General features: G+C 70.5%; 52 protein-coding genes and 8 pseudogenes (2 of these 60 cut by a window edge). 27 read left to right on the top strand and 33 right to left on the bottom strand.

The window, feature by feature from the left end:
* Together P2Q00_RS11915 and P2Q00_RS11910 are read right to left on the bottom strand one after the other, a co-directional pair.
* Positions 1–1,003: the 5' portion of a sugar ABC transporter substrate-binding protein gene (locus P2Q00_RS11915; RefSeq protein ID WP_275772172.1), read on the bottom strand. The gene continues 245 nt to the left of window position 1, outside the view; the window shows 1,003 of its 1,248 coding nt (coding positions 1–1,003); it begins with the start codon at positions 1,001–1,003; the stop codon falls past the left edge of the window.
* A 39-nt stretch (positions 1,004–1,042) separates the two neighbouring features.
* On the bottom strand, positions 1,043–2,995 hold the full coding sequence (locus P2Q00_RS11910; RefSeq protein ID WP_275772171.1) for a glycoside hydrolase family 127 protein: 1,953 nt from the start codon (positions 2,993–2,995) through the stop codon (positions 1,043–1,045).
* Positions 2,996–3,217: 222 nt separating this feature from the next.
* On the opposite strand from P2Q00_RS11910, the gene P2Q00_RS11905 reads away from it, so the two are divergent.
* Positions 3,218–4,240 (top strand): LacI family DNA-binding transcriptional regulator, encoded by a 1,023-nt coding sequence (locus P2Q00_RS11905; protein ID WP_275772170.1) that lies wholly within the window; start codon positions 3,218–3,220, stop codon positions 4,238–4,240.
* Positions 4,241–4,251: 11 nt separating this feature from the next.
* On the opposite strand, the pseudogene P2Q00_RS11900 reads toward P2Q00_RS11905, so the two are convergent.
* Positions 4,252–4,344, bottom strand: a pseudogene (locus P2Q00_RS11900) (3-hydroxyacyl-CoA dehydrogenase); the annotation flags it as partial.
* A gap of 610 nt (positions 4,345–4,954) precedes the next feature.
* Between P2Q00_RS11900 and P2Q00_RS11895 the strand changes: the two are divergent.
* Positions 4,955–5,887 (top strand): class I SAM-dependent methyltransferase, encoded by a 933-nt coding sequence (locus tag P2Q00_RS11895; protein WP_275772169.1) that lies wholly within the window; start codon positions 4,955–4,957, stop codon positions 5,885–5,887.
* A gap of 183 nt (positions 5,888–6,070) precedes the next feature.
* Here the strand turns inward: P2Q00_RS11895 and P2Q00_RS11890 are convergent, their stop codons facing one another.
* Complete coding sequence (locus P2Q00_RS11890) at positions 6,071–6,916, bottom strand: helix-turn-helix transcriptional regulator (protein ID WP_275772167.1); 846 nt, start codon at positions 6,914–6,916, stop codon at positions 6,071–6,073.
* A gap of 101 nt (positions 6,917–7,017) precedes the next feature.
* Here P2Q00_RS11890 and P2Q00_RS11885 point away from each other — a divergent pair, with 101 nt between their 5' ends.
* A complete protein-coding gene (locus P2Q00_RS11885) occupies positions 7,018–7,725 on the top strand; it encodes an SDR family NAD(P)-dependent oxidoreductase (protein WP_275772166.1) in 708 nt (235 codons plus the stop codon).
* Positions 7,726–7,761: 36 nt separating this feature from the next.
* Here the strand turns inward: P2Q00_RS11885 and P2Q00_RS11880 are convergent, their stop codons facing one another.
* The 6 genes from P2Q00_RS11880 to P2Q00_RS11855 form a co-directional block, all read right to left on the bottom strand.
* Positions 7,762–8,508: a GntR family transcriptional regulator gene (locus P2Q00_RS11880; protein ID WP_275772165.1), complete on the bottom strand. Its 747-nt coding sequence runs from the start codon at positions 8,506–8,508 to the stop codon at positions 7,762–7,764.
* Between the two features lie 14 nt (positions 8,509–8,522).
* Positions 8,523–9,689: an acyl-CoA dehydrogenase family protein gene (locus P2Q00_RS11875; protein WP_275772164.1), complete on the bottom strand. Its 1,167-nt coding sequence runs from the start codon at positions 9,687–9,689 to the stop codon at positions 8,523–8,525.
* 26 nt (positions 9,690–9,715) lie between these two features.
* Positions 9,716–10,906 carry a CaiB/BaiF CoA transferase family protein gene (locus P2Q00_RS11870; RefSeq protein ID WP_275772163.1) on the bottom strand — a complete coding sequence of 397 codons (1,191 nt, stop codon included), beginning with the start codon at positions 10,904–10,906 and terminating at the stop codon, positions 9,716–9,718.
* Positions 10,903–11,964, bottom strand: a complete 1,062-nt coding sequence (locus P2Q00_RS11865; protein ID WP_275772162.1) for an MmgE/PrpD family protein — start codon at positions 11,962–11,964, stop codon at positions 10,903–10,905. Before P2Q00_RS11865 ends, P2Q00_RS11870 begins: the two co-directional genes overlap by 4 nt.
* A 262-nt stretch (positions 11,965–12,226) precedes the next feature.
* Positions 12,227–12,508: a hypothetical protein gene (locus tag P2Q00_RS11860; protein WP_275772161.1), complete on the bottom strand. Its 282-nt coding sequence runs from the start codon at positions 12,506–12,508 to the stop codon at positions 12,227–12,229.
* Positions 12,509–12,626: 118 nt separating this feature from the next.
* A complete protein-coding gene (locus P2Q00_RS11855) occupies positions 12,627–13,868 on the bottom strand; it encodes an MFS transporter (protein WP_275772160.1) in 1,242 nt (413 codons plus the stop codon).
* Positions 13,869–14,010: 142 nt separating this feature from the next.
* Here P2Q00_RS11855 and P2Q00_RS11850 point away from each other — a divergent pair, with 142 nt between their 5' ends.
* Positions 14,011–14,931, top strand: a complete 921-nt coding sequence (locus tag P2Q00_RS11850; RefSeq protein ID WP_275772159.1) for a LysR family transcriptional regulator — start codon at positions 14,011–14,013, stop codon at positions 14,929–14,931.
* Positions 14,932–15,155: 224 nt separating this feature from the next.
* Here P2Q00_RS11850 and P2Q00_RS11845 read toward each other — a convergent pair whose 3' ends face one another.
* Together P2Q00_RS11845 and P2Q00_RS11840 are read right to left on the bottom strand one after the other, a co-directional pair.
* On the bottom strand, positions 15,156–16,367 hold the full coding sequence (locus tag P2Q00_RS11845) for an MFS transporter (RefSeq protein ID WP_275772157.1): 1,212 nt from the start codon (positions 16,365–16,367) through the stop codon (positions 15,156–15,158).
* Positions 16,368–16,538: 171 nt separating this feature from the next.
* Positions 16,539–16,997: a MarR family winged helix-turn-helix transcriptional regulator gene (locus P2Q00_RS11840; RefSeq protein WP_275772155.1), complete on the bottom strand. Its 459-nt coding sequence runs from the start codon at positions 16,995–16,997 to the stop codon at positions 16,539–16,541.
* Between the two features lie 135 nt (positions 16,998–17,132).
* On the opposite strand from P2Q00_RS11840, the gene P2Q00_RS11835 reads away from it, so the two are divergent.
* On the top strand, positions 17,133–17,666 hold the full coding sequence (locus P2Q00_RS11835; RefSeq protein WP_275772154.1) for a 2'-5' RNA ligase family protein: 534 nt from the start codon (positions 17,133–17,135) through the stop codon (positions 17,664–17,666).
* Positions 17,667–17,966: 300 nt separating this feature from the next.
* Here the strand turns inward: P2Q00_RS11835 and P2Q00_RS11830 are convergent, their stop codons facing one another.
* Together P2Q00_RS11830 and P2Q00_RS11825 are read right to left on the bottom strand one after the other, a co-directional pair.
* Positions 17,967–18,989, bottom strand: coding sequence for a helix-turn-helix domain-containing protein (locus P2Q00_RS11830; protein ID WP_275772153.1), 1,023 nt, complete (start codon positions 18,987–18,989; stop codon positions 17,967–17,969).
* A 109-nt stretch (positions 18,990–19,098) separates the two neighbouring features.
* Positions 19,099–19,521 (bottom strand): peptidase inhibitor family I36 protein, encoded by a 423-nt coding sequence (locus tag P2Q00_RS11825; protein ID WP_275772152.1) that lies wholly within the window; start codon positions 19,519–19,521, stop codon positions 19,099–19,101.
* Between the two features lie 240 nt (positions 19,522–19,761).
* Between P2Q00_RS11825 and P2Q00_RS11820 the strand changes: the two genes are divergently transcribed.
* Positions 19,762–20,775 carry an ArsR/SmtB family transcription factor gene (locus P2Q00_RS11820; RefSeq protein WP_275772150.1) on the top strand — a complete coding sequence of 338 codons (1,014 nt, stop codon included), beginning with the start codon at positions 19,762–19,764 and terminating at the stop codon, positions 20,773–20,775.
* 18 nt (positions 20,776–20,793) lie between these two features.
* On the opposite strand, the gene P2Q00_RS11815 is transcribed toward P2Q00_RS11820, so the two are convergent.
* The gene (locus tag P2Q00_RS11815; protein ID WP_275772149.1) at positions 20,794–21,768 is read right to left on the bottom strand and encodes an alpha/beta hydrolase; all 975 of its coding nucleotides are present in this window, start codon (positions 21,766–21,768) and stop codon (positions 20,794–20,796) included.
* Positions 21,769–21,983: 215 nt separating this feature from the next.
* On the opposite strand from P2Q00_RS11815, the gene P2Q00_RS11810 reads away from it, so the two are divergent.
* Positions 21,984–22,976 (top strand): TerC family protein, encoded by a 993-nt coding sequence (locus tag P2Q00_RS11810; RefSeq protein ID WP_275772148.1) that lies wholly within the window; start codon positions 21,984–21,986, stop codon positions 22,974–22,976.
* 246 nt (positions 22,977–23,222) lie between these two features.
* Here the strand turns inward: P2Q00_RS11810 and P2Q00_RS11805 are convergent, their stop codons facing one another.
* Positions 23,223–24,506 (bottom strand): MFS transporter, encoded by a 1,284-nt coding sequence (locus P2Q00_RS11805; protein ID WP_338059308.1) that lies wholly within the window; start codon positions 24,504–24,506, stop codon positions 23,223–23,225.
* Between the two features lie 56 nt (positions 24,507–24,562).
* On the opposite strand from P2Q00_RS11805, the gene P2Q00_RS11800 reads away from it, so the two are divergent.
* Positions 24,563–25,531, top strand: coding sequence for an ArsR/SmtB family transcription factor (locus P2Q00_RS11800; RefSeq protein WP_275772145.1), 969 nt, complete (start codon positions 24,563–24,565; stop codon positions 25,529–25,531).
* A 65-nt stretch (positions 25,532–25,596) separates the two neighbouring features.
* Entirely contained in the window at positions 25,597–26,478 is an 882-nt protein-coding gene (locus P2Q00_RS11795; RefSeq protein WP_275772143.1) for an LLM class F420-dependent oxidoreductase, read from the top strand.
* 16 nt (positions 26,479–26,494) lie between these two features.
* Here P2Q00_RS11795 and P2Q00_RS11790 read toward each other — a convergent pair.
* A pseudogene (locus tag P2Q00_RS11790) lies at positions 26,495–26,683 on the bottom strand (hypothetical protein); the annotation flags it as partial.
* On the opposite strand from P2Q00_RS11790, the pseudogene P2Q00_RS51100 reads away from it, so the two are divergent.
* Both P2Q00_RS51100 and P2Q00_RS51095 read left to right on the top strand, forming a co-directional pair.
* Positions 26,608–26,847: pseudogene (locus P2Q00_RS51100) on the top strand (helix-turn-helix domain-containing protein); the annotation flags it as partial. The pseudogenes P2Q00_RS11790 and P2Q00_RS51100 sit on opposite strands and share 76 nt — an antisense overlap.
* A gap of 170 nt (positions 26,848–27,017) precedes the next feature.
* Positions 27,018–27,362: a LysR substrate-binding domain-containing protein gene (locus tag P2Q00_RS51095; protein ID WP_425579584.1), complete on the top strand. Its 345-nt coding sequence runs from the start codon at positions 27,018–27,020 to the stop codon at positions 27,360–27,362.
* A gap of 263 nt (positions 27,363–27,625) precedes the next feature.
* Here the strand turns inward: P2Q00_RS51095 and P2Q00_RS11780 are convergent, their stop codons facing one another.
* Positions 27,626–28,189 carry an NAD(P)H-dependent oxidoreductase gene (locus tag P2Q00_RS11780; RefSeq protein ID WP_275772142.1) on the bottom strand — a complete coding sequence of 188 codons (564 nt, stop codon included), beginning with the start codon at positions 28,187–28,189 and terminating at the stop codon, positions 27,626–27,628.
* A gap of 100 nt (positions 28,190–28,289) precedes the next feature.
* Between P2Q00_RS11780 and P2Q00_RS11775 the strand changes: the two genes are divergently transcribed.
* A complete protein-coding gene (locus tag P2Q00_RS11775) occupies positions 28,290–28,970 on the top strand; it encodes a TetR/AcrR family transcriptional regulator (RefSeq protein ID WP_275772141.1) in 681 nt (226 codons plus the stop codon).
* Positions 28,971–28,977: 7 nt separating this feature from the next.
* Here the strand turns inward: P2Q00_RS11775 and P2Q00_RS11770 are convergent, their stop codons facing one another.
* Positions 28,978–30,111, bottom strand: coding sequence for an FAD-dependent oxidoreductase (locus P2Q00_RS11770; protein WP_275772140.1), 1,134 nt, complete (start codon positions 30,109–30,111; stop codon positions 28,978–28,980).
* A 16-nt stretch (positions 30,112–30,127) separates the two neighbouring features.
* A complete protein-coding gene (locus P2Q00_RS11765; RefSeq protein WP_275772139.1) occupies positions 30,128–30,802 on the bottom strand; it encodes a TetR/AcrR family transcriptional regulator in 675 nt (224 codons plus the stop codon).
* A gap of 95 nt (positions 30,803–30,897) precedes the next feature.
* Between P2Q00_RS11765 and P2Q00_RS11760 the strand changes: the two genes are divergently transcribed.
* Genes P2Q00_RS11760 through P2Q00_RS11750 form a run of 3 tightly spaced genes read left to right on the top strand, consistent with a single transcriptional unit; the run spans position 30,898 to position 34,610 of the window.
* Positions 30,898–31,947 (top strand): LacI family DNA-binding transcriptional regulator, encoded by a 1,050-nt coding sequence (locus P2Q00_RS11760; RefSeq protein ID WP_275772138.1) that lies wholly within the window; start codon positions 30,898–30,900, stop codon positions 31,945–31,947.
* Between the two features lie 17 nt (positions 31,948–31,964).
* Positions 31,965–33,143 carry a 4-hydroxybenzoate 3-monooxygenase gene (locus P2Q00_RS11755; protein WP_275772136.1) on the top strand — a complete coding sequence of 393 codons (1,179 nt, stop codon included), beginning with the start codon at positions 31,965–31,967 and terminating at the stop codon, positions 33,141–33,143.
* Positions 33,144–33,173: 30 nt separating this feature from the next.
* Positions 33,174–34,610, top strand: a complete 1,437-nt coding sequence (locus tag P2Q00_RS11750) for a benzaldehyde dehydrogenase (protein WP_275772135.1) — start codon at positions 33,174–33,176, stop codon at positions 34,608–34,610.
* A 9-nt stretch (positions 34,611–34,619) separates the two neighbouring features.
* Here the strand turns inward: P2Q00_RS11750 and trxA are convergent, their stop codons facing one another.
* The gene (trxA, locus tag P2Q00_RS11745) at positions 34,620–35,006 is read right to left on the bottom strand and encodes a thioredoxin (RefSeq protein ID WP_275772134.1); all 387 of its coding nucleotides are present in this window, start codon (positions 35,004–35,006) and stop codon (positions 34,620–34,622) included.
* Between the two features lie 121 nt (positions 35,007–35,127).
* Between trxA and P2Q00_RS11740 the strand changes: the two genes are divergently transcribed.
* Together P2Q00_RS11740 and P2Q00_RS11735 are read left to right on the top strand one after the other, a co-directional pair.
* On the top strand, positions 35,128–36,561 hold the full coding sequence (locus tag P2Q00_RS11740) for a dihydrolipoyl dehydrogenase family protein (RefSeq protein ID WP_275772132.1): 1,434 nt from the start codon (positions 35,128–35,130) through the stop codon (positions 36,559–36,561).
* A 164-nt stretch (positions 36,562–36,725) separates the two neighbouring features.
* Positions 36,726–37,400, top strand: coding sequence for a DUF6082 family protein (locus P2Q00_RS11735; RefSeq protein WP_275772130.1), 675 nt, complete (start codon positions 36,726–36,728; stop codon positions 37,398–37,400).
* Positions 37,401–37,422: 22 nt separating this feature from the next.
* Here P2Q00_RS11735 and P2Q00_RS11730 read toward each other — a convergent pair whose 3' ends face one another.
* Both P2Q00_RS11730 and P2Q00_RS11725 read right to left on the bottom strand, forming a co-directional pair.
* A complete protein-coding gene (locus P2Q00_RS11730; RefSeq protein WP_275772128.1) occupies positions 37,423–37,662 on the bottom strand; it encodes a hypothetical protein in 240 nt (79 codons plus the stop codon).
* Between the two features lie 50 nt (positions 37,663–37,712).
* The gene (locus tag P2Q00_RS11725; protein ID WP_275772126.1) at positions 37,713–38,357 is read right to left on the bottom strand and encodes a peptide deformylase; all 645 of its coding nucleotides are present in this window, start codon (positions 38,355–38,357) and stop codon (positions 37,713–37,715) included.
* Positions 38,358–38,502: 145 nt separating this feature from the next.
* Here P2Q00_RS11725 and P2Q00_RS11720 point away from each other — a divergent pair, with 145 nt between their 5' ends.
* The gene (locus P2Q00_RS11720; RefSeq protein ID WP_275772124.1) at positions 38,503–39,915 is read left to right on the top strand and encodes a PepSY-associated TM helix domain-containing protein; all 1,413 of its coding nucleotides are present in this window, start codon (positions 38,503–38,505) and stop codon (positions 39,913–39,915) included.
* Between the two features lie 83 nt (positions 39,916–39,998).
* On the opposite strand, the gene P2Q00_RS11715 is transcribed toward P2Q00_RS11720, so the two are convergent.
* The 3 genes from P2Q00_RS11715 to P2Q00_RS11705 all read right to left on the bottom strand — a co-directional run bounded on the left by P2Q00_RS11715 (position 39,999) and on the right by P2Q00_RS11705 (position 41,371).
* Positions 39,999–40,346, bottom strand: a complete 348-nt coding sequence (locus tag P2Q00_RS11715; protein ID WP_275772123.1) for a tetratricopeptide repeat protein — start codon at positions 40,344–40,346, stop codon at positions 39,999–40,001.
* A gap of 69 nt (positions 40,347–40,415) precedes the next feature.
* A complete protein-coding gene (locus P2Q00_RS11710; protein ID WP_275772122.1) occupies positions 40,416–40,859 on the bottom strand; it encodes a MarR family winged helix-turn-helix transcriptional regulator in 444 nt (147 codons plus the stop codon).
* Positions 40,856–41,371, bottom strand: a complete 516-nt coding sequence (locus P2Q00_RS11705; RefSeq protein WP_275772121.1) for a MarR family winged helix-turn-helix transcriptional regulator — start codon at positions 41,369–41,371, stop codon at positions 40,856–40,858. The genes P2Q00_RS11710 and P2Q00_RS11705 overlap by 4 nt, the downstream gene beginning before the upstream one ends.
* Before the next feature lie 112 nt (positions 41,372–41,483).
* Here P2Q00_RS11705 and P2Q00_RS11700 point away from each other — a divergent pair, with 112 nt between their 5' ends.
* Positions 41,484–42,449: a pirin family protein gene (locus tag P2Q00_RS11700; protein WP_275772120.1), complete on the top strand. Its 966-nt coding sequence runs from the start codon at positions 41,484–41,486 to the stop codon at positions 42,447–42,449.
* 1,049 nt (positions 42,450–43,498) lie between these two features.
* On the opposite strand, the pseudogene P2Q00_RS50750 reads toward P2Q00_RS11700, so the two are convergent.
* Both P2Q00_RS50750 and P2Q00_RS11695 read right to left on the bottom strand, forming a co-directional pair.
* Positions 43,499–43,651, bottom strand: a pseudogene (locus P2Q00_RS50750) (IS630 family transposase); the annotation flags it as partial.
* A gap of 217 nt (positions 43,652–43,868) precedes the next feature.
* The gene (locus P2Q00_RS11695) at positions 43,869–44,207 is read right to left on the bottom strand and encodes a DUF1801 domain-containing protein (protein ID WP_275772119.1); all 339 of its coding nucleotides are present in this window, start codon (positions 44,205–44,207) and stop codon (positions 43,869–43,871) included.
* A gap of 124 nt (positions 44,208–44,331) precedes the next feature.
* Between P2Q00_RS11695 and P2Q00_RS11690 the strand changes: the two genes are divergently transcribed.
* Genes P2Q00_RS11690 through P2Q00_RS11680 form a run of 3 tightly spaced genes read left to right on the top strand, consistent with a single transcriptional unit; the run spans position 44,332 to position 47,566 of the window.
* A complete protein-coding gene (locus tag P2Q00_RS11690; RefSeq protein WP_275772118.1) occupies positions 44,332–44,985 on the top strand; it encodes a response regulator transcription factor in 654 nt (217 codons plus the stop codon).
* On the top strand, positions 44,976–46,244 hold the full coding sequence (locus P2Q00_RS11685) for a sensor histidine kinase (RefSeq protein WP_275772117.1): 1,269 nt from the start codon (positions 44,976–44,978) through the stop codon (positions 46,242–46,244). Before P2Q00_RS11690 ends, P2Q00_RS11685 begins: the two co-directional genes overlap by 10 nt.
* A gap of 38 nt (positions 46,245–46,282) precedes the next feature.
* Positions 46,283–47,566 (top strand): COG4705 family protein, encoded by a 1,284-nt coding sequence (locus tag P2Q00_RS11680; RefSeq protein WP_275772116.1) that lies wholly within the window; start codon positions 46,283–46,285, stop codon positions 47,564–47,566.
* A gap of 225 nt (positions 47,567–47,791) precedes the next feature.
* On the opposite strand, the pseudogene P2Q00_RS11675 reads toward P2Q00_RS11680, so the two are convergent.
* The 3 genes and pseudogenes from P2Q00_RS11675 to P2Q00_RS11665 all read right to left on the bottom strand — a co-directional run bounded on the left by P2Q00_RS11675 (position 47,792) and on the right by P2Q00_RS11665 (position 50,129).
* Positions 47,792–48,398: pseudogene (locus tag P2Q00_RS11675) on the bottom strand (response regulator transcription factor).
* Positions 48,399–48,406: 8 nt separating this feature from the next.
* Positions 48,407–49,332: pseudogene (locus P2Q00_RS11670) on the bottom strand (integrase core domain-containing protein).
* Positions 49,332–50,129, bottom strand: coding sequence for an alpha/beta fold hydrolase (locus P2Q00_RS11665; RefSeq protein ID WP_275772115.1), 798 nt, complete (start codon positions 50,127–50,129; stop codon positions 49,332–49,334). Before P2Q00_RS11665 ends, P2Q00_RS11670 begins: the two are co-directional and overlap by 1 nt.
* Before the next feature lie 36 nt (positions 50,130–50,165).
* On the opposite strand from P2Q00_RS11665, the gene P2Q00_RS11660 reads away from it, so the two are divergent.
* Both P2Q00_RS11660 and P2Q00_RS11655 read left to right on the top strand, forming a co-directional pair.
* A complete protein-coding gene (locus tag P2Q00_RS11660) occupies positions 50,166–50,786 on the top strand; it encodes a TetR/AcrR family transcriptional regulator (RefSeq protein WP_275772114.1) in 621 nt (206 codons plus the stop codon).
* Positions 50,787–50,848: 62 nt separating this feature from the next.
* The gene (locus tag P2Q00_RS11655; RefSeq protein WP_275772113.1) at positions 50,849–51,205 is read left to right on the top strand and encodes an SMI1/KNR4 family protein; all 357 of its coding nucleotides are present in this window, start codon (positions 50,849–50,851) and stop codon (positions 51,203–51,205) included.
* 239 nt (positions 51,206–51,444) lie between these two features.
* Here the strand turns inward: P2Q00_RS11655 and P2Q00_RS11650 are convergent, their stop codons facing one another.
* Entirely contained in the window at positions 51,445–51,741 is a 297-nt protein-coding gene (locus P2Q00_RS11650) for a NucA/NucB deoxyribonuclease domain-containing protein (RefSeq protein ID WP_439145900.1), read from the bottom strand.
* 30 nt (positions 51,742–51,771) lie between these two features.
* On the opposite strand from P2Q00_RS11650, the pseudogene P2Q00_RS11645 reads away from it, so the two are divergent.
* Positions 51,772–52,768, top strand: a pseudogene (locus P2Q00_RS11645) (IS3 family transposase).
* A gap of 149 nt (positions 52,769–52,917) precedes the next feature.
* A pseudogene (locus P2Q00_RS11640) lies at positions 52,918–53,082 on the top strand (pirin family protein); the annotation flags it as partial.
* 81 nt (positions 53,083–53,163) lie between these two features.
* On the opposite strand, the gene P2Q00_RS11635 reads toward P2Q00_RS11640, so the two are convergent.
* On the bottom strand, positions 53,164–53,679 hold the full coding sequence (locus P2Q00_RS11635) for a MarR family winged helix-turn-helix transcriptional regulator (RefSeq protein ID WP_275772112.1): 516 nt from the start codon (positions 53,677–53,679) through the stop codon (positions 53,164–53,166).
* A 101-nt stretch (positions 53,680–53,780) separates the two neighbouring features.
* Here P2Q00_RS11635 and P2Q00_RS11630 point away from each other — a divergent pair, with 101 nt between their 5' ends.
* Positions 53,781–54,782, top strand: partial view of an MFS transporter gene (locus P2Q00_RS11630; RefSeq protein WP_275772111.1) — the 5' portion only. It continues 477 nt past the right edge of the window; only the first 1,002 of its 1,479 coding nucleotides appear in the window; its start codon is at positions 53,781–53,783; its stop codon lies beyond the right edge, outside the window.

Here is a 54,782-nt window from a genome sequence, read left to right as displayed (position 1 = left end):
CGGTCGGCAGCAGATTCGCGTCGCTGGTCAGACACGTGACGATCTTCTTGCTGACGTCGTATCGGCCGGTGTCCTTCTGCACGGGCACGGTCACGAACTCGCCGCCCGTCGGCACCGGCGCCGGACCGCCGCTCTGCCCGGGGATGTTGATGATGCCGTAGTCGAAGCCGGCCTTGTCCGCGTTGCCCAGCTGCCAGGTGCCGTTCTCGCCGAACGCGTAGTCCCCGGTCGCGAACTCCTGCCAGCTGGTCGTCTGCGTGTTCTGCAGGACGTCCTTGGGTGCGTACCCGTCGTCCACCCACTGCTTCCACAGCGTGAGAGCTGCAACTCCCTTGGCGGAGTTGAGCTTTGTCAGATCCCCGCCCGCACCCCAGAACCACGGCAGGAACTGGAAGCTGCCCTCCTCCGTGTTGATCGCCGAGAACGTGATTCCCTTCTTCCCGGCCGACTTGATCTTCTTGAGGGCTGCCGTGAGGGAGTTCCAGTCCTTGACGGAGGCAGGGTCGACGCCCGCCGCGGAAAGCAGCTTCTTGTTGTAGTAGAGCGCGAGGGTGTTGGCTCCGATCGGCACCCCGTACGCCGCGTCGCCGATGGTGCCCGCGCCGATGATGTTCTTCTGGATCGACTTCGTGTCCAGGCTCAGGTCGCTGGTCTTGTTGAGGATCCCCGCCTCCACCAACGTGGAGACGACCGGGTTGTCCACCAGCATCACATCGGGCGCATTGCCCTGCTGGGCGGCCAGCAGCGCCTTGTTGCCGAGGTCGGTGGTGTCGTACGCGGTGCGCTTGAGCTTCACCCCGGCCTCCGTCCCGCAGCCGGTCACGAGCTTGCCCCACGCCGAGGAGGCGTCGAACTGCGGGTACGGGTCCCAGAAGGTGTACGTCCCCCCGGACGCTCCGGAGGGGGAGTCCGAAGAGTCGGAGCCGCCACCGCAGGCAGTGAGGGAGGCGAGTGTGCCGACGGCCGCGAGCGCGGCGATGAGTGTACGGCGGGTGGGTATCACGGGGTGACCTCGTTGTCGTAGTGCGAAGCTGAGGGTGTGTCAGGAGGTGGGCAGCCAGACGCGCATGGCGCCGTCCTGCCGGTTGGCCCAGGCGTAGTAGGGGATCGCCGTGAGCTCGACGGACTCGCCGTCCGTGGGGGCTTCATCGGAGTCGGCCGACCGGTACGGCCACCACCCCGCATCGGGGATGTCGCGCCGCCGCCCGGCCGCCACCACCGTGGTGACCCCGCCGAGCAGGTCCGGGCGGTGCTTGACGGCGAGCGGACGGGTCGTGTCGAGGACGATGTCGTCGAGCCCGCCGCCCGGGTGGTCGACCTGCTCCAGGCAGTACACGAGCGGTCCGCGTTCGATCGCCGCACAGCCGCGCACGGCGTCCACGCGCGGGTCGGCCGCCGTGAGCCGGGGCTCCAGACCGAGCTCGAGGACGACCTGGTCGCCCGGCGCCCAGGTGCGCTCGATGCGCAGCCAGCCCTGGTCGACCGGAGCGTCGGTCTGGTCGTACGTCTCCTCGCCGCACCGCACCCGGAACTGGCGGCACCACTGCGGGATGCGCAGGGAGAGCGTCCAGGTTCGGTCGGCCGGGGTCTCCTCGACGGTGAGGGCGATCGTGCCGTGCCAGGGGTAGTCGGTCCCGGCGCGCACGGCGATCGGCCCGGCGGTGTAGCGGCCGGTGACGTACTGGTGGATCTGCAGGCCGTCGTCGTCGCCGGTGGCGAGATAGTGCTCCAGGCCGGCCAGCAGCCGCATCACGTTCGGCGGGCAGCAGGCGCAGCGGAACCAGCGGGTGCGGCGGGCCGACTGGTCGCCGCCGGGGTCGGTGTGGCCGTCGCGGACCTGCAGCGGGTTGACGTACAGCCAGCGCTCGCCGTCCAGCGACACCCCGGCGAGGAAACCGTTGAAGAGGGTGCGCTCGATCAGGTCGCCGTAGCGGGCCTCGCCGGTGAGCAGGGCCATGCGCCAGCTCCACTGCACGGAGGCGATGGCGGCGCAGGTCTCGCAGTAGGCGCGCTCGTTGGGGAGTTCGTACGGGTCACCGAAGTCCTCCTCGTCGTGGTGCGCGCCGAGGCCGCCCGTGAGGTGGGTCTTGGTGGTGGTCATGGCCTGCCACAACCGCTCGGCGGCAGCGCGGAGTTCGGCGTCCCCGGTCTCGGTGGCGAGGTCGGTCGCAGCGGCCAGCAGATACAACTGCCGTACGGCATGGCCCTCGACGTTCGTCGCCTCGCGCACCGGGACCCGGTCCTGGCAGTAGGCCTCGCCGCCGAGCAGACCGTGGCCGTGCCGGTCGACGAAGTAGCCGGCGAGGTCCAGATAGCGGTGCTCGCCGGTCTCCCGGTACAGCTCGACCAGGGCGGTCTCGACCTCGGGGTGGCCGTCGATGCCGTCGATCTCCTTGCCGCTGCCGGGCGGGCCGAAGACCGAGTCGATGTGATCCGCGAACCTGCGTGCCACGTCTAGGAGTTCACCGCGTCCGGTGGCCCGGTGGTGGGCGACCGCCGCCTGGATGAGATGGCCCGCGCAGTACAGCTCGTGCCCCCAGCGCAGGTCCTGGTAGCGCTCACCGCCCTTGACCAGCTGGAACCAGGTGTTGAGATAGCCGTCCGGCTGCTGGGCGGCGGCGACCAGGGAGATGATCCGCTCCACGTCGGATTCCAGCCCCGAACGATGTTCGGATTCCAGCTCCGCCGAGGGCTGTTGGGCCAGCTGCCAGGCCGCGGCCTCCAGCCACTTGTAGACGTCCGTATCCACGAACGGGTACCCGCCCTCGAACTCGCCCTCGGCCGCGCCCGCCGCCAGCCGCAGGTTGTGCAGATTGCCCGCGGACTCCAGCAGGCCGGGACCCTGCGGGATGGACGTGAGTGCGTTGACCTGCCGGCGGGTGTGCCAGAACCCGTCGCCCACCTCCACGACGGCGGGACGCAGGGCGGCACGGGCATCGGGGCCGAGACGGACCGGGCCGGCGGGGGAGGGCTGGGTGGAGCGGGTGCGGGGCATGGCTCTCCGGGAGGGGGATGGCGGGGCGGCGGGGCAACAGCTGAGCAAAACGATGAGCAACCGTTTTCCTCGCCGATGAGTAGAGTGGAGCCGGGGAATCGCGGTCAAGAGTTCTGCACGAGTTTTCTCTTGTTGCTCAAGGACTGGTACTCCATACGGCCGCCTGCCACCATGGTCCGTACCGCACTTGACGAGGAACGACCACTGAGAAAAGGATTGCCCGTGACCGAAGCCGCTCCGCGCTCCACCTCCACCGGCCGGGCGAGGCTCGCCGACGTCGCCGCCCTCGCCGGCGTCAGCGTCGGCACCGCCTCCAAGGCGCTGAGCGGCAGCGGCCGGATGCGCCCGGAGACCCGGCAGCGGGTGCTGGACGCCGTGGAGACACTCGGCTTCCGCCCCAACCAGCATGCGCAGAGCCTGCACACCGGGCGCAGCTGGACGGTCGGGCTGATGACCACGGACGGCATCGGCCGCTTCAGCACGCCGGTACTGCTGGGCGCCGAGGACGCGCTGGGCGCCGGGAAGATCTCGGTGCTGCTGTGCGACACCCGGGGCGACACCATCCGCGAACAGCACCACCTGCGCAACCTCATGGACCGCCGGGTCGACGGCATCATCGTCACCGGCCGCCGCACCGATCCGCGCCCGCCCCTGAAGGGCCTCGACGGCATCCCGGTCGTCTACGCCCTCTCCCCGTCCACCGACCCCGCCGACACCTCGGTGGTCTCGGACGACCGGGGCGGCGCCCACCTCGCCGTCGAGCACCTGCTTGCGACCGGCCGCACGAGGATCGCCCATGTCACGGGCCCCGAACACCACGCGGCCGCCCGTGACCGCGCCCGCCACGCGGTCGACCTGCTGGAGCGCTCCTCCCTCCGACTCGCCACCGGGCGGGTCCACTTCGGGGAGTGGAGCGAGGCCTGGGGCCGCCGGGCCGCCGACGCCGTCCTGCGCACGGCACCCGACACGGACGCCGTCTTCTGCGGCAACGACCAGATCGCCCGAGGTGTGGCCGACGCACTGCGCGAGCGGGGCGTGGACGTACCCGGTCGGATCGCGGTCGTCGGCTACGACAACTGGGACACCATGGCCCTGGCCTGCCGCCCGCCGCTGACCACGATCGACATGGACCTCACAGAGATCGGCCGCATCGCCGCCCTGAAGCTGCTGGAGGCCATCGACTCCGCGCCGGTGCCGGGGCTGCACACGGTGCCGTGCCGGCTGGTGGTCCGCGAATCCACCTGACCGTCACTTCGAGGGAACCGCAGCGCCCCGTCCAGGCGGATCGCCTCACCGTTGAGACCGTCGTTCTCGCAGATGTGCTGGACGAGAGCAGCGTACTCGGGGGGACCGACATCTCAGGGGTGTTCGTAGATGCACCGACGGCCGGGTGCCCAGGACCGTGGTGGGGCGCCGCACGCCTTCGTGGCGTCGTGTCCATGGCTGACAACGACACGAACGCGGCCGAGGCCGACCTCGGCCGGATGCCTGCCCGCCGCCGCACCGGCGTGCGCACGTACGTCCTGGTCCCTGGAACACACAGCGCCGGTGCGTTCGGGACGGCGATCGGCGGGGAGCCGGCCCTGCGCGGTCATCGCGTTGTCGCGGTCGACCACCCGTCGCCGCCCTCACTCTGGACGACTTCGATCGCCGCGTCACCGGCGTCGTACGGCGCGCTGTCCGGCTCGGCGGTCCCGTGGTGCCGCGTTCTGTTGGCCGTACTGCAACCCAACTGGCGAACCTCCGACCGCCGTGACCTCGCGTCCGTCGCCACACAGCTCCAGGACCGCATGATCGCGGAGGCCGACGCCCTCACCCCCCGAGGACCCCACCCGGGTGACGGATGTCCTGCACGGTCTGTCGGTGTGAGGCCGGGGTCGGCAGCAGGATCGGTGAGCTGTTCACCCGGCGTTAAGTCGGGAGTCAGTTTGTCCTGTGCGCAGCGAGCAGACTCGCTTCATGGTGACCGCACAGACAATCGACAAGAACCCCGGCGAGCTGAAAGACGTTCCCGGCTGGTTTCCGCCATTGGATCAGCTCCTGTTCACCTGGTTCCTCGAGCGGCAGGAGACCGGCGGCTTCCGGGGAAGCCTGGTGGAGCTCGGGGCCTACATGGGCAAGAGCGCGATTCTGCTGGGCCAACACCGGCAGGACGGCGAGGAGTTCACGGTCTGCGACCTCTTCGGGGGCGAGGCGCCGGACGGCGCCAACCAGGCCGAGACGGCGAAGTCGTACTCCTCGCTCACCCGGCAGGCCTTCGAGCGCAACTACCTCGCCTTCCACGACGCCCTGCCCACGGTGCTCGAGGCTCCCACCTCCGTGATCCCGAAGGAGGTCGCCCCGGACAGCTGCCGCTTCGTGCACATCGACGCCTCGCACCTGTACGAGCACGTCCACGACGACATCGGGGCCGCCCGCGACCTGCTGCTCCCCGGCGGCATCGTCGTCCTCGACGACTTCCGCTCCGAGCACACCCCCGGCGTCTCGGTCGCCACCTGGGAGGCCGTGCTCAACCGCGGACTGCACCCGATCTGTCTCAGTACCCAGAAGCTGTACGGCACCTGGGACGATCCGGAGCCCGTCCAGGAGGAGCTGCTGGCGATGCTCAGGGACCGCACGGACATCGGGCTGAGTGTCCAGGACGCCGCGGGGCACCGCCTGGTCCGCACCCGCGCCCAGAAAGGGATGCAGCCGCCGTCCTTCCCGCACTCCCGGTACTACATGGCCCCCGAGGCGCCGAAGGCCCCGACGCCGACCCCTGCTCCCACTCCCGCACCCACGCGTGCGCCCGCAGCCCGTCGCCCCCGCTCCCGGGCGCGCCGCATCGGCGTGGATCTGCTGCCCCCGATCGTCACCCGGGCGATACGTCGGGCTCTCGCGCCCGGAGCCTAGGGTGCCCCGGGGCGAGAGCCGCGTAGAGGGGGCGGCAGGCGGTGGGCGTCAGCCGGCTGCGAAGCCGTTCGCGCAGCAGCGGCTGTGGCAGGAGGTCGGCGTCGTCGGCACGCACCAGCGTCGGCGGGACCCTCCGGTTCGAGCGAAGCCGAGAACCGGGGGGAGCGACCAGCCACGGAGCCCTCAGCGCTTCTCGGCCAGGCTCTGGGTGCCGACCACGGAGATGAGATCCAGCTTCTCGGCGGCCTCGGTGCCCGGTTCGGCCGAGTAGACGAGGATGTGCAGGTCGTTCTCCTCCACCCGAAGGAGGTCGCAGTCCAGCGTGAGCAGGCCGACCTGCGGATGTTCGATCGTCTTGCGCGAGGCCTGGAGCCGGCCGACGACGCCCGCGTCCCACAGCTCGGCGAACCGCCGGCTGTGGGTGCGCAACTCCGTGATCAGGCGGCGCAGTTGACGGTCGGTGGGATACCGGACGGCGGTGGCCCGAAGTTCGGCGACCATGCCCGCTTCGAAGGCAGGCAGCTCCTGAGGTGCGTGCCGGACCCGGCTGGGCACGCCCATGAAGTTGCGCCACACGCCATTGCGTTCGAAGCCGCGCAGACCGGACGGGTCGCCCATCAGTGCCGCGTACATCGGGTTGGCGACCAGCAGCGTCATCGCCGCGTCGGAGACACCCACGGGGGTGTCCACCAGCCGGTCCAGCAGGCGCTGGACGCTCGGGGTGATGTACGCGGGCACCACGTCCGGGCCGGGTGGCACCAGCTCCGCCAGCCGGAACAGATGGGCCCGCTCGTCCGACGACAGCCGCAGCGCCCGGGCCAGCGCCTCGACGACCTGCCCGGAGGGATGCGCCGCCCGGCCCTGTTCCAGCCGCGTGATGTAGTCGACCGAGATCCCGGCCAGCAGAGCCAGCTCCTCGCGCCGCAGACCGGCCGCGCGCCGATGACCGCCCAAGGGCAGCCCCGCCGCCTCCGGGGAGACCCGGTCGCGCCAGCGGCGCAGCGCCTGTCCGAGTTCCGTCACCGTCATGCCCCCAGTGAACACCGTGGGCCGTGCATGTGCCTGGTACTCCGAGTCCCAGGAAGAAGGGTCTCCTGGCTGATCGAGGAGGAGCGCCGCAGGCTGGACGCATGACGACAACACTGATCACCGGAGCCAACAAGGGCATCGGCCACGAGACCGCCCGCCGGCTCATCGCCGCAGGTCACACCGTGTACGTGGGCGCCCGCGACGCCGAGCGCGGACGCCGGGCCGCCGAGCAGCTGGGCGCACGCTTCGTCCTCCTCGACGTCACCGACGACGCCACGGTCGAAGCCGCGGCCAAGACGATCGAGGCCGACGGCGGGCTCGACGTCCTGATCAACAACGCCGGGATCGAGACCCGGGGCGAGGGCAACGGCGTGCCCACTGCCGAGACCGTGACCGCCGACCAGATGCGCAACACCTTCGAGACGAACGTCTTCGGCGTCGTCCGCGTCACCCACGCCTTCCTGCCCCTGCTGCAGCGTTCGGCCGCGCCGGTCGTGGTCAACGTCAGCAGCGGCCTTGCCTCGCTCACCCACCTCTCCGACCCGGACCACCCCGCGCACTTCTACCCGGGCATCGCCTACCCGACGTCCAAGACCGCGCTCAACATGCTCACCGTGCAGTTCGCGAAGGCGTTCCCGACCATGCGGATCAACTCCGTCGAGCCCGGCTTCACCAAGACGGACCTCAACGGCAACACGGGCACGCAGACCGTCGAGCAGGCCGCCGAGATCATCGTGCGCATGGCGCAGGTCGCGCCCGACGGCCCGACAGGCGGCTACTTCGACGTCAACGGGCGGCTGCCCTGGTGAGCCAGAGGTGCACCACCAGGGTTTCCGCGAGCCGTATCACCGACCGCTGCGCCGCAGCCGCACGCGATACGAGTAGTGCTCGGGCAGGAAGTGGCTGATGGCCAGTTCGACGAGCTGACCGGCGACCGTCTGGTAGACGCGGTCGATGCGCAGCAGGGCGCGGCCCGGTTCACAGCCCAGGTGTCCGGCGATCTCCGGCGTGGCTTCTGCGACGGTGATGCTCTGCTCGGCCTCGGCGATCGGTTCCGGCAGCCGCTGGTCGAGCAGACCGATGACGGTGAAGGCGCTGGGTGTGCCCGGCAGCGTCAACTCGTCCATGGATTCCAGCAGTTGGCCTACGGCGGGCGGCAGCCAGACCGACGTGTGGCAGAACGCGACGTCCTCATGCACCCGTAGGAAAGCCAGCTTGTGCACCCGGTCCGTGTTGAGGCCCAGTCGCCCCGCCGCGTCGACGTCGACCCGCCGATGCAGGGGGGTCACGACGTCCATGCGCGTGTCGATGGACAGCCCCATCAGGTCGTCCACCGAACCGAACTGCCGTAGATACTGCTCCCCGCGGGGCGTGGCGAACGTCCCGCGCCCCGGCACCCGGTGGACCAGTCCCTCGGTGACGAGGTCTTGGAACGCCCGGCGCACGGTCTGCCGACTCACCCCGTACGTCACGGCCAGCTCGGCCTCGGTGGGCAGCCGGACCCCGTCCGGATAGTCGTGCCGAAGGATCGCCGTCCGCAACTCTCTTCCGAGCCGCGAGTACGTGCTCTCCCGCTGCGGTTGCTCAGCCATCAAGACCATCCCGTTCAGCCATCGAGACCGCCTCTGGCCACCAACTGCGCCGCGATGACGTTCCGTTGGATCTCGTTCGTTCCCTCGCCGACGATCATCAGGGGGGCGTCCCGGAAGTACCGCTCGACGTCGAACTCCGTGGAATAGCCGTAACCGCCGTGAATCCGCACGGCGTTGAGCGCGATCTCCATCGCCGTCTCCGACGCGAACAGCTTCGCCATGCCCGCCTCCATGTCGACCCGGCGCCCGGCGTCGGCCTCACGGGCCGCGTGCAGCGTCAGCTGACGGGCGGCCGTGAGCTTGGTCGCCATGTCGGCCAGGTAGTTGCCGATGGACTGGTGCCGCCAGATCGGCTTGCCGAACGACTCCCGCTGCTGTGCGTAGCGCAACGAGTCCTCCAGGGCCGCCCGCCCCACGCCGAGCGCCCGGGCGGCCACCTGGAGCCGCCCGGTCTCCAGCCCCTTCATCATCTGGCCGAAGCCGTGGCCCTCCGCGCCGCCCAACAGCGCGTCGGCCGGTACGCGGTGGTCCTCGAAGGACAACTCGCAGCTCTCGACGCCCTTGTAGCCGAGTTTGGGCAGGTCGCGGGAGACGACGAGGCCCGGGCCGTGCTCGGCCAGCAGGACCGAGATGCCCGTATGGCGGGGGCTGGCGGCAGGGTCGGTCTTGCACAGCAGCGCGATCAGGCCGGAGCGGCGGGAACTGGTGATCCAGGTCTTGGCACCGTTGACGACGTACTCCCCGCCCTCGCGGCGCGCGACGGTCGTCAACGCCTGCAGGTCCGAACCGCCGCCCGGCTCGGTCAGCGCCATCGTGGCCCGCACCGCCCCGGTCGCCAGCCTCGGCAGATACCGCCGCTTCTGCTCCTGGGTGCCGTACAGCAGCAGGAGTTTGGACACGACGGTGTGGCCGCCCATCGCTCCGGCCAGACTCATCCAGCCACGCGCGAGTTCCTCGGTGACGAGTACGAAGCACGGTGTGGAAACCGGGTTGCCGCCGTACTCCTCCGGGATTGCCAGGCCGTAGATACCGAGTTCCTTCATCCGCTCGATGAGGTTCTCCGGATAGGTATCGGCGTGCTCCAGCTCCTGGACGACGGGCCTGACGTCCTTGTCGACGAAGTCGCGCACGGTCCGGACGACGAGTCGTTCGTCGTCGGAGAGGATGTCCAGGACGCTCATCGGGGGCAACTCCACATCGTCGGGGGTCAGATGACGGCGTCGGCGCGCAGCGCCTCGATGTCGTCGGCGGCGAGGCCGAGGCCGGTGAGGATCGCGTCCGTGTGCTCACCCACCGCCGGCACGGGATCCATGCGTGCCGGGACGCCCGCGAGGTCGGCCGGTGGGAGCAGCGCCTGTACCGTCGCGCCGGGCACGGCCACCTCGCGCCAGCGCTCGCGGGCGGCCAGCACCGGGTGGTCCAGGAACGCGGCGACGTCGTTGACCCCGGCGCAGGCGATGCCGTTCTCCTCCAGGTCCTTGAGGATCTCCTCGGCTCCGGAGCGGGCACAGCGCTCGGCGACGATCGCGTTGAGCCGGTCGCGGTGCGCGACGCGGTCGGAACCCGTGGCGAAGCGCGGATCGTTCGTCAACTCCGGTTGCCCCAGGAAGTCCGTACACAGGGCGGCCCACTCGCGCTCGTTCTGGATGGAGAACAGCACCTGCTTGCCGTCTGCCGTGGTGAAGGCGCCGTAGGGTGCGATGGTCGCGTGCTGGGTGCCGAGCCGGGCGGGCTGACTGCCGCCGTACCGCGTGTAGTTCGCGGGCTGGCCCATCCACTCCGCCAGCGCCTCGAACAGGGACACCTCCACCGGGTGCGTCCGGCCAGTGGTGGCCCGTGTGTACAGGGCGGTGAGGATGCCCGAATAGGCGTACATCCCGGCGGCGATGTCGGCGACGGAGATCCCGACCCGGGCGGTCTCCTCCGCGGTTCCGGTGAGGGAGACCAGGCCGGTCTGGCACTGCACCAGCAGGTCGTACGACTTGCGGTCGGCCCATGGCCCGGTCGTGCCGTATCCGGAGATCGTGCACGGGATCAGCCGCGGCCGGCGCTCGGCGAGCGCGTCGACGCCGAGGCCCAGGCGGTCGGCGGCTCCCGGCGCGAGATTCTGTACGAACACGTCGGCGCCGTCGAGGAGTTGGTGGAGGATCTCCATGCCGCGCGGATCCTTCAGGTCCAGCGTGAGGGACTCCTTGGAGCGGTTGAGCCAGACGAAATAGCTGGAGTGGCCGTGCACCGTGGTGTCGTAGCGGCGCGCGAAGTCGCCCTCGCCCGGCCGCTCCACCTTGATGACCCGGGCGCCGAGATCGGCGAGCTGCCGGGTGGCGTAGGGAGCGGCCACCGCCTGCTCAAGGCTGACCACCGTGATGCCGGACAGGGGAAGCTGGTACACCGTCATGCCTCCTGGCCCTCGTTCGGGGAGTGCGGGTCGTGAGCGAAGTACGGGAAGTGCGTCTGCGGCACCTCAGCCGCGCCGGCCCACGTCAGTCCGTCCAGCAGCGCCGGTACGTCCGGTTCGCAGGCGGCGGCCTTGGCGCACAGGTCGGCGTCGGACAGCGGGCGCCCGGGCGCGCCGGGCGGCAGCGCCAGCCCGGTGTGCACCTCGCTGCCGTCGGCGAGGTCGATGCGCAGGGAGACCCGGCCGTCGAGGAGGGAGCTGGTCTCGCCCTGCAGCCGGTCGGCGCGGACGCGTTCGACGAGCGTCCGCGCTGCGCACCGCCGTACCGCCGCCACCGCGTACGGCAGCGAGAACTTGCCTCCCAGAACGGTCGCCGGGCGGTCGTGGATGAGCGGGTGGACGGTCCCCGCCGGTGTGCTCACGGTGACGGCGGTGACCTCGCCGCGGACCCGGTCGCGCACCTCGCGCACCTCGCGCAGGGCGGCGATGGGCCGCTGCATGGCGTAGCAGCAGAGGAAGAGCTTGACGGCCGGGCCCCCGGGGACGGCCGGAACGGCGGGGAAGTCCGTGCCGGGCGTGCCGCCGACCCGCTCCAGCCGACCGTCCAGCGCCCGCGGATCGGCGGTGGCACCCGCCCGCGCCGGCCGTGCGGCCCGTACGCCCGCGTCGGCCGCGAACCCGACCTGCAGCGACTTGCCGTGCGTCCCGAAGGCCTCCTGCCCGCCACCGGCGGCGGGCACGGCGAGCGCCATCGCGGTGGCGAGACCCGTCACGTCCAGGCCGAACGCCGGCCCGGCCGCGACCGCGGCGGCCGGGGCACCCGCGGTGCACATCGCCTGCCAGCCGGCCGCGCAGTGCCCCCGGCCGAGCATCGCCCCGAGCCGCGCCATGACTCCCGCGCCGGCGAGATACGCCCGGGCGTCACCGACGGACGCGAGCACCGCCGGGACGGTGACCACGGAGATATGGGTCGTCGTGTCGGTGTGCGGGTCGTCGGCCGGCGCGACGGTCACGGTGTCGGCCAGGGCCCGCTCGGCGAGGGCGCGGGCGACTGTCAACGGTCCCCCCGGGGGTTCGTTGCCTGCTCTTCGTACGGCGGACAGGACCTCTGCAAAGATTTGTACGGCCAAATGCGAGATCCTGTCAACGGCGGGCGCACCCATGTGTGACCAGGGTTTTATCGCGGCCGACCCGAACTTCCTCATCAGGTGACGACACAATGCCGAGGATTTGTACGCAACAATGCGCGACGCGACGAAGCCCACGCCGGGTCGGACGTGGGCTTCGACTGAGGGAAGCTTTCTTCGGTTCTCCCGGCCGTCAGTTCTCCCGGCCGCCGGCTTCCCGGCTGGGATCGCACAGCACCATGACCGCGCGGGCGACGAGTTCGCCCGCGCCACCGAGTTCCCTGCGGTAGCGGCCTGTTGTCCCCCGTACGGTCTCCGCGAAGGCCGGGTCGGCGGCGCGGGCGCGGCCCGGGACCGGAAGTTCCCGGGTCATCGCGCGGCGGCGTGCGAGGAGCGCGATGATCTCGTCGTCGAGGCGCTCTATCCGGTCGAGTGACAGGTCCGCCGTCAGTCCGGCCGCCTGGTTCGTCGTCACGTGGGATCTCCGTTCGCCGGCGGGAGCCGGATCGCGGCTCCCGTCCGTCCTCATCGCAATTGGTCCTTCAACACTTGCCCATGGCGTTGAGCGGCAACTCCTCAATGAGGTCTCCAGGTCAGGCCACTCCGTCGGTGTGCACCTGCGCCATCTCCGGAGCGGGTGCGATGCGGCGGGGGAGGAGCAGCGGGGTGGCCAGCAGCAGGACACCGGCGATGGCGAGTGCCGTGCGCGGCCCGATGAGGCCGGCCAGCAGACCCCACAGGGCGGTGAGGGCGGCGGTCGTCGCCTTGCCGGTCACCGACCACGCCGCGAGGACACGAGACACGCGCGCGGTGTCCGTCTGCTGGAGCCGGTAGGTGGCGTACACAGGATTGAAGACAGCGCACGAGGTGATCACCCCCAGCTCCACGACCATGACGAGCACCAGCCCCGGGACGCCGGGCCGCACCAAGGCGAGACCGATCGGCCAGCACGCACGCACCACCCCGGAGGTGCGCAGGACCCGGTACTGCCCGTAGCGCGCCACGAGCCTGCGGGCCAGCCGTGAGCCGACCAGGCCGCCGAGGCAGGGCACGGAGAAGGCGAGCCCGTACTGCCAGGGCGCGAAGCCGAGGTCGCCGACCATCAGGACCGCCAGCAGTGGGAGCGCCACCATCATCAGGCCGTTGACCAGGAGAGTGTTGAAGAACAGCGGCCGCAGCACCGGGTGGGTCAGGATGTAACGCCAGCCTTCGAGCAGGCTGCCGGCCGGTGCCGGACCCGTCCGCGCCGGGGGCTTCTCCGTCCCGCCGACCTGCCGGATCCCGACGGCCGACAGCAGATAGCTGACCGCGTCGGCCAGGACGGTCGTCACCGGACCGAACACACCGATCGCCACCCCGCCCAGCGGCGGTCCGAGTACCGTGGCGGTCCATTGGGTCGCCTCGAAGCGGGCGTTCGCGGTGAGCAGGTCCTGCGAGGGGAGGAGCGACTTCAGGAAAGCTCCACTGGCCGCGAGGAAGCCGATGTCGGCAGCGGCGACGACGACGGACACAACCAGCAGTTGTACGAAGCTGAGCCCGCCGGACACGAAGGCCACCGGGATCGTGAGCAGTGCCACGAACCGGACCAGGTCCATCCCCACCATCACGGGCCGCTTGCGGCGGAACTCCACCCACGGGCCGAGCGGCACCGCCACCGCCGCCCCCACCGCGAGCCCCGCGGCCTTCAGCAGCGCCACCTCGGTCGCCCCGGCATGCAGAACGATCACCGCGATCAGCGAGAACGCGTCGAAGGCGAGCTGGGTACCGAGCGTGCTCACCGCATACGCAGCCCACAGCCATCCGAACCGCCGCCCCAGCGCCTGCCCGGCCCCCATGCCCGTCTCCCCGCCTCGCCCGCATGCCGACCGGCGACATCAAAGCCGGTCACGAGGCGACGGGGCAAACAACCGACACGCGTGCCACTCCACAACCAGAAGTTGTGAGTGACGTCGGTGCCGGACGTTGTAGAAAGGGCCCGTGGATCTCGACGCAGTGCGCACCTTCGTGGCCGTCGCGGACGCCGGACAGTTCCGGGAAGCCGCCCTCGCCCTGTCGGTCACCCAGCAGGCCGTCTCCAAGCGAGTGGCCGCCCTGGAGAAGGACCTGGGGGCACGGCTCTTCACCCGCACGGCACGCGGAGCGCACCTCACCGTCGACGGACAGGTCTTCCTGCCCCACGCCCGCGACCTGCTGCGGGCCGAGGAACGAGCGGCGGCCTCCGTACGCCCCGGCCGCCGGGCCCTGCGCGTCGACGTCATCGGCCGCCGGCTCGCACCCGCCGACCTGGTCCGCGACTTCCACCGCGCCCACCCCGAGACCGCCCTCGACGTCGTGACCCTCTTCGACGCCGACGCGGCCCTTGCCGCCGTCCGCTCCGGCACCATCGACGCGTCCTTCCGCGCCCTCACCCTGCCGGTACGGCAGCTCCCCGACGGCATCGAGGCCGCCCGCGTCCACGACGAACCCGTCGAGCTGCTCACGGGCCCCGCCCACCCGCTCGCCGCGGCCCGCACGCTCACCCCGGCCCAGCTGGCCGGGCACCGGATCTGGATGCCCGGCAACGTCGCCGGCACCGAGTGGGCCGCCTTCTACGACGACCTCGCCGCGGCCTTCGGGTTCACCATCGAGGTCACCGGCCCCCAGTTCGGCACCGAGCCGCTTCTCGACACCATCGCCGACTCCGCACTGCTCGGGACCTTCGTCGGAGAACAGACCCGCGTCGTCTGGCCCGCCGACCACGACCTGCGCCGCATCCCCCTGCACGACCCGACACCGGTCTACCCCCACTCCCTGATCTGGCGCGCCGACAACCCGCACCCGGCCCTGACCGCCCTGCGCGCCCACCTCGGCACGATCCGACCCGGGCGCGAGACCTGGACCCCCAAGTGGGCCCAGTAGGACCGGAGGTGCACCGGATCTGCAGGGAATCCTGTACGGGAGCCCAGGGCCCGGCCAGTGTGGCGAATCCCCGAATCATCGACACGGCCGGCGTCGGGGCGGCCCTTGCCTCCTCCGGCATGGAAGACGCCGAAGCCGAACCGGGGATCTCTACGCCGTTGTTGAGGGCGACGGTGGAGACGGTGGGAGGGGCATGTGCGTGGCGTTCCTTGCAAGTTGGTGGATCAGTGCTGCGCGGCGGCCGGGATGTGCTCGGCCGTCGCGGACCCGGCCACGACCCGGCCGGCCGAGCGGGTCCGGCGGTCGAGGAAGGCCGCCAGGAAGGAGAGGAGCAGTGCGGTGCCGGAGAGGAGGGCGCCGACCCAGTTCGGTGACGTGTAGCCGAGCCCGGACGCGATGACCACGCCGCCCAGCCAGGCGGCCAGCGCGTTGCCGAGGTTGAAGGCGCCGATGTTGGCGGCGGATGCCAGCGTCGGGGCGGCCGAGGCCTGGTCGAGCACCCATTTCTGCAGCGGAGGCACGGTGGCGAAGCCCAGGGCGCCGATCAACGTGAGAGTGAGCGCGGCGAGAACCTTGTTGTGGGCGGTCGCCGTGAACAGCAGCAGCGCCAGGGAGAGGGCGCCGAGAGCGGTGAACAGCATGGGCATGAGGGCGCGGTCGGCGAACCGGCCGCCGACCAGGTTCCCCAGGAACATCCCGGCCCCGAACAGCACCAGCAGCCAGGTCACCGCCCCCGCCGAGTAACCGGCGACCTCGGTCATCATCGGCGTGATGTAGGTGATCGCCGCGAAGACACCGCCGTAGCCGAGGACCGTCATCGCCATCGCGAGCCACACCTGGACGTTGCGGAAGGCGGCGAACTCGCTACGGACGTCGCCGCCGTCGGGCCGGCCCGTTTCGGGCACGAGCCTGGCCACCCCGAGCAGACCGACGATGCCGAGCGCGGCCACACCGGTGAAGGTGACCCGCCACCCGGCGGACTGGCCGACGTAGGTGCCCAGCGGGACGCCCACGATGTTGGCGACGGTCAGCCCCGTGAACATCAGGGAGATCGCGGAAGCCTTCTTCTCCGGCGCGACCAGACCGGCCGCGACCACGGAACCGATACCGAAGAACGCGCCGTGCGCGAGCGAGGCGATCACCCGGCCGGCGAGCATGACGCCGAAGGTGGGTGCGAACGCGGACAGCGTGTTGCCCACCACGAACAGGCCCATGAGGAACATGAGCATCTTCTTGCGGGAGACCTTGGTTCCCAGGACCGTCAGCAGGGGCGCGCCGAGGACGACGCCCAGGGCATAGCCGGAGACGAGCCAGCCGGCGGTGGGGATGGAGACACCGAAGTCACCCGCGACCTCGGGCAGCACGCCCATGATCACGAATTCGGTGGTGCCTATCCCGAAGGCCCCGATGGCCAGGGCCAGGAGGGCGAGAGGCATGGGGTGCACCTTCCAGAGGGGATTGCGTATGACGCTTACGAGCGTAGACAATAATTGCAGACGCGGTATAAATTCAAGCGGCAATGAGTGTCTGGGCGTGTAGAGCGCGTCTGCAAGCAGTCGCCCATGCGAAAGCCCCCGCGACAGTGCTTACGGGGGCCTCGGTGTGGGTCAGACAGGCACGCGGAGCGTCTCGACCGCCTTGACGAGTGGGGCGAGCTCCGGGTTCTGCGCGGCCTCGTCGAGCGCCTCGCGCAGGGCCGCCTCGTTGGTCGGGCGGGCCTCCTCCAGGAGCTTGAGGCCGGCCTCGGTGACGTTGGTGTAGATGCCGCGCCGGTCGGTGGGGCACAGGTACCGGGTCAGCAGCCCGCGGTCCTCCAGGCGTGTGACCAGCCGGGTCGTGGCGCTCTGGCTGAGCACGACCGCGTCGGCGACCTGCTTCATCTGCAGATGCCCGCCCTCCCCGTCGTGCTGCCGGCTCAGCACGTCCAGCAGGGAGTACTCGCGCACGCTCAGGTGGTGCCCGGCCTGCAGGGCCCGCTCGATGTGGGCCTCGATCCTGCCGTGCAGCAGCGAGAGGGCGCACCAGCCCTGGGCGAGGGCGGTGAGCGCCGGGTCCGTTGCGGTCATGGGCTGAGTCCTCCGTCCAGAAGTGGCTGTGATCCAGGATAGGCCACGGGTGAAATTGTCGGCGGGGGCATGTAGGGCGCGCATGCAAGTGGTGTCCCGTGGCCGCCACGGTGATCCGGCTGGTACACCCATGGCATGGCAGACGACCGATCCGAGCGTTTTACGGCGGGGCAGACGGCGCTCGTCGTGCCCGTGCCGGAGGCGGAGCCCTCCGTCCGGGCCTGGCGGGACCGCTACGACCCCGCGGCCCGAGCCGGTGTGCCGGCCCATGTCACCGTGCTCTTCCCGTTCCTGCCCGCCTCCCTCGTCGACGCCGGGACCTGCGCCGCCCTGGACGAGATCTTCGGGCGGCACCGCTCCTTCGACGTGCGCTTCGAGCACTCCGGACGGTTTCCCGGGGTGCTCTACCTCGCACCCGCCCCGGACGCGCCGTTCCGCAGGCTCACCGAGGCGGTGGTCGACCGCTGGCCCGAGGCCCCGCCGTACGGCGGAAAGTACGCGCCCCTCCCGCATCTGACGGTCGCCCAGGGCCAGGACGAGGCCGTACTGGACGAGATCGAGGCCGGCCTGCGCCCCGGCCTCCCCTTCACAGCACGGGTGCCCACGGTCGACCTCGTGGTCCACGACGGCACCGACTGGCAGCACCGGGCCTCCTTTGCCCTGCGGTAGCCGCCGGGAGCCGACCCGCCGCCCGAATCTCCTTGGCCGCCGCACCGGCCCCGCCGGTATCGTCCGGGCTTCCGACCGGCCGCACCGGCGGCCGATCCCTCCGGAAAGCGAACGCCATGGCCGTCGAGGATCGTCTCGCCGCCGGCCTGCTGCACGGGGTACCGGCTCAGGAACTCCGTGTCGACCTCGAAGGGGGTGACGAAGTGGGTGCCGGCCGAGGAACTCGACGAGTTCAACGCCCACGTCGACGGCGAGATCCAGGTGGTCCACGAGTTCCGGTGAACCGCATGCGAAATGGCGCTACGACCGCGCCAAGTGCCGCATCGTCAGAGCCAGTTGGAGCCTGAGTCGGCCCTGCGGGGTGCGCAGCGGCCAGCCGAGCAGGTGCTCGGCCTGGGTCAGGCGGTCCTGGAGCGTGGAGTGGTGCACATTGATCTCGGCGGCCGCCGCGCGCTGACTCGGGGTGGCGGCCACGGCGTGCAGGGTGGCCAGCAGCCCGGGCATCGCACCCGCCGCCGCTTCCAGGGCGCGTACATCGGGCGGCGGCTCGGCGCCCGGTGCGACGAGGTCGGCGAGCAGTGCGATGCCGCCCAGGTCGTCGGCGTACACCACCCGCGGGCCGGGGTCGTGCGGGGAGCCGTCGGCCGTGAACCGCAGGGCGGTCCGGGCGGCGGCCCAGGAATCCGGCAGGTCGAGCACGGGGACGGCGGGGCCCACGCCGAGTCGGCCGGCGGGCAGTTCGGCGTCGGCGGGGCGGCCGCCCGCCCGGGCTGGCAGGATGCGGGGCCGCCCGTCGCCGGGAGCGAGGGCGCGGATCCCCACGGCCGTATCTGCGGGGTCGATACCGAGGCGGCGGGCCGCGTGCAGCCGCGCCGGCTCGGGCACCGTGGCGTCCAGCAGCGTCTCGACCAGTGCCGGGTCGTCCGCGGGGGAGGCCGGGGCGCGGCCCCGGGTGCGGTCGAGCACCAGCCGTATCGCACCGGCGGCACGCTCCAGGATCACCGCGTCCACGACGCTCGGCTCGCTCCCCGCCCGCTCCAGCCAGAGGGCCGGGGCACCGCCGGGCTCCAGTGCCGCGCACGGCCAGTCCGCGTCCGGCGGCGCCTCGGTGTCCTTGCGTGCGCCGTCGGGCTCGACCCGCACCCGTACACGTCGGCCCGCATCGACGAGCCGCGCAGGACATCCGGCCAGCACGGCCGCCCCGCGCACCAGGGCCTCAAGACCGGCCCTGGTCTCGGCCAGCCGGTCGAAGTAGGCGATGACCCGGACGGCGGCACCGGCGTCGGGATCCAGCGCGGTCAGGCGCCCGGCCAGCTCTTTCATACGGCCATCATGCGCCATGGCGCACTCCCTGAGGAGCGCCCGTGACAGTCCGGCCGCACCCGCGTGGGCGGTGCGGCCGGACTCTGGTGCGGTCAGCGGACGGCAGGCGTCAGCAGTTGCGCACCGACCAGACGGGGTTGAAGTCGTGCGAAGGGAAGGTCCAGCCGGCGGCCAGGGTGTACAGCTGGTTGCCGCTCTGGCCGTAGTACGTCGCCACGGCACCGCCGGTCTGGTTGTTGTAGTCCGAGCCGGTCCCGTTCCACTGGGACAGTGAGTACTGCTTGCACGTGTACAGGTCGAACCGCGTCCCCGTGAAGTTCGCGCCCGTGTACAGGCACAGGTTCCCCGAGGCGCAGTCGTTGCCGCCGTTGTTGGCCGAGGCGTGACCGGTCACGCCCCCGACGGTCGCGCAGGAGTTGTTGCCGCCGCACGCGTTCGCGCCGGACGACGATGCGGAGGCGGTGCCGGCGAGGCCGGCGACGGCGCACAGTGCGGCGAGCGTCACCGCGGTCGCCTTGCTGCGGAAAGCCATGGTGTTCCCCCAAGCGGTCGGTCTGAGTGAATGCGTCCCGGCCCGACTTGCGCGTGGGCCGGGCGGCGCGGACAACTCTCGTCACGCAGCTGACGGGCGTCACGTCACTTTGGCTGGGACCGAAACGACCCAGCAGACTCTTTCCGCCAAATCCCTGCCCACCGGCAACTTTCCCGTCCGGGGACCTGTCGAACTCACCGGGAAATTTCATGTGCATGGCGCTTCGACAAGGGAGGAACCTTGTTACGCATCCACTGCACCGCCCGGGATCTGGAGACCATACGGATCGCCCACGGACCCGACCCGCTGTGGGAGATCGTCTGCAGTCTGTGCCGCCTCCAGGACCGTGACGGCCGTATCGCCTTCGGGGCGTGGCGAAGGGAGGCCACCGGACGGATCCGGCGGGGCGGCGAGGCGCGCGACGCCGTCCGCGCCCTGTGCGAACTCGTGCCGCGTTCCCGGTACTTCCCAGACTTCCTCACCCCGCCTCCCGTACCGCAGACCGGCGGCGTGCACGCGGGCATCGACCGGGTGCTCAGCACTCCCCGCGGCCGATTACGCACCGAGATCGGACTGCTGACGATCCACGCCGGTGCGCCCGCCGCGGCCGACGAGCTCGCCCGGGGTGAGGTCGCGGCGCTGGAGCGGCTGGGCAGCGAACTGCTCACCTACCACGAGGTGTTCGTCGGACCGGTGTGGCAGCGCATCGAGACCGCCGTGGCGGCCGACGTCGCCTGGCGCTCGGGGGTGCTGGCGACCGGCGGCGTCAGGGCGCTGCTGGAGACGTTCCGCCCGATGATCAGCTGGCAGGCCCCCGTCATGGAGGTGGACTACCCGGTCGACCGCGACCTGCGCCTCGAAGGCCGCGGCCTGCTGCTGGTGCCCTCGTACTTCTGCTGGCGGCGGCCCGTCTCGCTGCTCGACGAGGCCCTGCTGCCGGTCCTGGTCTACCCGGTCGACAAGACCGTCGTCCCGGACACGCCCACCGCCCCGGACCAGCTCGCCCGACTCCTCGGACCCACCCGCGCGGCCCTGCTGTACGAGACCGCCACGCGAGGCTTCGCCTCCACCTCGGCGCTGGCCGGGACGGTCGTGGTGTCCGTGCCCTCCGCGAGCCAGCAGCTCGGCGTGCTGCGCGAGGCCGGCCTCGTCACCAGCCGCCGCGACGGCAAGTACGTCCTGCACAGCGTGACCCCGCTGGGCCTCAGACTGCTCGGAAACCGCGCCGGAGCGGCGGCCGAGGAACCCTCCTGACCGCGCCGCCCGCACCCGTCACTGCGCCAGCAGCCTGCGCAGCCAGTCCAGATGAGCCGCCCGAGCCGACTGGGAGAGCGTCGCCTGCGGGGCGAAGCCGTCGAAGCCGTGGAAGCCTCCCGGCCACACATGCAGCTCGGCCACCCCGCCGGCCTGCCAGATCCGGGAGGCGTAGGCCACGGTCTCGTCGCGGAAGGTCTCCGCGGAACCGACGTCCAGGAAGGCCGGAGGCAGACCGGTCAGGTCCTGCGCGCGGGCGGGCGCGGCGTACGGGGACACGCCGGGGCCGCCGCGCTCCTCGCCGAGCAGCGCCGTCCAGCCGGTCTCGTTGGCCGTGCGGTCCCATACGCCGAGACCCGCCATCTGGTACGTGGACGGAGTGTCGTTGCGGTCGTCCAGCATCGGGCACATCAGCACCTGGCCGATCAGGCGCGGGCCCTTGCGGTCCCGGGTGAGCAGGGCCAGCGCGGCGCTCAGCCCGCCGCCCGCGCTGGCACCCGCGACCACGATCCGCTCCGGGTCGGCGCCGAGCTCCTCGGCGTGTTCCGCCGTCCACAGCAGACCGGCGTACACGTCCTCGATCTGTGCCGGGTACGGATGCTCCGGTGCCAGCCGGTACTCCACGGACACCACGACCGCGTCCAGCGCCTGCGCCCACGCCAGGGGTACGTCCACACCGACCCGGTTGTTGCCGATGATCAGGCCGCCACCGTGGACGTGGTAGACGACGGGCCGTGGACCGGCGGTCGACGGGGCGGCGGGGCGGCAGATCAGCAGGGAGATCTCGGGGGCGTTCTCGGGGCCGGGCACGGTGCGGTCCTCGACCTCGAAGAACCCGCCCGCGGTCAGGTCGAGCTGGGCCAGCATCTCGATGCCCGGCCCCTGGCGCACCGCGTCGATCTCGTCGAGGGTGAGGCCGGGGTGCACCACATCCTTGATCAGCTCGAGTGCTGCGGCGAGTTCGGGGTCGAACGGGGGCGGTACCTGGGTCATGACTCTCTCCTCACGCACGGCGCGGCGGCTCTGGCCGTCATGATTCACGCACCGGCTGCCCTGCGGACCGCCGCCGTCCGGCGGAACCTGCCCGCCGAACGGCGGGTGGCCGCCCGATACCTGCTCATGACCTTTTGTTCACCTGTGCGGGGTGGAAGGGATCAGGATCGCCGACAACGCTGTCATCTCCCCCACCTGCACCAGGAGCACCACCCGTGAACGTATCCCTCACTGTCTGGCTGCTGACCGTCGCAGCCCTGTGCGCGCTCGTCGCCGTCGACTTCTTCGTCGGCCGCAAGCCCCATGACGTGTCCATCAAGGAAGCAGGGACCTGGACGATCGTCTGGGTGGTGCTGGCCTGTCTCTTCGGTATCGGGCTGTACCTGTACGGCGGCGCCGGGCCCACCGGTGAGTTCTTCGCCGGATACATCACGGAGAAGTCGCTGAGCGTCGACAACCTCTTCGTCTTCGTCCTGATCATGGGGAAGTTCGCGGTGCCCTCGCAGTACCAGCAGCGGGTGCTGATGGTCGGCGTCCTGGTCGCCCTGGTGCTGCGCGCGGGCTTCATCGCGGCCGGAGCGGCGATCATCTCCGCCTTCTCCTGGGTGTTCTACCTCTTCGGCGCCTTCCTGATCTGGACCGCCTGGAAGCTGATCCAGGACGCCCGCAAGGAGGAGCACGAGGAGGAGTACCAGGAGAACAAGCTGCTGAAGATGGTGGAGAAGCGTTTCGGCGTGGCCGACCGCTACCACGGCACCAAGCTGTGGATCGAGCAGAACGGCAAGCGCGTGATGACGCCGATGCTGGTCGTGATGCTGGCGATCGGCTCCACCGACGTCCTGTTCGCCCTGGACTCCATTCCCGCCATCTACGGTCTGACCCAGGACCCGTACATCGTGTTCACCGCCAACGCCTTCGCGCTGATGGGCCTCAGGCAGCTGTACTTCCTGATCGGCGGACTGCTGAAGAAGCTGGTCCACCTCAGCTACGGCCTGTCGATCATCCTCGGCTTCATCGGCGTGAAGCTGGTGCTGCACGCGCTGCACGAGTCCGGCGTCCACGTCCCGGAGATCTCCATCCCCTTCTCGCTCGGCTTCATCGTGCTGGTTCTGACGGTCACGACCGTCACCAGCCTGCGGGCCTCGAAGAAGCAGGAGGAGCAGGCGGCGGAGGAGAAGCGGGACGCGGCCGAGGCGGGCCGCGCCTGAGCGCTCCACTGGAAGGGCGGTGCCCCGCGCCCTTACGGGCCGCGGAACCGTGCCAGGCCAGCCCATGTGGACGGAGCCGACCGTGTCCTCGTGGCCCAGGCCGAGGTGGTACACCTGCCATTCGGGGTCGGCGGCGGCGGGCCGTGCCCAGCCGCTCGAAGGCCTGCGCGGTGGGCTCGAAGGAGACGATCCGGCCGGTGCAGCCGAACCGGCGCAGCCACCACCAGGTGTCCTGGCCGGCGCCGGTCACCGAGTACCGGCCGTTGACTCTTGTGAACAGGTCGGCCCCGGGGCCGGGAGCGGTCCGTTCCCGGCCGCCGCGCCGGGAGACCACCGTGGTACCCGGCCGGTGGCCATCAGGTGTCGGGCGAGGGCCGTCACGGTCAGCACGGCGACCAGTCCGCACACTCCTGACCAGCCGAAACGGGCGTAGGCGCGGGCCCCGAGCCAGGAGCCCAGGGTGCCGCCGAGGTAGCCGCATGTCATGTACGCGGTGTTGAGTCGACTGCGGACGCCGTCGCCGAGCGCGTAGATCCGCACCTGGTTGGCGACCATCCCTGACTGCATCCCCACGTCGAGCAGCAAGGTGCCCACGACCAGCGCTGTCAGCCCGGCCGCGCCGCCGAGCCCGCCGAACGCCAGGACCGGGGCCGAGACGCCGACCACGAGGAAGCAGCCGAGGTTCACCGCGTCCGGCCCCCGGCGGTCCACCAGCCGCCCCGCGAGCGGCGTGCACAGCATGGTCGCCGCGTTGACCAGCGCGAGCAGCCCCGCGGAGTGCGCGCTCATGCCGTACACCGGACCCGTGAGCAGCAGCGTCACGCCGGTCCACACCGCAGAGAAACCGGCGAACACCGCGGCCTGGTAGAGGCAGGAGCGCCGCAGCTCGGGTCCGGTGCGCAGCAGCCGCAGCGGTTCGGCGAGCAGCGCCGGGTAACGGTGGGCCGTGGGCGGGGGAGTGGCGGGCAGTGTGCGGGCGAGGAGGGCGGCCACCGTCAGGGAGAGCGCCGCCGACAGCAGGTACGGGGCCCGCCAGCCCAGCCAGTCGCCGAGCGCACTGCCGAAGGTGCGGGAGAGCAGCATCCCGGCGATGGAGCCGCTCAGCAGGGTGCCGCCGACCACCCCACGGCGCTCGGCGGGCACCAGCCCGGCCGCGAGTGGACCGGCGAGCGGAGCGACCACCGTCGTCACCCCGACGAGGAGGCCCGCGGCGGCGAGCGGCAGCAGGGCCCGCGCGCTGCTCGCGGCGAGCAGGCCGAGACCGGTCAGTGAGAGCAGCGTGACGATCAGCCGACGCGGGGCCAGCCGGTCGCCGAGCGGCACGAGCAGGAAGATCCCGGCCGCGTACCCGAACTGCGTCGCCGTCACCACCGAGGCGGCCGAACCGGGCGGGACACCGAGCCCGGCGGCCACCAACGGGCTGATCGCCTGCGGGAAGTAGACATTGCCCACGGCGACCCCGCAGGCGAGGGACAACAGCAGAATCAGCCGGTGTCCGGCGGTACGCTGCCCGGAGTTGTGATCCGTCATGCACCGAAGTCCACGGCACCGACCGGCGGTTGCCAAAGGATGTAGCCGGAGGCTTAATGATCAGCTTCCTGCTCGACGTCGACGATCTCGCGGACACCCGCTTCGCGATCTCGCCGTTGCGCGAGGTGATGGGCAGCCTGCGCGCGCTGCGCGCCCCCGCCCTCTTCCCGCTGCACGTCCCCTGGCGCCGTTCCGTGCTCGCCCGGCTCGACCCCGCCGACGCCCGCCTCCTGACTGCCCTGGTCGGCGAGACCCTCACCCTGCCCGACTTCCTCACGCCCCGGCCGACGACCTTCGCGCCCACCATCGAGGACCAGCTCGCCGTCGTACGCGCCACGCCCGAAGAAGTCGTACGACGCGATCTGTGCGCGGCACATGCACCGCGCCCGCTCCCCGAGGCGCTGCAACCCGTCACGGGGTCCGTCGCCGACTGGCTGGAGGAGCTCTGCGAACTCCTGCTCCGCTACTGGCAGTTGGCCATTCTCCCGGACTGGCCGCGGATGCGGCTCCTGCTGGAGGCCGACATCACCCACCGCGCACGCCAGTTGGCCATGGGCGGTGCCCGACTGCTCTTCGCCGACCTGCACCGCAACCTCACCTGGCGAGGCGGCGTGCTGCACGTGGACCACATGATCGGCCGGCACCGGGTCGACGGCGCCGGCCGCGGCCTGCGCCTGGTGCCGTCGCTGTTCGCCCACAAGCCCGCGCCGCCTCTCAGCGCCGACGAACCGCCGATGCTGGCCTACCCGAGCCGAGGCGCCGCCACCCTGTGGGAGGCCGCCCCCGGCCCCGACACCTCGGCGCTCTCCGCGCTGCTCGGCGCGCCCCGGACCACAGTTCTGCGCCTGCTCGCCGAACCACTCCCCACCGTCGAGCTCGCCCGCCTGCTCGGAGTGACACCGAGCGCCGTCTCCCAGCACCTGCAGGTGCTGCACGCGACCGGGCTCGTCACGAGGGCCCGCGACGGGCGCCGCGTGCTGTACCGGCGCAGCCCGCTCGGAGACCGACTGGCCGCAGGCGCTTGACTTCGAGAGCGCTCGAAGTCCTAGCGTCGGCAGGACGGCTACGGTCCGGGCGAACGGAGAACGACATGCGGGTGGGCGTACACATCAACCGGTTCGACCACACCGGCGGCGGGCCCGCCCTCGGCGCCGAACTCGCCGCCGCGGGCGCCGCCGCCGAGGCGGCCGGCGTCAGTTGGCTGTCGGTCATGGACCACTACTTCCAGATGGAGTTCAACGGCGGCGCCGAGGACCCCATGCTGGAGGCCTACACGACCCTCGGCTATCTCGCGGGCCACACCTCCACGGTCCGGCTGGGCGCACTGGTCACCGGCGTGACCTACCGTCACCCCGGACTGCTCGCCAAGATCGTCACCTCGCTCGACGTCTTGTCCGGCGGCCGCGCCACCCTCGGTATCGGCGCGGCCTGGTACGACCGCGAGCACGAGGGGCTCGGCGTGCCGTTCCCGCCACTGGCGGAGCGCTTCGAACGGCTGGAGGAGACCCTGCGGATCTGTCTGCAGATGTGGGACCCGGAGGCGAACGGCCCCTTCGAGGGCAAGCACTACAAGCTTGCCGAGACCCTGTGCGTCCCGGCGCCGGTCAGCGGCCCGCACCCCGAGATCATGATCGGCGGGGGCGGCGAGAAGAAGACGCTCCGCCTGGTCGCCCAGTACGCCGACGCCTGCAACCTCTTCGGCACGTCCCCCGAGGAGGTCCGGCACAAGCTCGACGTGCTGCGCGGCCACTGCGACACCCTGGGACGCGACTACGACCGGATCCGGAAGACCATCGCCTACAGCGGTGAGACGGTCGACGACGGGAACGCCGACGCCTTCCTGCGGGACGTCACCGGCTACGCGAAACTCGGCATCGACACCGTGATCCTGTCGCCGCGCCTGGGCGAGACCGCGGCCTGGATGGAACGCTTCGTCGGCGCGGTGGTCCCGCGCCTGGCCGAACTGGACTGAGTCCGCGCCGCGTTCGGGCGGGCCGGCTGCGGGAGACGACGCGCATCCCGCAGCCGTCGACCACCCGGACCTGCAGCGAGCCGCAGCCGCACCGGGTCCACACGGTGCGGCCCGCAGCGGTGCTGTGCCGTGACACCACCTGGAAGGGCTCGGCGTCGTCGCGCCAACCGCAGTACGGGCAGCCGACGCCGGTCGTGCCGATCATGGCAACTCGTGCGGCGACTGCACGTCCTCAGGGCGGTCGCCCCCCCCAGTTCTCGACTTCGCTCGAACCCGGGGAACCCCATCGGCACGGTCACCGCCGCCGCCCGCGCCCTGCACGTCACCACCTCGGCGGCCTCCCAGCAGATCCGCGAGCTCGCCCGCGACGTGGGCGTCGACCTCCTCGAACCGCAAGGTCGCGGGGTACGGATCACCCCGGCCGCCGAGAGCCTGCCGGCCCACGCGGACGCGATCCAGGCCCGCTGGGAACAGGCCGAGCTCGACCTGCGCGCCGATCACGGCGACCCGGCCGGGCCGCTGCGCGTGAGCGGTTTCCCGTGGCCGTCTCGGTGCTTCTCGCCCCGATGGCGGCCCGGCTGCAGGAACGCCATCCGAGACTGTCCGTCCGCATCCAGGAGCCGGGCGTCCCGGAGAGCTTCGACCTGCTCTTCGAAGGGGAGATCGACCTGGCGATCGTCGAGGCCACCCCGCACAACCCGCCGCTGAGCGACGCCCGTTACGACCAACAGCCGCTCCTGGACGACCCGTTCGACCTCGTCGTACCAGAGGGACACCCCCTGGCCGCACGAGAACTGGATCGCCCCCGTGCCGGACAGCCCATCACGCGCTGGACTGGGACGTCACCGCCCATCTGGTGGCCAACCGCCCGGGCGTCGCACTGATCCCACGCCTAGCCCGCCTCACCCCGCACCTGCCGATCACCCGGGTGCACTGCACGCGCACCCCGCACCGCAAGCTGCTCACCTGCACCCACCGGGGCGCCCGGGAACGGCCCGCGGTCGCGGCCGCACTGCCGGACTGTGCGAACGGCCGCCCACGGCGGTGGCCTGACACGGGCACGGCGGGGCAGCCGCCGCGCCGGCCCGGCATACAGAAGGGGCCGGAGCTGGTGCGCTCCGGCCCTTCAGGGTGTGCTGTCGCCGGATCAGGCGGCAGCGACCTCGCCCGCGTGGCCGTGCAGGCTCGCCACGACCTCGGTCAGCTGCCCCGCGACCTCGGCGTCGTCCGCCGGGTGGGTCTCGGCGAAGCGGACCACGGAGCCGGGGATGGAGAGCTTGACGTCCTCCAGGACCTTGGCGCCGGCGATGCCCAGGGCCTTGCGGGTCTCGTCCTGCGCCCAGACGCCGCCGAACTGGCCGAACGCGGTGCCGACCACGGCGGCCGGCTTGCCGCCGAAGGCACCGGCGCCGTACGGGCGGGACAGCCAGTCGATGGCGTTCTTCAGCACGGCGGGGATGGTGCCGTTGTACTCGGGGACGAAGAGCAGGAAGCCGTCGGCGGCCTGCGCGGCCTCACGGATCCTGGCCGCGGCGGCCGGGACGTTGCCCTCGACGTCGATGTCCTCGTTGTAGAACGGGATCTCGGCCAGGCCCTCGAAGATCTCCACGTCGGCACCCTCGGGCGCGAACTTGACGGCCGCCTCGGCGAGCTGGCGGTTGTGCGAACCGGCGCGAAGGCTGCCGACGAGCGCAAGGATGCGAACAGACATGCGAACTCCAAGATGCTGAAACATTGACGTTACGATCCGGACCGAGGTCCGCTTTAACTTTCTAGCATCCTAAGCGGACCGCGGTCCAGTTTTGTTCCCGATGCTTTACGCTGTCTTCATGTCCGCCACCCTGCCGCCCTTCGAGAGGCCCCAAGAGCCCATCGGCGAGCCCGAGTTGCTGCAGCTCGGCTCCGCCGAGGACGAGCCGTGCCTGCGCGCCGACGCCGCCCGGAACCGGGCCCGGCTGCTGGAGGCGGCCACACGGCTGATCGCGGAGCACGGGGTGGCCGGGGTCACGATGGAGGCGGTGGCCGCGGCGGCCCACGTGGGCAAGGGGACCGTCTTCCGGCGCTTCGGCGACCGCACCGGGCTGCTGACGGCGCTGCTGGACCATTCGGCGAAGACGCTGCAGGCCGACTTCCTCGGCGGGCCGCCGCCGCTGGGTCCCGGGGCGCCGGCGATCGAGCGGCTGCGGGCGTTCGGTGTGGCGGTGCTGTATCGCGCGGTCGAGCAGCTGGACCTGCAGCTGGCCGCCCAGCCGGAACCGACCCGCCGCTTCGCCCACCCGTCGCTCCGGGCGCTGCACACACACGTCACGATCCTGCTCCGGCAGATCGTGCCGGACGCCGACTGCGAACTCCTCGCCCAGGCCCTGATGAGCTATCTCGACCCCGCCCTGATCCACCATCTGACCAGGCAGTGCGGGATGCCGCTGGAGCGGCTGGAGAAGGGCTGGGTCGACCTGGTCGCCCGGGTGACGGGGACGCAGCCGCCCCGCTGAGCTCGGCTCAGCGCCAGGCCGTGAAGGCGTCCACGAGGCCCTGCGGCGCATCGGCACGGAACAGCAGGACCGAGTTACGGGCCGACTCGGCGGCGGAGCGCTCGCTGCGCGGGAACAGCTTCTCCTCGTATGCGGCGAGCGCGGCCTCGGTGGCGCCCGGGTGCGCGGCGAGCGCCAGGCCCAGCTCGGCCCCGTCCAGCAGGGCGAGGTTGGCGCCCTCGCCCGCGAACGGGGACATCAGGTGCGCGGCGTCGCCGAGAAGCGTCACGCCGGGGACGCGCTTCCAGCGGTGCCCGACCGGCAGGGCGTGGATGCGCCGCGGGACCAGGGCGCCGTCGGCGTCCGCGACCAGCGCCCGCAGGCTCTTGTCCCAGTCCGCGAAGTGCTCCAGCACGGCCTCCTTGGCCGCCTCGGGGTCGGTGCAGTCGATGCCGTCGAGCCACTCCTCGGGCGCCTGGAGCGCCGCATAGACATGCAGGCTGCCGTCGCTCTCGCGGTGCGCGAGGAAGCCCCGCCCGGCCCCGAGCGCGAACAGCATGCCCCCGCCGACGACCCCGGCGCTCACCGGGTGTCGCAGATCCGCGTCCCGCAGATCCGCCTCGACGAACGAGACGCCGGTGTAGGCGGGCTCGGCGGCGGAGACCAGCGGCCGGATGCGGGACCAGGCGCCGTCCGCGCCCACCAGCAGGTCCGTGGTGAAGACGGTGCCGTCGGCGAGCGTCACCTCGTGCCGGCCGCCGCCCAGCGGCCGCGCGCCGGTGACCCTGGCGCCCCAGCGGACGGTGCCCTCGGGCAGCGAGCCGAGGAGCAGTCCGCGAAGGTCGCCGCGGTCGATCTCGGGGCGGCCGCCGTTGCCGTCGTCCGCCTCCTCCATGCGGACCACCGCGTCCTTGTCGAGGATGCGCATGGCCTCGCCGCCCGGGTGGACCAGCGCGCGGAACTCCTCGTACAGGCCCGCGGCGCGCAGCGCCACCTGGCCGGAGTCGTGGTGGATGTCGAGCATGCCGCCCTGGGTGCGGGCGGCGGGGGAGACGTCCAGGTCGAAGACGGCCGCCTCGATGCCGTGCACCTGCAGCACACGGGCGAGCGCGAGGCCGCCGAGACCGGCGCCCACGATGGCTGTGGGGTGATGCGTGGTCATGTCGTACTCCTTGAGGTCAGTCGGGTACGGCGGTCCGTTCGATGCCCGCGATCAGCGCCCTCAGTGCCCAGGACAGGCGGTCTTCGGGCGCACCCGACAGGAGGGAGCCGCCGACGGCGGCGATGCGCGGGTGGGTCCGCTCCGAGACGCCGAACAGGTTGCGGCGCAGGGCGTCCCAGTCCTCCTCGGGCTGCCCGTCGCCGGCGTGCTCGGCGGCTGTCGCGGTGGCGTGCTGCAGCAGCAGGTCCACGCCCCAGGCGGCCTGCGCGGGCGGGACACCGCCCTCGTCGAGCAGGGCCAGCAGTGTCTCGATCAGGTTCAGGTAGTGCGGGCCGTGCGGGCGGGACGTCAGTGCGGAGCGGGCCAGGCTCGGGTGCTCGAAGAGCATCGCGGTGTACGCGGTGAGCACCCGCTCCAGCCGCTCCCGCCACGACCCTTCGGCCGGGGCCGGCCCGACCGTCCCCAGCAGCTCGTCCAGGACGGCCGCATGCAGCTCCGCGGTGTTGCGGACGTAGACGTACAGCGAGGCGGGGCCGGTGTCGAGCTCCTGCGCCAGGCGCCGCATGGTCACCTTCTGCAGGCCCTCGGCGCGCAGGATCGCGACGGCCGCAGCCACGATGCCCGCCCTGGTCAGAGCGGGCTTGGCCGGGCGCTCACGGCGGCTGCGCGGGGTGTCGGGGCGGTCTGTCATGCCTCCACGATAACGAACATGTTCGTTGCGAACAAGTTCGTGACGAACATGTTCGCCCCTGCCCCCCTGTGGCCTCGGCCACAGGTTCTGCAAAGATGCCGTACGTCATGGTGCAGATACCGAAAACGCCCGCGCCCTCGTCCTCCACACCGCGCTCCGTGCCCACGAGCGCCGATGTGGCCCGCCTGGCCGGCGTCTCGCGCGCGACCGTCTCCTACGTCCTCAACAACACCAGTGCCGTACGGATCAGCGAGCCCACGCGTCGCCGCGTCCACGAGGCCGCCAAGGAGCTCGGGTACGTGCCGCACGCGGCCGCCCGAAGCCTGCGCGCCGGGCACAGCCGCATGGTCCTGATGCCCGCGCCGAGCTTCCCGGTCGGCCCCCTCTACAGCCAGTTCATCAGCGAGCTGCAGTGGGCGCTCGGCCGCCTCGACTACACGGTCGTGCAGTACGGCTCCGTCGGCGTGCACGGCGACGAGGCCGCCCGCGCCTGGGCCGAACTGCGCCCCGTCGCCGTCCTGGTGCCCGGCCCCGGGTCCCTCGGCCCGCAGGGCGTGACGGTGCTCAAACGCTCCGGCGCCAGGGCCGTCGTCACCCTCGGCCCCGACTCCGTCGACGGCGCCCACGCCCTGCTCATGGACCACGAGGCCGTCGGCCACTGCGCCGGCAGCCACCTCTTCGACCGCGGCCGGCGCCGCATCGGCGTCGTCGTACCCGAGGAGGACGGCCTGGAGTCCTTCTCCCTGCCCCGCCTCGAAGGCGTGCGCCGCGCCCTGCACGGCACCGACGCCACCGTCACCGAACTTCCCCTCGCCTACGAGGAGGAATCCGCCGCACGCCTCGCCGCCCGCTGGCGCGCACTCGACCTCGACGCCGTGTTCGCGTACAACGACGAGTACGCGATGCTGCTGATGCGCGCCCTGCAGGACGGTGGAGTGCGCGTCCCGGAGGACACGGCCGTCATCGGCGCCGACGACCTCATGCTCGGCCGGCTGCTGCGGCCCCGGCTGAGCACGGTCCACATCGAGCTGCCGTCCGGCCGCGACCTCGCCGAACTGGTCGACCGCGCGGTCCGCAACCCCGGTGCCGCGCCCGAGACGCACAAGGTGCTGGGCGCCACGGTGGTCCACCGCGACTCCAGCTGAACCCCCGGGAGGCGGGCATGCGCACCACGGTCGGCATCATCGGCGGCGGCCCCGCCGGGCTGCTCCTGGCCCGGCTGCTGCACCGCACCGGTATCGACTGCGTCGTCCTGGAGGCCAGGACCCGCGAGTACGTCGAGCACCGCCAGCGCGCCGGAATGCTGGAGCAGGGCACGGTCGACGCCCTGCGCGAGGCCGACGCCGCCCAGCGCCTCACCGCCGAGGGCCTGGTCCACCAGGGCATCGAGCTCCGCTTCGACCGCACACGCCACCACATCGACTTCCCGGCGCTCACCGGCGGCCGCACCGTCACCATCTACGCCCAGACCGAGATCGTGAAGGACCTCGTAGCCCTCCAACTGGCCGACGGGCCACCGCTGTTGTTCGAGGCGGAGGCGCTCGCGATCGAGAAGCCGGAGAGCGCGTCACCGGTCGTGCGCTTCCTGTACGAGGGCCGCGAGCAGACCCTGACGTGCGACTGGGTGATCGGCTGCGACGGCTTCCACGGCATCTCCCGCGACACGTTCCCGGCCGCGAGCAGCCGCTCGTACGCGCACGACTACCCGTACTCCTGGCTCGGGATCCTCGCCGACGTGGCACCGTCCTGCGACGAACTGGTCTACGCGCGCGGCGAGAGCGGCTTCGCCCTGCACAGCATGCGCTCCCCGCACCTGTCCCGCCTCTACCTCCAGGTCCCCAACGACACGGACCCCGACGACTGGCCCGACGACCGCATCTGGGACGAACTCGCCGCCCGCCTCGCCATCGACGCCGACTGGACCCTGCACCGCGGCCCGATCACCGCCAAGTCCGTGACAACGATGCGCAGTTACGTCCACGAGCCGATGCGCCACGGCCGTCTCCTGCTCGCCGGCGACGCGGCCCACATCGTGCCGCCGACCGGAGCCAAGGGCCTCAACCTCGCCGTCTCCGACGTCCGCGTCCTCGCCCGCGCCTTCGCCGAGCTGCACCGCACGGGATCCGAGCAACTCCTCGACACCTATTCGGAGATATGCCTCGCGCGCGTGTGGCAGGCCACGCGCTTCTCGTACGACATGACTAAGATGTTGCATGCTCAACCAGATGGGGATGCGTTCGAGAACCGCCTGCAGTTGACACGTCTGCGCCGGACCGCCGCATCCCGCCACGCGGCCGCCGAACTGGCCGCCAACTACTCGGGACTTCCGCTCATGACCTGAGTCCCGCCGGTGACGAAACGGAGAGCCGTCATGCCGTTGCTCGACCCGAAGACCTGGCAGTCCCGCCCCCTGTCGGGGCCGGAGTACGCCGTTACGGAGCCCGCCACCGGGGACACCCTTGCCACCGTCACCCTCGCCTCGGCCGAGGACGTGGGCACGGCCGCCGAGGCCGCCCGCACCGCCCAGGCCGAGTGGGCCCGCGTCCCGCACTTCGTCCGCGCCGGCGTCCTGCGCAAGGCCGGCGACCTGTTCGCCGCGCACACAGACGAGCTGCGCGAGTGGATCGTCCGTGAGTCCGGCTCCATCCCCGGCAAGGCCGAGTTCGAGCTGCACGTCGCCGCCCAGGAGTGCTACGAGGCCGCAGCCCTGGCCTCCCGCCCGGCGGGACAGGTCCTGCCCAGCGAGGCGCCCCGGCTGTCGTACACACGACGGGTCCCGGTCGGCGTGGTCGGCGTGATCTCCCCGTTCAACGCCCCGCTGATCCTCTCCATCCGCTCGGTCGCCCCGGCCCTCGCGCTCGGCAACGCGGTCGTCCTCAAGCCGGACCCGCGCACGGCGGTCTGCGGCGGGCTCTCCCTCGCCGCGGTCTTCGCCGAGGCAGGACTGCCCGAGAACCTGCTGCACGTACTTCCGGGCGGCCCGGACGTCGGCCAGGCACTGGTCGCCGACCCGAAGGTCCCCGTCATCTCCTTCACCGGCTCCACGGCAGCCGGCCGGGCGGTCGGCGAGGCCGGCGGCCGCCACCTCAAGCGCGTCCACCTGGAACTCGGCGGCAACTCCGCCCTGGTCGTGCTGGAGGACGCCGACCTCGACGCGGTGATCTCGACGGCGGCCTGGGGCTCGTTCTTCCACCAGGGCCAGATCTGCATGACGACCGGCCGCCACCTCGTGCACCAGTCCCTGTACGAGGAGTACGTCGAGCGCCTCGCGGCCAAGGCCGACTCACTCGCCGTAGGCGACCCGCACCGCGAGCAGGTCCACCTCGGCCCCATCATCGACGACGCCCAGCTGACCAAGGTGCACGGCCTGGTCGAGGCGAGCACGTCCCGAGGCGCCAAGCTGGCCGCGGGCGGCACCCACGAACGCCTCTTCTACCGGCCGACCGTCCTCGCGGGCGTCGACGACCAGACCCCCGCATACACCGAGGAGGTCTTCGGCCCGGTCGCTCCGGTACGGTCCTTCGCCACCGCCGACGAGGCGGCGGCCCTGGCATCGGCGGGGGAGTACGGCCTGTCCCTCGGCATCGTCACCCGCGACTCGGCTCGCGGCCTCGACCTCGCCGAGCGCATCCCGACCGGCATCGTCCACATCAACGACCAGACGGTGAACGACGAGGCCGTGGCCCCCTTCGGTGGCATCGCAGCGTCCGGCACCGGCGCCCGCTTCGGCGGCGAGGCCAACCTGGAGGCCTTCACCGACGTGCGCTGGACGACGGTGCGCGGGGACGTGGCGCCGTACCCGTTCTGATCCGGGCGACTACTGGCCGTTCTGCTCGGCCTGCGTCTGCTGCTCCGCGACCGCCTTGCGGACCTCGTCCATGTCGAGCTTGCGGGCCTGGCCGATGACGTCCGTCAGGGCGGCCTCGGGCAGCGCGCCCGGCTGCGCGAACACGGCGACCTGGTCGCGGACGATCATCAGCGTCGGGATCGACTGGATACCGAAGGCCGCGGCCAGCTCCGGCTGCGCCTCGGTGTCGATCTTGCCGAACACCAGGTCCGGGTTTTCCTCCGCCGCCTTCTCGTAGACCGGCGCGAACTGACGGCACGGCCCGCACCACGACGCCCAGAAGTCGATCAGGACGAATTCGTTGTCCGTGACCGTCTGGTCGAAGTTCTCCTTGGTGAGCTCCACGGTGCTGCTCATGACCTGAAATCCCTCTTCCTGCTGTCGGGGCGAAGCCGTCGGCACAACGCGGCCGGCCGGTCGCGTATTCCGCGCCCCTACCCGTGTGGCCTGAGCGCACACCACCCACCAGACTGACCCCATGACGGAAACGGAAACCATCGCGTACGACGTCGTGGTGCTCGGGGCCGGGCCCGTGGGGGAGAACGTCGCCGACCGCACCCGTGCGGCCGGCCTGTCCACCGCGGTCGTGGAGAGCGAGCTGGTCGGCGGCGAGTGCTCGTACTGGGCGTGCATCCCCAGCAAGGCCCTGCTGCGCCCGGTCATCGCCCGCGCGGACGCCCGCCGTGTGCCCGGTCTGCGCCAGTCGGTGCAGGGACCGCTGGACGCCGAGGCGGTCCTCGCGCACCGCAACTACTACACCTCCGACTGGCACGACGACGGCGCGGCCCTGTGGCTGGACAGCATCGGCGCCGACCTCCACCGCGGCCACGGCCGCCTCACCGGCCCGCGCACGGTGACCGTCACCGCCTCGGACGGCGGGCGGAAGGTTCTCACCGCCCGGCACGCCGTCGCCGTCTGCACCGGCACCGATGCCGTACTGCCCGATCTACCGGGCCTGGCCGAAGTCAAGCCGTGGACCAGCCGGAACGCGACCAGCGCGCAGGCCGTGCCCGGGCGTCTCGTCGTCGTCGGCGGGGGAGTCGTCGCCACCGAGATGGCCACCGCCTGGCAGGCCCTCGGCTCACAGGTGACCGTCCTCGTCCGCGGCAAGGGCCTGCTGAACCGCATGGAGCCGTTCGCCGGAGAACTGGTCGCCGAGGCTCTTACGGAGGCCGGTGCGGACGTCCGCACCGGCACCTCGGTCGAGTCGGTGGCCCGCGAGAACGGCACGGTCGTGGTGGTGACCGACCAGGGCGACCGCATCGAGGCCGACGAGATCCTCTTCGCCACCGGCCGCCGTCCGAAGACCGGCGACATCGGGCTCGACACGATCGGCCTCGAACCGGGCAGCTGGCTGCCGGTCGACGACAGCCTGCGGGTGCCCGGCAGCGACTGGCTGTACGCGGTCGGCGACGTCAACCACCGCGCACTCCTCACCCACCAGGGCAAGTACCAGGCCCGCATCGCCGGCGCCGCCATCGCCGCCCGCGCTTCCGGAGTCCCGCTCCTGGAGTCCGACCCCTGGGGCGCCCACGCCGCCACCGCCGACCACCACGCCGTCCCACAGGTCGTCTTCACCGACCCGGAGGCGGCGGCTGTCGGCCTCTCCCTCGCGGAGGCGGAGCAGGCCGGGTACCGGGTCCGGGCCGTGGACGTCGAGATGTCCTCCGCATCCGGCGCGGGCCTGTACGCCGACGGCTACCGCGGCCGCGCCCGCATGGTCGTCGACCTGAACGAGGAGATCCTGCGCGGAGTCACCTTCGTCGGCCCCGGCGTCGGCGAACTCATCCACTCGGCGACGATCGCGGTCGCCGGCCAGGTCCCGATCGCCCGGCTCTGGCACGCGGTGCCGTCGTTCCCGACGATCAGCGAGGTGTGGCTGCGGCTGCTGGAGGCGTACCGCGACAACTGACGTACGACAGCTGCCCGATGGACGCCTGGGATTTCTTGACGGCATGTGCCTCTTTGCGCCGTGGGTGCGCCAGTTCGCGGTGACGCCACGAGGGCATTTCAGAGAGGGGACAGGAACAGCCGGCTGATCTGCTGCTGTTGCCGTCACAGGGGGGAGCTGGGGCGATGTCTGGGCTCAGGGTGCTGAAGGAACTGGCCGCCGCGTCCGCTTTGGTCGTGGCGGCCTGCGTCGCTTCGATTCTGGTCACTGTGTTTCTGGTGCGCGTACCGGGACTGCAGTCTCCGCAAAGCGGCAACGCGGGGCAGGCGTTCGGGGCGGCAGCCGGTGTGACCTCGATGATCGTGCTCGTCTTCATGGTCCGGACGTTCCATCAGCAACGTCAAGAGACACAGATGCAGCGGGAGTTGCTCGACGCACAGCTGAATGAGGTGATGTCGCAGAGCGAGTACGCGCGCATAAACAACGAGTGCGCACAGCGAATGGCCGAGGCGGCCGTGCGGGAGCAGCATCAAGCTCTGTTGAGTGCCGCGATCGACGATCCTGCGCTGGCTGCTGTATGGCCGGGGTGGGGGCCCGACATCTCCGAGGAGAAGAGGAAGCAGTTCCTGTACGCCAATCTGATCATTTCGTTCCATTATATGGCGTACACGGTGAACTACACATCGACGGACGAGGTTGAAGCGAGCATGTTCCTGCTGTTCCGCAGCGACATCATCCGCGAGTTCTGGGAGCGGTCACGCGAATCCCGAATGATGGGAACCGCGACTGGGGGCGCCATGTGGAAGTTCTACGAGATGGCTGAACTCGCCTACCAGCGCCGCCGGGTTGACGGTCCGTGAGCGGTGCGAAGCCTTGCTCTTCTCAGGCAGGGGGGAGCTTCCATCCCGCTGCGACGGCGACGCTGCGGGGGACGACGACAAGCCGTTCGCCCGGTCCCACGCCGGTGCCCTGGGGGAGCTGATCAAGCAACTCCGCGGGTGCTTCCGAGCCGATGAGGGCCAGGTCGCCGCTGGGCAGCTCGAAGACGGCCGGACAGCTGGAGTCGGTGAGGCACGAGGCGGCAGTCGCCAGCAACTTGATCTGAGGCTTGATCTGGGTCACCCCAGTGACACTAGCAGCGCCCACACCTGCAGAAACGTTCCTCACAACCGTTACGGCAGATCGAACCCCAGAGCCTTCGCCGCCCCCTCCGGCGTCGCCTGCGCCCACCGCTCCGCCATCGCCTGGCTGGAGGACAGCGAGCGCAGCTCCGCCCGGTCGAGGTACAGAACGCCGTCCAGATGATCGGTCTCGTGCTGCACGATCCGCGCCGGCCAGCCACTGAACACCTCGTCCACCGGGTGCCCCTGCTCGTCCTCGCCCCTCAACCGCACCTCGGCGTGCCGCGCCACCACCGCCTGCCACCCCGGCACGCTCAGACAGCCCTCGAAGAAGGCGGCCCGATCCGCACCGACGGGCTCGTACGTCGGATTGACCAGCACCCGGAACGGCAGCGGCACCCGGCCGCGAGCCAGCCGTACCTCCTCCGGTACCGGCGCCGGGTCCTCGATCACCGCGATCCGTAGCGGCACACCGACCTGCGGTGCGGCCAGGCCCACGCCCGGTGCCTCGTGCATGGTGACGCGCAGGGCCCCGACGAAGCGGGCCAGCAGGGCGGAATCGAGCTGGCCGTCGAAGCGCTCGGCGCCGCGCCTCAGCACCGGGTCGCCGGCCGCGACGATGGGCAACGGGCCGTCGGTGGCGAGGAGTTCCTCGACCTGCTCGGCAAGAGGTGCGTGATCACGGGGAGTTGCCATCGGGCCAGGATGCCATGGACCTCGGCCACAGACACCTCGACGTGTGGCGCACGCCACTACTGCCTCCGGGAACTCGTCGTACCCCGCCCCCGACTACTGGACCGCTACGCCACACCACGTCCCCGCCCCCCCGGAGAGGCCGCCGATGTCCACCGCTCCCTCGACCACCAAGGACGAGGCCCCGCAACCGGCCGCCGCACCGGCGCCGTCCCGCAGTCGCCTGGCGCCGCTCCGCCCGCTGGTGCTGCGTCTGCACTTCTACGCCGGAGTGCTCGTCGCACCCTTCCTGCTCGTCGCCGCAGTCACGGGCTTTCTGTACGCCGGCGCGTTCCAGGCCGAGAAGCTCGTGTATGCGCAGGAGATGACCGTCGCGAAGGTGGGCGATACCGAGCTCCCGGTCTCCGAGCAGGTGGCCGCCGCCCGCAAGGCCCACCCCGAGGGCACCGTCTCGGCCGTACGGCCCTCCCCGGAGGCCGACGCCACCACCAGGGTGCTGCTCTCCGGAGTCAAGGGCGTCGACCCGGACCACTCCCTCGCAGTCTTTGTCGACCCGTACACCGGCAAGGTGCGCGGCGCCCTCGAACAGTACGGCTCGACGGGCGCGTTGCCGCTGCGTACCTGGATCGACGAACTCCACCGTGATCTGCACCTCGGCGACACCGGGCGGCTCTACAGCGATTTCGCCGCAAGCTGGCTGTGGGTGATCGCGGGCGGCGGTCTGGTGCTGTGGTTCTCCCGTCGCCGGGCCCTGCGCAAGGTGCGCGGGACCAGCGGGCGGCGCCGCACGCTCGGTCTGCACGGCACCGTCGGCGTCTGGGCCGCCGCCGGGTTCATCTTCCTGTCGGCGACCGGTCTGACCTGGTCGACCTACGCCGGGGCGAACATCGACACGCTGCGCACCTCGCTGGGCCAGGCCACCCCGTCGGTCTCGGCGACGGCGGGCGGCGAGCACGCGGGTCACGGCACCTCCGCGTCAGCCGGCGGTGCCGAGCACGGCGTCGGCCTCGACAAGGTGCTGGCGGCGGCCCGGGCCAAGGGCCTGACCGACCCGGTGGAGCTTGTGCCGCCCGCCGACGCGAACTCCGCGTACGTCGTCAAGCAGGTGCAGCGCAGCTGGCCCGAGAAGCAGGACTCGGTCGCGGTCGATCCGGCCACCGGCAAGGTCACCGACGAACTGCGCTTCGCCGACTACCCGTTGCTCGCCAAGCTGACCCGGTGGGGCATCGACCTGCACACGGGTGTCCTGTTCGGCCTGGTCAACCAGATCGCCCTGATGCTCCTTGCCCTCGCCCTGATCCTGTTGATCGTCTGGGGCTACCGCATGTGGTGGCAGCGCGGCCGCGGCTCCGCCTTCGGCCGGCCGATCCCACGCGGAGCCTGGCAGCAGGTGCCCCCGCAGGTCCTCGTCCCGGCGGCCGCCGTCCTCGCCGTCCTCGGTTACTTCGTGCCGCTGCTCGGCATTCCGCTGGCCGCCTTCGTCGTGGTCGACGTCCTCCTCGGTGAGATCGCCCACCGGAAGGGGCGGCGCACGCCCGCACCGGGCCCGGCCGTGAAGTAGCGCGGCGGCGCAGGGCGGAGACGCGGCCGGGGCCCGGTTCCTTCGTGGAACCGGGCCCCGGTCGTAGTGCCGTACAGCGTTGCTCAGACCTGTTCGAAGTCGCCCGCGAGTGCCGAGGCGATCCGCAGGTGCGACTCTGCCTCCTCCTGCCGCCCCTGCCGTTCGAGCGTGCGGCCGAGCATCAGCCGGGCGTAGTGCTCCACCGGGTCGCGCTCGACGATGACCCGCAACTCGCTCTCCGCACGCCCCAGTTGGGCCGAGTGGTAGTAGGCCCGCGCCAGCAGCAGCCGCGGTCCGGTCTGCTCCGGCACCTCCTCGAGCAGCCCGCCCAGCACGCGCGCCGCGGCGGCGTAGTCCTTGGCGTCGAAGAACAGGTGCGCGCGCTCCCAGCGCTCCGCCGGTGTTCCGTGGTCGTAGTACGTCGTGTCCACTCGTGACCTCCTTCGGACCACTGCAACCACCACGGATGGTTGAACATTCCAGTGTGTGGGGCAGGGGCCTCAGGCCGGCAATGCGGCCAGTTCCTTGTCGGCCCGCTCGGTCACCAGGGCCAGTACGCGACCGGCCGCGGCCAGATCCTCCGCCGGGATTCCGGCGTAGATCCGGGCGGAGATCTCGCCGGTCTCGGCGCTCACTTCGGTGTGGAACTCCCGTCCGGCGTCAGTGATCCGGACCCGGGACGTCTCGGCCGCCGCCAGCCCCTTGGCGATCAGTTCCTCGATGACGCCCTCCACGACTGCCGCGTCGACCTTGAGGTCGCCGGCGACCTGCCCGACGAGGACCTCGCGCTCGACGGGCCCTTCGGCGGCGGCGAGCGGCCTGAGGGTGATCTGCTGCTGGAAGGTGGCGCCGCGGCGGGCCAGGACCCGCTCCAGGACGGCGCGGCCGGCGTAGTGGGCCAGGCCGATGACGCGGCCGCTGACGGTGGGTGCTGTGGTGGTCATGACTGCTCCGTCTCGTGCTCGTCTGTCTCGTTCTCACTGAATGGATCAAGAGGTCTGAATGGATCAAGAGGTGCGTCGAGCAGGGTCGCCAGGTCGCGGGTGAACTCCCGCGCGCGCGGGCTGTCGAGACCGCCGAGCGGCTCCAGCAGCTGCTGAAGGAGTTTCGCCACGACCTCGATGGCGCGTCCGGTGACCTCGCGGCCCTGCTCGGTGAGGGTCAGCTGTACGGCGCGCGGGTCCTTGGGGTCCCGGGTGCGATCGAGGAGGCCGGCCGCTTCCAGGGCGCGGGCCAGTTTCGACACGTAGAGCGGTTCGAGCCCGGTCTGATCGGCCAGGCGGCGCTGACTGGGACGCTCCCCGCCGCGCTGCATGCCGTACAGCGAGGCCACCAGCGAGTACTGCGCGTGGGTGAGCCCGAGCGGGGCCACCGCCCGGTCGACGGCCACCCGCCACTTCATCGACAGACGCCACACCAGGAAGCCGGGCGTGGCCTTCTCGGAACCCTTGCTCATGACCGATACAGTACATGGCTACTATAGCCATGGCTACTATTTCTTCGGGGGCGGGCGAGAACGCCCGAGTGACGGACTGACGGGACGCCCCCGGCAGGGCTAGGTTGGCGCCATGAGCAATCTTGATCGCGAGGCGGTTCCCGCCCTGTGCGGCGGCCGTGGATTCGTGGTGGCGGAGCCCGTGCGTGAACTCCTCAGCCCTCGCCGCGTCAAGCTCGGCGAGTCGACCGAAGTCCGCCGCCTGCTGCCCAACCTGGGCCGCCGCATGGTCGGTGCCTGGTGCTTCGTCGATCACTACGGCCCCGACGACATCGCCGACGAGCCCGGCATGCAGGTTCCGCCGCACCCGCACATGGGCCTGCAGACGGTGAGCTGGCTGCACGACGGCGAGGTGCTGCACCGCGACTCCACCGGCAGCCTGCAGACGATCCGCCCCCGCGAACTGGGGCTCATGACCTCCGGCCGGGCCATCAGCCACTCCGAGGAGAGCCCCCGGCCGCACGCCCGCCTCCTGCACGGCGCGCAGCTGTGGGTCGCCCTGCCGGACAGCCACCGCCACACGGCCCCGCGCTTCGAACACCACGCCGAACTCCCGGTCGTCACCGCCCCCGGCCTACGGGCCACGCTGATCCTCGGCGACCTCGACGGCGCGACCTCGCCCGGAACGACGTACACCCCGATCATCGGCGCCGACCTGGCCCTTGCCCGCGGCGCGGACGTACGCCTTCCGCTGGAGCCGGACTTCGAGTACGCCGTGCTGTCCATGTCCGGCGAGGCCCACGTCGACGGTGTGCCGCTGCTGCCGGGCTCCATGCTCTACCTCGGCTGCGGCCGCACCGAACTCCCGCTGCGCGCCGAGTCGGACGCCGGCCTGATGCTCCTGGGAGGCGAGCCCTTCGAGGAGGAGCTCATCATGTTCTGGAACTGGATCGGGCGGTCCCAGGAAGAGATCGTGCAGGCGCGTCGGGACTGGATGGAAGGCCGGCGTTTTGGTGAGGTGAAGGGGTACGACGGCGCCCCGCTACCGGCTCCGGAACTGCCGCCCGTGGCGTTGAAGCCGCGCGGACGGGTGGGTTGACCTGCAGAAACATCTGAACGTGGGCTGTGCTGTCGTGCGGCGGGCGTCTAGGTTGCGCTGCTCGTGCGGTACGGCCTACCCGACGGTGGCCGGTCGGGATGGTGCCCTGCTTCGGGGCGACTGACGGTTCCACTCAAGCGGACCACACCACTCGCGGACGGCAGGGCCTGCAGCACCCGAGTCCGCCACACGGTGAGTGCGACCTGGGTGTCCGAAGGGACGTCCCTGCGGGCAGGCACGACCCTGCGCGGGCAGCAGTACGAACGCGGCGAGGGTGTGGTTCGAGAGCGTGGAGGCCACGTGGCAGGTGATCCTCACGGACGTCGAGCGTGCCCCCTCTGTGACCCAGCAGGCCGGGAGGTGTCCCGGGTATCTGCGTGAATGGCCAGCCCCACTGGGAACGTCAGCGGTCGCACAGGTTCGAGTTCGGCTCGTCGAGCAGCTCGGTGAGGTCTGTCATGCCTGCGGATCACTGCCCGGCGTTCACATCGACCACGGCCACGACCACGTCACCGGTCGGGTCCGCGGACTGCAACACGCGCGTCGACAGCTGCCCTCACCCTGACGGGTGCGTGTACGCCTCCTACCTGGCGGTGCCGCCGGCAGCCAGCTTGTCCTTGACGTACCCCGGCTATCGCAAGGTGTGGGCCACCTAATAGGGAGCAAAGATCGAATTTGCGGGTCTGGACCCGTACGCCCACCTCGGATGACGCGCCCGGGCCACCGCGGACCAAGGCGGCTCCGATGCACGCCTGTCTAGGCTGCGTCCCGCGGCTCAGGATCGTCCGTGCGCGGTGCAATACGGGACTTCGCGCAGAAGCTGTGTCGGGTCCTGACATGACAAGTCAGCCCAGTGGTGAGCCGAAGCCGACATGTTGTATTTGATGCTGATGACGCCCTGGGCAAGTCGTTCGTGAACGCGTTGATACGGGCTCTATGCGTGGAACCGGTCGACAGGATTTTTTGCCTGCTTGGTCACAGGTGGGACAAACTGGCCATGTGGCGGGGGGACTATAGGAATGATCGGGGGATGGCAGGTCTTGGACTGCGTTGGCCCTGCTCACGAGGGCTTTGAGGCGCTTGTCGGTGGCGTTGTTGTTCCGCCAGATGATGTGGCGGCGGATCATGCTGCCCTGGGCCTCGTGGCTGGCATGGTCGGTGCCGTCGAGGGCGAAGTAGCGCAGGGCGGTGAACTGGGCCTGCTGGAGACCTGAGCGGCGTCGTTCACGTGGCGGCCGGGACGGCTTCGGCGTTCACGCCGCCGGGTCTCAGTCCGCTGCGCTCCTATGCCGGAGCATGCGGAAATCCACCCGAGCGTCAGGAGTGACGTCCGCATGCCTCAGCGTACGAGTAGTCCGTACCTCGCGCCCGGCGTTCAGGAGCCCATGGCACCTGGTCCGGCAGGAGATCGGCCCCCGGTCAGGCCGTCAGCGCGGCACGGATGAGCGCGCGCAGTTCATCGTCGGTGACGGCCGCCAGGTCCGTGGACCGCAGCCGAATGGTGGCCTTTCCGCTGATGAGCGTGGGATGGCGGGAGCTGAAGCCACCATCGCGGTCTGTTCCCCACCCGTAGATCGAGACGCCGTGCTGCCAGACACCGATGTGCAGCCTGCGCTTCTCGACGCGGTAGGTGGGCATTCCGTACGACAGCGCCACGCTCGCCTGCGGGAATTCCTCCAGGATCAGCCCGCTCACCCGGTCGAAGAGCGGGCGGTGACCTGGCGCGATGGCGTCGATGTACTCCTGCACGGGGTCCATGCGACCCATTGTGGTCCTCCCACGTCCGGCGCCCCGCGGCCTCAGCTCGGCCGCTCGTGTCCGACCGGCGAGCGGTTGATCAGGGCAGGTGGAGAACTGGGACGCGAGTATCTAGGGTCGGCACGTGGCTTTCATCATGGTGTGCGAAGACGACGCGGCGGTCCGCGGCATCCTCAAGCGCGCCCTGGAGCACGACGGCCACACCGTCTCCGTCGCCGCCACGGCCGACAGCCTGCTGCGGCAGCTCGCACCGGTGCCCCAGTTGGTCGTCCTGGATCTCGGGCTGCCGGACGCCGACGGTCGCGATGTCTGCCTGGCCCTGCGGGCTCGCGGCGTCGACGTGCCGGTGTTGATGCTCACTGCTTTGGACGGCCTGCATCACAAGGTGGGTGGCTTCGAGGCCGGCGCCGACGACTACATGACCAAACCCTTCGACATCCCGGAACTGCTGGTCCGCGTCCGGGCGCTGCTGCGCCGGGCCATCGTGGCGCCCGCACCGCACGAGGTCGTCCTCGATCCGTCGAAGCACGTGGTGACCTACGATTCGGTCAGCATGAGCCTGACCCCGACCGAGTTCCGGCTGCTGGGCCGCCTGATCGCCTCGCAGGGCGACGCGGTACGCCGCCACGCCCTCGTCGCCGCCGGCTGGCCGCACGGAGCGCAGGTCAGCGACAACACCCTCGACTCCTATGTGCGCCGGCTGCGGACCAAGCTCGGTCCGTTGGGTGTGGCCGAGCGTCTGGCGACGGTCCGGGGCGTGGGCTACCGATGGCAGTGACGGGATTCCGCAGAAGCGTCGTCGCGCTCACTGTGCTGATCGCCACCGCTGTGGTCGCGATATTGGTCGTGGTCTCGCACGTGCTGCTGAGCAGGGTGACGGACGCCGACGCGCACGATCTGGCCCGTACGCGCGCCGAGGCGGTCGCGGCGAACGTCAGCGCCAAGGGCGGCCGTGTCGTGCTCACGGAGAACGGCAGCGAGGCGTTGGACGAGGTCGCCTGGGTGTATGCCGACGGCCGTCTGATCGACGGGGACGTGCCGGCGAGTGTGGTTGGGCGCGTCGAGGAGCTGGCGGTCTCGGGGCGGTCGCAGACCGCGTCGGTCGATGATTACCTCCTGTACGCGCGGCCGGTTCCGCTCGACGGCCACCACGTCATGGTGATCGTCCGGGTGGACCTCACGCCCTACGAGACATCCGAGCAGCGCAGCCTGACCTTGTCGTTGATCCTGGGCGGCCTCACGATCCTCCTCGCCGGCGGTGTCGCGCACCTCGTGGTTCACCGCGCGCTGCGGGTCGTGCACGAGATGGCCGCCCTCGCCGACGACTGGGGTCACCACGAGCCCGGGCGCCGCTTCAACCTGGGAGTCCCCCGCGACGAGTTCGGGGAACTGGGACAGACCCTGGACCGCCTCCTGGAGCGCGTCGACAACGCGCTGGCGGACGAGCGCCGGCTCACCGACGAGATCGCCCACGAGCTGCGCACACCGCTCACGGTCCTGCGGGGCGAGGCACAGCTGGCGCAGCTGTCCGGCGAGCCGGTGGTGCCGGAGGCGGTGCTGAGCGAGGTCGACCGCCTCGATGCGGCGATCACGACGATATTGCGCGCAGCGCGCGCACGGACGGACGACGGGACCCGGTGCGATCTGCGCTCCGCCGCCCGGCAGGCGATCGGCAGCCGCGCGGTCGAGGTCACCTTCCCGGCAAAGGTCGAGGTGGCCGTGGCGCCCGACATCGCCGTGTCGCTGCTGTCACCCCTGCTGGACAACGGCCTGCGGCATGCGAAGTCCCGTGTGTGGATCACCGCGCGCAACCAGGGCGAGGCCATCGTGGTCGACGTCCTGGACGACGGCCCAGGGTTCGATCCCGCTGAGGTCGACCGGGTCTTCGAAGCGGGCGTGACCGGCGGCGGCGGGTACGGGCTGGGGCTGCCGGTGGTCCGGCGCATCGCCGCCTCGGCCGGTGTGGAGGTCCGCGCGATCGCGGACGGCCGCGGCCACGTCGAGGTGACACTCCCGGCCGCGCGTGCGACCACGTAGTCAGGTTGCTTGCAGGTTCCCCGCGTAAACCTCCCTGCATGACAACGACAACGGAAGCACGCCCACGCAGCGGGCGCCTCATGCTCAACAAGGTCCCCGAGGTCACCATCTGGTTCTGGGTGATCAAGATCCTGTGCACCACCGTCGGTGAGAGCTTCGCCGACTGGATCAACATGAAGCTGGGCGTCGGCCTGGTGAACACGGCCTGGATCTTCACCGCGGTGTTCGTCGTGGTCCTGGCCGTCCAGCTACGGCTGAAGCGGTACGTCCCGTTCCCCTACTGGCTGACCGTGGTCGTTGTCAGCGTCACGGGCACGCTGTATACCGACATCCTCACCGACCAGCTGAATGTGCCGCTGTGGATCAGTTCCGCCGTGTTCTCGGTCCTGCTCGCCGTGGTCTTCGGCGTGTGGTGGCTGCGTGAGCGCACCCTCTCGATCCACTCGGTCACGACGCTTCCGCGTGAGTCGTTCTACTGGCTCGCCGTTCTCGTCACCTTCGCGCTCGGCACCGCGACCGGTGACTGGACCCTGGAGCTGACCGGCTGGAGCCCGGGCGCCTCGGTGCTGCTGCCGCTCGGCCTCATCGCGGCGATCTCGCTGCTGTGGAAGTTCGGCGCGAACCCGGTTCTGTCCTTCTGGCTCGCCTACATCCTGACCCGCCCGCTGGGCGCGAACATCGGCGACTGGCTCGCCTCCCCCAAGGTCGCCCAGAACCCGGGCGACCCGACCGGTCTCGACCTGGGCACCTTCACCACCAGCCTGATCTTCCTCGGCCTGATCCTGGCGACGGTGGTCTACCTGACGGTGACGCGCTCGGACGTGACCGAGACCTACGAGGCCGCCCACGCCGCCCACGCCGCAGACGCCACCGGCGACCCGCGCAAGGAGCGCGTCGCGCTGGCCGGCTTCGGCCTGCTCGCCGTTGCCACCACCGGCCTGCTGGTCTGGGCCCACAGCCAGCCGCACGTCGGCCCGGCGCCGGAGGCCGACAACACCTCCGCCGTCCAGATGGCTCCCGGCCAGGCGGTGAAGAAGTTCCCGCCCGCCAAGGTCGCCGCGTTGAAGAACCTCGCCTCCACCTCGCTCAAGGACGCACGCTCGGGGAACGCGAAGGGAGCGCACGCGGCCGCCCAGTCGCTGCGTGACCTGTGGGATGCCGACCAGGCATCGCTGCAGCCGCTGGACAACACCGGCTGGACCTCCATCGACGCCCAGATGGACAAGGTGCTGGGGACCTTCGGCATCGATCACTCGAACCCGCCGATGCCGCCTGCGCAGCAGGAGAAGGAACTGAACGCCCTCCTGACGGACATGGGCTGACAGACCCCCCCAGCGCCCGGCCGACTCATCCGGCCGGCGGGTCGAGTGTGCCGGGCCACGCCGAGAGCCGTGCCGCCTCGGCAGACGCCGGCGAGCCGTGGACAGTGCAGGCGGCCGCCTGTGGCAGCCCGGGCATGTTCGCGGACTCACGTGGGCGGTCGAAGCCGGCGTCTCAATGGCTTCGACCGCCCGCTGTTCCTTCAAGCTCATCGAGGACTACGCGTTTCATGAAAGGCGGTGTCCGATCCCGCGCGCCGTGCCGATGGTCAGCGCGCTGCCGGCTTCACGCAGCTTCCGCCGCAGCGGGGTCAGGTACTGATCGAGCGTGTTGTCACTGACCTGGGCACCCTCCGGCCGGCCCGCCCCGGTCAGTTCGCGGCGCCGCACGATGTTCCGGCCCGCGGCCACGAGTGTGGCCAGCAGCCGGAACTCCGTGGGGGACAGGGCGACGGCCGTGCCGTGCACGGTGACGCGGTGGCCGACCGCGTCCAGAATCAGGTCCCCGGCCGCGATCGCCGCGGCCGGCGCAGCCCGCTTCACGGACGCACGCAGCCGGGCGGTGAGTTCGGCCAGATGGACGGGCTTGGGCAGGTAGTCGTCACCGCCTGCCGAGAACCCCGACAGCCGGTCCGCGAGCTGTTGCCGGGCGGTCAGAAAGATAACCGGGGCCAGGAAGCCGTTGGCGCGCAGCGCCTGGCACACGTCCCGGCCGTCCGCGTCGGGCAGCCCGATGTCCAGGACAACCGCCGCGATGTCGCCGGTGGCCAGCCGCAGGGCGCAGCACGTCCAGCAGCACGTGATCGTCCTCAACGACCAATATCTTGTGATGCATGGTCTCCCCTAGATGTATGAGGCCATGACATTGGTGACGGTCAGCCCGAGTGTTGCTGCGGGTGGTTGTCCGTCGAGGGCGGTGTGGGGTCGTTGGTAGTTGTAGTGGATGTTCCACACCGCCAGTGCATGGGCGCGCTGTGTTTCGGAGGTCCAGGTACGCGTGTACAGGAACTCTTCTGCCAGGATCCGGTTGTACCGTTCCACTTTCCCGTTGTGCCGGGGCGTGTACGGTCGGATCCGTTGGTGCCGAAAGCCGAGTAGGGCGCGGGTGAACGCGTCGGCGGGGTAGCAGGCATCATTGTCGGTGACGAGCCGTTCGATGCGGGTGATGCGTAGGCGAGGCGGGTGTGCTCGTCGATCGCGGAGTGCAGGTAAACGTACCCTCCACGGCCGGTCTTCTTCTTGTTCCGGCTGACTGCCCGGGAGTGGTCGCTGTTTCGGCCGTGGGCTCGCCATCCGCCGCCGTCAGGTATTCGTCCGACCTTCTTCACGTCGATGTGCACCATGTGTCCCGGCCGACGAGCGGTGATTGTGCGTGGTTTCCGAGTGGTGTGGCCGTCGGGGTCTATGAATCGGCGTCTGCTCAGACCGAGATGGGCGAGGTGCCGGGTGACGGTGCGCCGGCTCACGGCGTGTGCAGTTTGGCTGAGTTCGAAGGCGATCCGTCCTGCGGACCACTTGTGGTTTCGGCGCATCTGCTCGATCCGCTCCACTACCTCGCCCGGTGTGGCTGTGGGTTGGCGGTGGGGTGTGGAGGACCGGTCGTGCAGGCCGAGCTCACCATGACGACGGTACCGGTTGACCCACTTGGAGGCGCATGTCCTGGAGATGCCCATCTCCGCGGCAACGCGGGCGATCGGGCGTGACTTGCATCGCTCGACGAGTCGCCTGCGGCCCTCAATGGAGAGCGGCGCGTTGGCATGGGTGTCCATCAGATGGCGGCGAGGTTGTTGAGCAGGTGGCCAAGCTCTGCCGGTGCTTGAATGTGGGCCAGGTGGCCCTGGCCGGGGAGTTCGTGGACTCTGGCGTGACCGACGTGCTGCCGCACGTTGTCGAACGACGTTCCGTAAGGGGCTGTTCCGCGGTTGCACTGGCCGATGATCAGGTCCACTTGATCTGCCTGTCGCGCCATCACATCCGGAGGCGGCGCCGCGTTGAGCGCGCCGAGTTCGGCGTAGACCGGGGCGCTCAAGCGACGCAATATCGCCCAACCGTGCTGATCGGCCTGAAGATCCTCGACGTGCGCAGTGGAGAAGCCGGAGATCTGCCGATTGACGATCTCGACGCAGCGATCCCAGTCCGCCGTCTCCGCTGCGTGCTTCAGGTCCGGCAGTGCACGGCGTCCGAATGGCTGCATCACCGGCTCGTAGGCGATTACCTCGGGAATCGGGCGATCGTTGGCGGCCAGCAAGCTGATCAAGCCGCCGTAGCTCCAGCCGAAGAGCGCCCTCGTGCTGTCGAACTCGTCAAGGACCACGCCGAGGTCCTCGACCTCTGTCAGCAGCGAGTACGAGTTGGTCAACGGCCCCGAGGAAGCACGTCCCCGACGGTTCACGACTACCACTGAGGGCCAGGCATCGATGGCGCCCGCAACATGACGCCACGTGTGCGCATCGCTCATCACGCCCGGGACGACGACGAGGCCCGGAGCATCCGGCTCCCCGTACACATCGACCGTGACCCAACTGTCCCCGCTGACCGGCAGCCTCTTCTGCATCGTTCGCTCCATAAATCTATTATGGAGCGAACGATCTACAATGCAAGCGTGACCGAACGCCACCGTGGACGACCACGAGCCTTCGACCGCGACCGCGCGGTCCTTGACGCCGCTCGCCTCTTCTGGCGACGCGGCTACTCCGGCACCTCGACCCGGACCCTGACCGCGGCCCTCGGGCTCTCCACCTCCAGCCTCTACGCCGCCTTCGGCAACAAAGCCGGGCTGTTCGAGGAAGCGGTGCGGACCTACGCCGAGCGTTACCGCGAGATCTACCAGCAGGCTGTCGCCGAGAACGACATCCAGACCGTCATCGAACGCATCCTCACCGACTCGGTCCACGAGTTCACCCAGCCAAGCGACAGGCATCCCGGATGTCTCATCAGCAGCGCCGTGATGACCGACAGCACGAGCACGCTCGATACCAGCACCTACATCGCCGAACTGCACAGCTCGAACGAGCAGGCCCTCCTCGTGCGCATCGAACGAGCGATCCAGGACGGGGAACTAGCCGCGGGCACCAACGCAGCGGTCCTGACCGGGCTCATCCAATCCGTCTGGCACGGATTGTCAGTGCGGTCCAATGTCGACACGGCTCGCGAGGACCTGCTCGCGACGGCACAACTTGCTCACCAGATGATCTGCCAACAACTCACGTCACCAACGTCCTGACCCGCAACAGCTAGGTGCCGGCAATGGCGTACTCGATCATCGTCAGGTAGCAGGATGACGCCATGACGACGACACTCACCGATGCCTGGGCACATGTCCGAACGGTTCTGGACATACACGCCCCCTCGACGGCACGTACCATCCGGACATCGGCGACCATGGATGACATATCTGAGGCTCAGTCCGTGATGGCGCAGACGTTCCCCGATGCGGTGAGGGATCAGTTCAACCGCATGCAGATGCTGTGGCAGCGTAAGCTTGCCGCCGCGCAGACCCCAGTAGCGGGGCGGATGCCACAGCAACTGCCGGAGAGCCTTGCCAGGAGTTTCATCCGCTCCTGCTGCCCATTGGGGACGACACGACGGGTGACCTGCTGGTGGTGGACAACAGGCCCGGTGAGCTGCGGGGGAGCGTTCTGACCTGGAGCAAGGTCGACGGCTGCTTCGGCGCGCCCACCTGGCCCAGCGTGCCCGCCATGTGGGCCGATGTGGCGCATGCACTGGAGACCGGAGTTACTCAAGGCGCCGAATACGACGTTGATCCCCATTTGACAGGCAACGGTGTGCTGCGGTGTTCACCGCTGACGGATTTCTCGAGTGGGAATTCTAGCCACCGGTGCTTTTCCCGGCCGAAGCCGGCCGGGAACAGGCGGCTGGTGTCAGGGGACGATCACCACATAGAACTCGTCGCTCGGGCCGTCGATGATCCTGTTGTTTGCGTAGTACTTTGCGAGTTGAGTGCCGCCCGCACCGTTTTCGGTACCGTTGATGGCCAGCGCCGAGAAGTTGTTCTTGGGTTTGCTCGGCTCGTAGATGGACTGGACCGACCCTTCATAGGTTGAGGCGAACGGGTACTCGTCGCACTTCAGGCCCATTGACGCGTAGTTGGGGTCTGCGGCTGTGCATACCTTCACGGCCTCACGCCGGTTTGCGTTGTGAACCGCTCTGGGTCTGATGGAGGCTCGATTCCCTGAGAGGATCGAGTCATGGCACGTCCGTCCCTCTACCCTCCCGAGCTTCGTGAGCGTGCGGTGCGTATGGTTACGGAGATCCGCCCCAACTACCCGACCGAGTGGGCCGCGATGAAGGCGGTCGCCGCGAAGCTGGGCATCGGAGCGGCGGAGACGGTGCGGACCTGGGTCCGCAAAGCGCGGGTGGACACCGGCGAGCGGCCCGGCACCACCTCCGAGGAAGCCGTGGAGATCAAGCGCCTGCGGGCCGAGAACGCCGAACTGCGGCGGGCCAACGAGATCTTGAAGGCGGCGTCGGCTTTCTTCGCGGCCGAGCTCGACCGGCCGTCGACACGCTCGTAGCGTTCATCGACGAGTTCAAGAAGGTGTTCGGCGTCGAGCCGATCTGCCGTGTGCTCGCCGGGCACGGACTGAAGATCGCAACGAGCACCCACTACGCTGCCAGGAACCGTGCACCCAACGCCCGGGCGATGCGAGACACGGAGCTGAAAGCCCGGATCAGCCGCGTCCACGCCGACAACTATGGCATCTACGGGGTCCGCAAGGTTTGGCGGCAGCTGCACCGTGAGGACATCGAAGCAGCCCGCTGCACGGTCGCCCCCCTGATGCGTGACTTGGGCCCGGAGGGCGCCCGACGCGGCAGGAAGATCCGCACCACGGTCCGCGGCAGCGGGCATGCACGGGCGACTGACCTGCTGCAGCGCGCCTTCACCGCGTCACGTCCGAACCAGCGGTGGGTGGCCGACTTCACCTATGTCGCCACCTGGTCCGGCATGTTTACGTCGCGTTCGTCGTGGACGTGTTCTCCCGGGCGATCGTGGGCTGGTCCGCCGCCACCAGCAAGCGAGCCAAGCTCGTCCCCGACGCCCTCGAACTCGCCACCGCGGAATGGGTCGACTGGTTCAACAACCAGCGCCTCCACACAGCGACCGGGGACATCCCGCCCCACGAACACGAAACCAAATACTACGCTCAACACCAGCCCCAACCGGCTGCTGGAGTCAACGCATAGAGCCTCCACCGATCCCGGAGCGGTTCATCCCACGCTTCAACACAACCGAAGGCATGCTTCGCTCACCCCAAACGACCGATGCTGACAGTTTGCTGACCGCCAGAACTCCCGGACGCTGTTGGCCTGCGGATATGCGCGCACGGCAGACTATGTTCTGGAACTGGATCGGGCGGTCCCAGGAAGAGACCGTGCAGGCGCGTCGGGACTGGATGGAAGGCTCGCGGTTCGGCGAGGTGAAGGGGTACGACGGTGATCCGCTGCCTGCCCCCGAGCTGCCGGCGGTGGGTCTGAAGCCGCGTGGAAGGGTCCGTTGAACTGCGGGAACGCTTGAGGTCTGGTTGCTGTTGAGCGGGGGGCGGTCAGGCCCCGCCTTCCGCCGATGTCGCACGACGCGCCTATGGGGATTCCGTCGCCGGACGCGAGGTGCGCGTCCGTGGCCGTGACCTGGACAGGCCGGATTCCACGGCGCCGAGCAAGGCGAGCGCGGCGTCGAGGTGTGTGGCGTCGTGGTCGGCTGCCGTGGAGACGGCTGCGGCCCATTCCCTGCGGACGAGGGCGTAGTTGGCGCGTCCGTGTTCGGTGACGTGGACGGTGACTCCGCGGCCGTCGCCCGGGTCGGCGCGTCGCTCGATGAGGCCCTTCTGCTCCAGTCCGCGCAGGACGGTGGAGAGATTGGTGCGCTGCAGTCCGGTCGCCGCGGCGATGTGGCTGGGCGGGGCGGGGGGTTCGTGCTGCAGGTAGCGCATGACCATGCCCTCTGACGGCGACAGGGGGACGGCCCGCTCGTCGGTGTAGCCGCGGAACTGGATCTCCCGGCTGATGATCAGGGCGAGATCGGCCAACTCGGCCCACCGCCGTTCATCGTTCGGCGAGATCGTCGAGCGCGTTGGGTGTGTCTGCTCCTGCGTCACGGCTCCAGAGTACGGGGTTGCCCCGAAGTGGTTATGACCTCATACTCGTCGCAGGGATGTAGTTATGACCATATAACTTCTCTTGCTTTCTGGAGGCTGTCATGACAACGACCACTTCCTCCCGGCATGCCAGGGCGAGCGGACTCTCGCCCCGTGCCACGGCCCGCGCAGGCGGGCTGCATCCGGTCGGAGTGTTCGTCCTGCTGGCCGGTGCGTTCCTGCCGATCATGGACTTCTTCATCACCAATGTGGCCCTGCCCAGCATCGACGCCTCACTGCATGCCTCGGCGTCATCGCTGGAGCTGGTGATCGCCGGATACGGCGTCGCGTACGCGACGTTGCTGGTTCTCGGCGGCCGGCTGGGGGACCGCTACGGTCGCCGCCGCGTCTTTCTCTGCGCGTTGGTGGGGTTCGTACTCGCCTCACTGGCCTGCGGTGCGGCTCCGGACGTGGGCGTGCTGATCGGGGCCCGTATCGTCCAGGGCGCCACCGCCGCCCTGCTCATTCCGCAGGTGCTGGCGACCTTCCATCACGTCCTGGATGGGGAGCGCAGGGCCCGCGCCGTGGCGTTGTACGGCGCCACCTCCGGAATCGCCGCCGTGGTCGGGCAGTTGGTGGGCGGTCTGCTGGTCGGCGCCGACATCGCCGGCACCTCCTGGCGGCCGATCTTCCTGGTCAACGTGCCCATCGGCGTGCTGGTGCTGATCGTGGCGGCCCGGGTCGTGCCCGACACCCGTTCGCACCATCCGGTCGGCATCGATCTGCCCGGCACCGTGCTGTTCGCCGCCATGCTGACCACCCTGCTGGTCCCGCTGACCGAGGGCCACTCGCTGGGCTGGCCGTGGTGGACCTGGCTGCTGCTCGCCGCCGCGGTCGCCCTCGGCGCCGCCACCTACGGCGTGGAGAGGCGCGCCGAGCGGCGCGGCCAGGTGCCGCTGCTGCCGCCGTCCGTGCTGCGGCTGCCGTCGATGTCGCGCGGCCTGGTGATGGTGTTCGCCTTCAGCATCGGCTTCGGTGCGTTCATGTTCGTCTTCGCCCTCACCGTCCAGCACGGGCTGCATGCCGACGCTCTGCACGGCGGCCTGGCCATCCTGCCCATGGCC

The sequence above is a fragment of the Streptomyces coacervatus genome (genome assembly GCF_029223485.1).
GTDB classification, from domain to species: Bacteria; Actinomycetota; Actinomycetes; order Streptomycetales; family Streptomycetaceae; genus Streptomyces; species Streptomyces coacervatus.
This window is presented reverse-complemented; position numbering and strand designations above follow the sequence as displayed.

Bases quoted from the DNA above. Each gene is read 5' to 3' on its own strand.
- P2Q00_RS11910 (WP_275772171.1), bottom strand. From the start codon at position 2,995: ATGCCCCGCACCCGCTCCACCCAGCCCTCCCCCGCCGGCCCGGTCCGT.
- P2Q00_RS11895 (WP_275772169.1), top strand. From the start codon at position 4,955: ATGGTGACCGCACAGACAATCGACAAGAACCCCGGCGAGCTGAAAGAC.
- P2Q00_RS11890 (WP_275772167.1), bottom strand. From the start codon at position 6,916: ATGACGGTGACGGAACTCGGACAGGCGCTGCGCCGCTGGCGCGACCGG.
- P2Q00_RS11885 (WP_275772166.1), top strand. From the start codon at position 7,018: ATGACGACAACACTGATCACCGGAGCCAACAAGGGCATCGGCCACGAG.
- P2Q00_RS11880 (WP_275772165.1), bottom strand. From the start codon at position 8,508: ATGGCTGAGCAACCGCAGCGGGAGAGCACGTACTCGCGGCTCGGAAGA.
- P2Q00_RS11875 (WP_275772164.1), bottom strand. From the start codon at position 9,689: ATGAGCGTCCTGGACATCCTCTCCGACGACGAACGACTCGTCGTCCGG.
- P2Q00_RS11870 (WP_275772163.1), bottom strand. From the start codon at position 10,906: ATGACGGTGTACCAGCTTCCCCTGTCCGGCATCACGGTGGTCAGCCTT.
- P2Q00_RS11855 (WP_275772160.1), bottom strand. From the start codon at position 13,868: ATGGGGGCCGGGCAGGCGCTGGGGCGGCGGTTCGGATGGCTGTGGGCT.
- P2Q00_RS11845 (WP_275772157.1), bottom strand. From the start codon at position 16,367: ATGCCTCTCGCCCTCCTGGCCCTGGCCATCGGGGCCTTCGGGATAGGC.
- P2Q00_RS11840 (WP_275772155.1), bottom strand. From the start codon at position 16,997: ATGACCGCAACGGACCCGGCGCTCACCGCCCTCGCCCAGGGCTGGTGC.
- P2Q00_RS11835 (WP_275772154.1), top strand. From the start codon at position 17,133: ATGGCAGACGACCGATCCGAGCGTTTTACGGCGGGGCAGACGGCGCTC.
- P2Q00_RS11830 (WP_275772153.1), bottom strand. From the start codon at position 18,989: ATGAAAGAGCTGGCCGGGCGCCTGACCGCGCTGGATCCCGACGCCGGT.
- P2Q00_RS11825 (WP_275772152.1), bottom strand. From the start codon at position 19,521: ATGGCTTTCCGCAGCAAGGCGACCGCGGTGACGCTCGCCGCACTGTGC.
- P2Q00_RS11815 (WP_275772149.1), bottom strand. From the start codon at position 21,768: ATGACCCAGGTACCGCCCCCGTTCGACCCCGAACTCGCCGCAGCACTC.
- P2Q00_RS11805 (WP_338059308.1), bottom strand. From the start codon at position 24,506: ATGACGGATCACAACTCCGGGCAGCGTACCGCCGGACACCGGCTGATT.
- P2Q00_RS11800 (WP_275772145.1), top strand. From the start codon at position 24,563: ATGATCAGCTTCCTGCTCGACGTCGACGATCTCGCGGACACCCGCTTC.
- P2Q00_RS11795 (WP_275772143.1), top strand. From the start codon at position 25,597: ATGCGGGTGGGCGTACACATCAACCGGTTCGACCACACCGGCGGCGGG.
- P2Q00_RS11780 (WP_275772142.1), bottom strand. From the start codon at position 28,189: ATGTCTGTTCGCATCCTTGCGCTCGTCGGCAGCCTTCGCGCCGGTTCG.
- P2Q00_RS11775 (WP_275772141.1), top strand. From the start codon at position 28,290: ATGCTTTACGCTGTCTTCATGTCCGCCACCCTGCCGCCCTTCGAGAGG.
- P2Q00_RS11770 (WP_275772140.1), bottom strand. From the start codon at position 30,111: ATGACCACGCATCACCCCACAGCCATCGTGGGCGCCGGTCTCGGCGGC.
- P2Q00_RS11765 (WP_275772139.1), bottom strand. From the start codon at position 30,802: ATGACAGACCGCCCCGACACCCCGCGCAGCCGCCGTGAGCGCCCGGCC.
- P2Q00_RS11760 (WP_275772138.1), top strand. From the start codon at position 30,898: ATGCCGTACGTCATGGTGCAGATACCGAAAACGCCCGCGCCCTCGTCC.
- P2Q00_RS11755 (WP_275772136.1), top strand. From the start codon at position 31,965: ATGCGCACCACGGTCGGCATCATCGGCGGCGGCCCCGCCGGGCTGCTC.
- P2Q00_RS11750 (WP_275772135.1), top strand. From the start codon at position 33,174: ATGCCGTTGCTCGACCCGAAGACCTGGCAGTCCCGCCCCCTGTCGGGG.
- trxA (WP_275772134.1), bottom strand. From the start codon at position 35,006: ATGAGCAGCACCGTGGAGCTCACCAAGGAGAACTTCGACCAGACGGTC.
- P2Q00_RS11740 (WP_275772132.1), top strand. From the start codon at position 35,128: ATGACGGAAACGGAAACCATCGCGTACGACGTCGTGGTGCTCGGGGCC.
- P2Q00_RS11735 (WP_275772130.1), top strand. From the start codon at position 36,726: ATGTCTGGGCTCAGGGTGCTGAAGGAACTGGCCGCCGCGTCCGCTTTG.
- P2Q00_RS11725 (WP_275772126.1), bottom strand. From the start codon at position 38,357: ATGGCAACTCCCCGTGATCACGCACCTCTTGCCGAGCAGGTCGAGGAA.
- P2Q00_RS11720 (WP_275772124.1), top strand. From the start codon at position 38,503: ATGTCCACCGCTCCCTCGACCACCAAGGACGAGGCCCCGCAACCGGCC.
- P2Q00_RS11710 (WP_275772122.1), bottom strand. From the start codon at position 40,859: ATGACCACCACAGCACCCACCGTCAGCGGCCGCGTCATCGGCCTGGCC.
- P2Q00_RS11705 (WP_275772121.1), bottom strand. From the start codon at position 41,371: ATGAGCAAGGGTTCCGAGAAGGCCACGCCCGGCTTCCTGGTGTGGCGT.
- P2Q00_RS11700 (WP_275772120.1), top strand. From the start codon at position 41,484: ATGAGCAATCTTGATCGCGAGGCGGTTCCCGCCCTGTGCGGCGGCCGT.
- P2Q00_RS11695 (WP_275772119.1), bottom strand. From the start codon at position 44,207: ATGGACCCCGTGCAGGAGTACATCGACGCCATCGCGCCAGGTCACCGC.
- P2Q00_RS11685 (WP_275772117.1), top strand. From the start codon at position 44,976: ATGGCAGTGACGGGATTCCGCAGAAGCGTCGTCGCGCTCACTGTGCTG.
- P2Q00_RS11680 (WP_275772116.1), top strand. From the start codon at position 46,283: ATGACAACGACAACGGAAGCACGCCCACGCAGCGGGCGCCTCATGCTC.
- P2Q00_RS11665 (WP_275772115.1), bottom strand. From the start codon at position 50,129: ATGGAGCGAACGATGCAGAAGAGGCTGCCGGTCAGCGGGGACAGTTGG.
- P2Q00_RS11655 (WP_275772113.1), top strand. From the start codon at position 50,849: ATGACGACGACACTCACCGATGCCTGGGCACATGTCCGAACGGTTCTG.